The sequence below is a fragment of the Aliiruegeria sabulilitoris genome (genome assembly GCF_001558155.1).
Classification (GTDB): domain Bacteria; phylum Pseudomonadota; class Alphaproteobacteria; order Rhodobacterales; family Rhodobacteraceae; genus Tropicimonas; species Tropicimonas sabulilitoris.
This window is the reverse complement of the sequence record NZ_LOAS01000001.1, coordinates 453,388-495,278: the sequence shown is the minus strand read 5'-3', so window position 1 is coordinate 495,278 and position 41,891 is coordinate 453,388. Positions and strand designations below refer to the sequence as shown.

Sequence of the window (41,891 nt, the reverse complement as noted above, 5' to 3'; positions counted from 1 at the left end):
CATCACATCAATCCGCCTCTGGCTCCGCCATTTGTCAACATGACCTAGCCACCAAGTTCTATACCAAATTCGTCTCTCAACTTTTCGCTTTCAATTACAATTTCCTTGGCCTGCACTAACGTGATACCATTGCCTGCACGCTCTGACCCCCACCCCTCATTCTGGGAGCTTCCTGAGTTCACTTCAACATCGACTCTTTTGCTGTTTTGATTGACCTCCACCACCTCAAAGAGTTCTTCCTTGCCAACAGGGCTTTCAGGAATGGCGTCTACCCTTTTTTGCCCATACTGCTCTTCTGGAGTGAAACCAGCCTGATCAACATACGCACCAAACGGAACACGATCTCCGTCTTCTGCCATTGCGGCATAGATATCCGAAATCACCTTGGAACGAGATTCACCTTCCAATCCGTCAACCAAGGAAAGCGCAAGGTTATAATCTTTCCGCTTCAAGGCTATTTTCGAATAAAGCATACTTAGTTCCTCAGAGCCCTTCATCAGCTGGGTAGAAACAAGACGCTCCGCCCAAGAAACTTCCTCATTCTCAATAGCCCAACTTGCAAGTTTCATCCGAACCTTTTCGGACAGAATTCCTAAATACTTATTGCGCTTCGGGTCATATCGCAGCAGATACAACTGAAAGTCCTCACCCTGACTCAGCAAAAGTGAAACCATCTTGTTGAAATCCTCAGCTCGTTTCTCTGGCGAAACAGAATAGGACTCGGCTCGATGCCAAGAATTCCAAGCCGCGCCATAATTTCCCACAGAGAACCAACCCAAAGCAAGCTCCTCGAGGAGGTTACTAGGTGGCTCCGTCGCCTTGCCCTCGAATAAAATCGCTTCACCCAATTCAAGGTCATCCCTGTTATGATTACCAAGAATGCCGTTTGTTTTAAGTACTTCCGCCATGACCACCATTGCGCGATCATCAGAAGTGGGAAGGCTTTCCTTAAAAATGGAACCGCCACCAAAATAGTCTCCGGACCGGGTTTTCCTTTTTCCCTCAACTATCCACCAGTCGAGCGACTCAGCGTCGCCAACACGTTCCGTCGCGGCATGCACAGCATCAAAAAGAACTTGCTCTCCGTGACGCCACAAGAACTCTGAGAGTCGAGGGCCCAAAAGTTCACGGAGGTTGGTTGGCAACTTCATAAACCAATTCTGTATTGAATTGTAATCAAAATTCTCTGCTTGTTTGTACTCCCCGGTCGCAAGAGCAGCCCATAGAGCCGAAGGGCCATCACATTCACCCAAGCCCTGAAACAGAGACGACTTATCTCGCTCCAGTTCGTCGATTATCGAGGCCATCTCTAAATACAGTTCGCGACCCTCAACTCTCAAATCAAATTCTTTTATAATTGCAATAGCCTCAACACCCAATCCCAACGAAACATAGGTTTTTACGAGTGTTTCTACGTCCGCATCACTCAACTCATCGAGTCCAGCATCTGGAAACGAACGTGTTTCAGAGATGGTCATTTCGGGTTTAGCGTCCGAACTCCAGCTTGCGATGTCTAGTCGGTCTTGCTGGAAACATGTTGGAATTAACTCCTGCGCCGTCTCTTGCATGACAGCCGCAAGCATGTCACCTTGCCAACCGGGATGGACAGACAAGTGCGATGAGCTTTCTGCCAGGTACCCGGTTCTTGCTTGTGCAGTTTGATCATTGACCCCGTGTTCTCCGCCCGGCCTCGCAACACCCACGACCCCTAATGCATTCGCATTCTCCACCTCCGCACGCAACTCATTGTAGATCGAGTGAGGAATGCTCTGCCGATCCGAAGAAGCGTGATCTGCTCTGCTAGTCTGCGTCTGTCCGTTGGAGGGTTCCGCAATGCGAAATGAAGCCTCTTGATTAAATAGATCTGGCCGACCCAATGGGAAAGCCGCAGATACGCTTTTGGATACTTCTGTTGGTTTCTCAGCCGGGATATTTTTGAAGTCCATAACTAAGGTCTTATCGCCGAGGAGAAACTCCTCCAAGCTTACTTTGGGCGCTACCGTTATAATCAGACTTGAGATTTCTTCATCATACCGTATTGTCTGAAGACGATCCTTGGGGATTTTTTCAAAAACTTGTCCGGTATCGATATTGAGACCTTCACGGTCGAATTTAATTTCGTATCCGTCACGCGTTTTTTGCTTGGTCCATTGGATTTCTTGCCCGAAGGAGAGAACAACTCGAGAAAATTCCTCGTGCTCTCCTGAGTAAACGGTAACACGTTCAGCCAAGCTTGAGGATGCGGTGCAGAATATTAGGAATGCGATGAATAACCGTCTCATGCTGCTTCACGTTGCTTGGTGTTCTTAAGTGCTTCCTCCAGTTCTGAAAAACTCGGACGGATATGGCTTGGCGTATTCTGGCGCCCGACCTCTATGCATATATTGGTTGCGTGACTATGGAGGTTCGCGACAAGCACTTCCCGGATCAAACGGTAAAAATGACTGTCCTCCATCGTAACATCTTTGACTTTCGACGCAAAAGGCCCGACCAATCCGTAGGCGAGAAACACTCCAAGAAATGTTCCGACCAACGCGCCTCCAATAAGCTTTCCCAGGATCTCTGGTGGCTGGTCGATGGATCCCATTGTCTTGATGACACCGAGAACTGCGGCGACGATTCCCAAAGCCGGCAGTCCATCCGCCATGGTTTGCAGAGCATGGCTTGAGTGCAGCGCGGCTTCCTGGTTCGCATCCATTCGTTTCTCCAGGACTTCTTCGACCTGATGCGGGTCGTCATAATTCATGGAAGCAGACCTCAATGTATCGCATATTAAGTCTATGGCTTCCGCGTCCGTCAGGATACGGGGGTAGTTCTCAAAGATCGACGACTCAGTCGGATTCTCAATGTGCTCTTCAAGCCCCACGGGATTTTGGCGTGCTAAACGGATTAGCTCGTACAAAAGGCACAGGAGATCTCTGTAATCTTCCGGCCGCCACTGCGGCCCCTTGAAGACCTTTCCAATGTCTTTGAAAGATTTCTTGATAGCATGGACGTCGTTTGAAATTACGAACGCACCTATTGCCGCCCCTCCGATCATTGTCATTTCGTATGGCAATGATTTCAGGATGATCGCCATTTTTCCGCCGGCAGCAATGTAGCCTCCGAACACCATCACAAAAATCACGATGACGCCTATGATTCCGACCATGCGATCTCTCCGATTTCGAGGCTATCCACGGTGACGCTGGCTGCTTTTCGCACCAACCCCATCGAGTTTCGTGAGTTTAATTCCTGGGAACATCCATGTTGCGCCCTGCGAGCAGAATGCTGACCGTGTAGGCCTTTTGAGCCGACAGGCCAGCCATCACGGATGCGGCTGACTCGGGACGCATTCTGGCCAGAAAGCCGGCCGCGAAGCTTGGATCCATCGTTTCGAACACGACAGACACGTCCTTTGGTTTCATTTTTTCGTACACTGCGATCAGGGTATCGATGTCCCGATCAGCGGCACCGTCGGCGAGGGAGATCGTCGCCCGGAGATCTTCCTCGGCGGCTTTTACCCTCTCGAGATTAGTCTTCAGGGATTTTTCCGCCTTCTGGAGTTCGATCATACGGAGCGCGACATGCCTTTCCCTTTCATCGAGCTGAGCCTGGCGCTCTCGAAGTCGTGCCGTTACCTGATTGATACCTTCGTCGGTCACACATTCCGGTGCTGCGTCGCCTTCGCTCTGTTCCATGGTTGATGCGCCCCCGGAAGTCGAAAAGGCTTCGACTTCCCTTGCAATAGCGGCGCCCGTTCCATCAGCAAGCCGGATCACACCGGAAAACAGGAAGAGTGCCCCGATGGTAACCAAAGCACCGCGACCGGAGCGCGTTTTTCGACGTCCGCGCTTCTTCATTCGAGTGCACCGTTTTCGGATTCCAGACGAGCGCGGCGATTCCTGCGGACAGCCCCCCTATTTGATCGGGGCGAATGCGAGTTCCCTTCGGGCTCTTCGAAGTCATGCATCGAGGCCAGGACCAGTTCGATCCGCGATGCCGCAGCTTCGGCTCGCTCGGTCAATTCCCGTAACGATTCCGCGGAGTCCCTTGAGGTTTTCTGCGCCGTCTCGAGTGCCTTCGTCATTTCATCGACCTGTACAGATAGCACGGCCACGGCGCCCCCCATGCCACCTTCGAGATTCGTGAAGCGAGTCAGGCGTCGCGACAGCACGAAACAATAGAAAGCGGCGCCAATGGCTCCGGCAATCAGGAGAAGATCTGCAATCAGGTTCATCCCGTTCTCCTAGTTAAATACGAATTCTGTGACCAAGAGATCGCGAATCTCGCGTTGGTCCGCTACGAGCCGTATCCGCCGAAGCATCTGGGCTCGCAGGCGAAACAGGGCCATGGGCCGCTCAAGGTCTTCGGTTGCAACGGCACGTAGGTAACCGTTCAGCACATCCATGATCCGCGGCATGATATCGGCCACTGCTTTCTCATGTGCGGGTATCGTCTCGATATGAGCTCGGAATCGCAGATGGCGCGGGGTGTCACCTCCCGGAAGCGATATCAGGATCGGTTCGATGGGAACGAATGCCACCTCCGCGATTTCCGAGGAATGCGCGTCCGTGGCAGCATGAGCCGCACTATCACCGCCACCCAGCAAACCGTCCAGCATTCCCGAGTAGGTCGCAAAGAATCCACCGGCCCCGAGTCCGGCCGCAAGAACAAGCCCGATCAGGATCGGGATCATTCCTTTTTTCTTCGGCGCCGCCGCGTCGGCTGGCGTTTTGGATTCGTCCGCCATCGGGAATCTCCGTTGAGCTTTCTCCTCGATGGTTACGACGCTCAGGACTAACCGACTGTTAAGCACGCCCGATTTTTTCACAGATCCACGCAGACCGAAGGGGAGATTGGACATGAACAACCCGCATGCGCCCTACCCCGCCCATTGAATTTGCCCGACGGACCCCGTATCTGAGCGCAGATCCCTATTAGCTAGGATCCCGATATGGCCATATACCTCTATCAGAACGACCTACCTGACGATTTGGATCTCGGATCCGTCGTCGCAATCGACTGCGAAACGATGGGGCTGAACCCGCATCGGGACCGGCTTTGCCTCGTGCAGCTTTCTGGCGGAGACGGGAACGCGCATCTCGTTCAGATCAGCCAGGGTCAGACCGAGGCTCCGAATCTGGCGCGCATGCTGGTCGATCCCAAAGTATTGAAACTGTTCCATTTTGGCCGGTTCGACATTGCCGCACTCTATCACAGCTTCGGCGCGCTAGCCGCGCCGGTCTATTGCACCAAGATCGCATCGAAACTCGTGCGGACCTATACGGATCGCCATGGGCTTCGAAACCTGTGTCAGGAACTGATCGAGGTCGATATCTCGAAGCAGCAGCAATCCAGCGACTGGGGTGCGGCGCATCTCACGATCGCCCAGAAGGAATATGCGGCCTCGGACGTATTCTACCTGCATCGTCTGCGCGAAGAACTGGACCGCCGCCTGGAGCGCGAAGGTCGCAGCGAGATTGCGAAAGCCTGCTTCGATTTCCTGCCGGCCCGCGCCAAACTCGATCTGGCCGGTTGGCCCGAGATCGACATTTTTGCGCACTGATCCGATGCGGGTTTCCTTGGACGATGACGCCCTGCTGACGACCGGCCACCGCGTGATCCAACGCGAAGCGGCAGCGCTGCGCATGCTCGACGAATCGCTTGGCCCCGGCTTCGCCGAGGCCGTTAAGCTGATTCTGCAGGCCCGGGGACGTGTGATCGTTTCGGGAATGGGGAAATCAGGCCATATCGCCCGCAAACTGGCGGCCACTTTCGCCTCGACCGGCACGCCGGCGCATTTCGTCCACCCGGCGGAAGCCAGTCACGGAGATCTCGGCATGATGGCAGCGGGAGATGTCGCGCTTCTGCTGTCCAATTCCGGCGAAACACCGGAACTGGCCGACATGATCGCCTATACCCGGCGCTTCCAGATCCCACTCATCGGCATCGCAGGCCGGGCCGGCAGCACGCTTCTCAACCGTTCCGACGTTGCGCTGCTCCTGCCGCAAGCGCCGGAGGCCTGTGCGGCCGGAATAGTTCCGACCACGTCGACAACGATGGCGTTGGCGCTAGGCGACGCGATCGCCATTGCGCTCATGGAGCATCGAAAGTTCACCCCGGAGGATTTTCGCGACTTCCACCCCGGGGGAAGCCTTGGCGCCCAACTGTCCAGCGTCGGCGACCTGATGCACGGCGGCGACGCGCTGCCGCTGGTGCGTCCGGACACACCAATGTCGGACACCTTGCTGGTCATGACCCAGAAAGGCTTCGGCGTGGTCGGTGTAACCGACGAGGACGGACGCCTGCATGGCGTGATCACCGATGGCGACCTTCGCCGACATATGCAGGGTTTGCTGACCATGTCCGCCGCGGCCGTCATGACGCGGAATCCAAAGGTCATTCTGCCGGAGGCGCTCGCCGAAGAAGCCGTCGCGGAAATGAATGCCCGCAAGATTACCTGCCTGTTCGTCGTTGCGGGTGAGGCCACGAAGAATGTCGTGGGGGTACTTCACATCCATGACTGTTTGCGGGCGGGGATCGTGTAACACCATGGCTTCCCAAGACAACCTGCACTCCCGCATTGTCGGATGGTTGAAGATCATCCTGCCGCTGTCCGCGCTTGCATTGTTGTCTTCGGTGTTTCTCGTCGCCCGCTTCAAGGAGCATGGCGGAACGATTCCCTACTCCAAGATCGCGCTGAAGGAATTGGCGAGCGTGCAGACGGTGGAAGACCCCGTCTTCACCAGCGTGACCGACGAAGGCCAGCACGTGGTGGTCACCGCGAAGGAAGCGACGCCGCGCGACGGGGACTACAACGTCGTGGACGCGGTGGGCGTGCACGGAACCCTGCGGGAGACGGATGGCGAGACCATCAATATCTGGTCGGATGCCGGAACCGTCTTTTCGGCCGAATCTCGCACGATCCTACAGGGAAACGTGCGGATCGAGACATCTTCCGGCTACAATCTCTTCACCGATGAACTGATTTCCGCCGTCGATCGCACGGATATCGAAAGCCCTGGACCTGTCCACGGCGAAGGCCCGCTCGGCACGATCGAGGCCGGTCGAATGGAAGTAACCTCGCAACAGACGGCGGAAGGAACCGAAGAGAAGGTAACCGTGGTTTTCAAGGACGGTGTTAAGGTGATATACACGCCTCAAACTCAGTAAGGTGTAGCGGTCTGTGTCTTTGAGAACTTCCCTGCTCGGAATTGCCCTGACGCTTGTCGCCCTGTCGGCCACGGCCCAGGGCACAGAAGTCGGCTTCGGAAACCCGGAACATGACAGTTCTGCCCCGGTGGAAGTCGTCGCGGACCAACTCGATGTGCAACGCTCTGAAGGAAAAGCGAAATTCACCGGGAATGTCGTGGTCACGCAGGGGCTTATGAAGCTGTTCGGCGACGTAGTCGACGTGGAATATGCCGAGAACGCTGAAGGTGACACCGAAATCCAGTGGGTCCACGCAGTCGGCAACGTCACTCTTCTGAACGGAGTCGAAGCCGCCGAAGGCGACGACGCCGTCTACACGGTCGAGTCCGGCTTGGTGGTCATGACCGGCGATGTTCTGGTGACACAGGGAGAGAATACCATGGCCGGCGAAAAGCTGACCGTGCAACTCGAAACCGGTGTCGGCCAGATGGAGGGCCGAGTGCGGGTGCTGTTCAACCCCGAAAGCGAGCCGGAAACCACCGAATGAACCGGGACGGACGCGGATTATCGATCGCGCCCGGTTCCAGCGGGCTGCAGGTTGTGCAATTGCGCAAGAGCTATCGCCGACGCCCCGTCATCCATGATGTGACGCTGGAATTGCAGCGCGGCGAGGTCGTGGCCTTGCTCGGCCCCAATGGCTCCGGCAAGACCACCTGTTTCTATTCCATCGCCGGGCTGCTCACGCCCGAATCCGGCCTCGTCCAGATCGACGGGCGGGATGTAACCACCCTGCCCATGTATCGCCGCGCCCGCTACGGGATCGGCTATCTCCCTCAGGAAGTTTCGATTTTTCGCGGACTTTCCGTCGAAGACAACATCACGGCAATCCTCGAAATCACCGAACGCGACCGGCACAAGCGGCGGGAACGGCTCGAAAACCTGCTCTCGGAATTTGGCATCGACCATCTGCGCCGCGCCTCCGCGCTGTCGCTCTCGGGCGGCGAACGCCGACGGGTCGAGATCGCCCGCTGCCTGGCTGCCAAGCCGAAATACCTGTTGCTCGACGAACCCTTTGCCGGGGTCGACCCGATCTCGGTTGGCGACATTCGCCACCTCGTGACCGATCTGAAGAACCGCGGCATCGGCGTTTTGATCACCGATCACAATGTCCGCGAGACACTGGAAATCGTGGATCGGGCTTACATCCTGCACGATGGGCAGGTCCTGATGAGCGGCACGGCGGAGGATGTCGTGCGCGACGAGAATGTGCGCCGGGTCTATCTCGGACAGAATTTCCGCATCGGCTAAATTCCTGCGCCCCCTTGAACACACCCTGCACGCTATCCACCTGATTTGACACGGATCATGGACGGCGGTGCCATTGCGTCGTCCGCTTGGGGGGACAGCTTCGCAGCGATTCCTTGCCACCAAGGCGTTGACAGAGCGGGGCGAAGCGTCGCCAAATAGGAAAAATGCAAAAGCATACCGTCAGAATTCCACCGCATGCCACGCTCCGTCAGGTGCGCTTGAGCAATGTGCCGGACAATTTACACACTTCTCCCTGCATTCACGAGATTTCGGCTTTTCAACCGGGTTCGGAAAGCGTTTGCTGGACGAACCCCTAACTTCAACCTCATGGAGGCGAGATGCGCTATCAGATCAGCGGTCACCAAATCGATATTGGGGAATCCCTCACGGCCCATGTAAAGTCGGAGCTCGGCAATGCCGTGGCGAAGTACTCGGATCGGCCCACGGATTCCCAGGTGATCTTTTCCCGGCGCGGCCACGAATATATGTGCGAGACGACGGTCCACCTTTCGACCGGCCTCAACGCTCAGGCGAGTGGACGCGCCAGCGAGATCTATGCCGCCTTCGACGATTGCCGCGAGAAGCTGGAAAAACAGCTCCGCCGTTACAAGCGTCGCCTGAAGGATCATTACAAAGACCGCAAGGAGCCGGTTGAAGTCTTCGGCGCGGCCTCGTATATCCTCGCCGCATCTGAAGCAGGCGTCGAGGATCAGGAACCCGAGACGCTTCAGCCGATGATCATTGCGGAGATGGAGACACAGATCCCCAGCTTGTCCGTGGGCGAAGCCGTCATGCATATGGAGCTCGCCGGCGCACCAGTTCTGGTTTTCCGCCCGGAAGGAGAGAGCGCCGTCAACGTAGTCTACCGGCGTGACGACGGAAACATCGGTTGGATCGACCCGAAAACCGGGAGCTGATCCGGCCCCAGGCGCAAGCCAAGGCAATTGGACAGAAGATGGATCTTTCGAGCATTTTGAAGCCCGAGGCGGTGAAGGTTATCTCCGAGGCAAGCAGCAAGAAACGGCTGTTCCAACGCCTCGGAGAAATTGCCGAAGCAGCCTATTCCATCGATGGCCTCCAGGCTGCCGAGGCGCTCCTTGATCGGGAGAGCCTCGGCCCGACGGGCGTGGGCCACGGCATTGCGCTGCCCCATGCCCGCCTTCTGGACGCTTCCAAGGTCACGGGCGTCTTCTTCAAGCTGGAACGCGCGCTCGATTTCAAGGCGGTAGACCGGCAGCCGGTCGATCTCGTCTTTGCCCTTTTCGCGCCCGAGAATTCGGGCGTGGAACATCTCAAGGCCTTGGCCTTGATATCTCGCACGATGCGCGATCCGAAGGTCTGTGCGAAACTACGCGCCAATGACAATCCGACAACCCTGCACACGGTCCTGACCGAAGGGCTGGCACCGCAGGCTGCCTGACGAGCGCGATCAGGCGCTCCAGCGCCGGTAACCGAAGGCCATGAAGTCCCGGTTATACACCGCCCTTACCGCCGCCTCGACCTCATCGTCATAGATCTCTGCCAGAGCGGCATGCCCGTCCAGTTCAACCGGCGGCGCATCCGGGATCTCTGGCAGGCCCGATTGCAGTGAAATTTGCGACAGGCCGAGCGAGATCTGCTCTGCCCGGATAACCATGTCGATGGGGAGCACTTCGGACAGACTGTGCACCAACGCTTCCTGGCTCGAAAACGCCGGGTCGGACCGAAGCGCCGTCTGTCCCGACAGAGTTCTTTTCACCACATCGAGATAGCCGAGAAACGCAGTGCGTCGTTCCTTCGCGGAATAAGTCTCGTCAACAGCGCCTTCCGGGATCGGCAGATCATGTTCGGCCCGCAGCCGCGCGCGAAAATGCGCGAAACTCCCAGGACCGCAATCGAGCACGTAGCGTTCGAACACGGCATGTGCCCGCTCCACCGGATGCGAGACGATGGTGAAACAGCGCGCATCCTTGTTGCGGTTCTTCCATTGCTGAAGGGTCTTGCGGGTAAATCCGGTCTGAACACCGCCGAACGCGGCCAGCCAGCGCGCGACCGCCTCGGTCGGCCCGCCCTTGACCGGCATGAACAGGAGCGGCGCTGCCTCTGAGACGAGGAAACCCGGAACCATCGCGCTGTGTCGGGGCTCGCTCGCACCGGCCTGCACCAGCCCGTCGAGGTTCATCCCGGCCAACGCCGTCTGCATCTCCTCGAAATTTTCGACCTTGTCGCTCAAGGGCGCCGGGTTCTGCCGCTTCAGGCGGCCCGAGACCGTGGAAACCTGCTGACTTAGCCCAAGATAGCGCGCCAGCCCGTTCAGGATCTCCACGTCGCCGATCTGCTCAAAGGAAAGCTGAAACGCCACCTGCCCAGTGGTCTGCAACACGCGGGCGATATGCGCCTCGTGTCGGCGACGACGTGCCAGCACAGCTTCAAACTCGGCCGGATCGAAGCGGATCTTCGCGGTTTTACGGTGCCGTTCATTGGTCAGCCGCCATTGTCCCGTCGCATTGGCGATCTTCAGCGACACATAGGCGTCGAGCGGGTTCCGCGTCAGGTGGATCTTGGCGATCTTCGGATCGAGCAAAACGGCATCGAGAACGGCCGGGTCATGGTCGTGGAAGAAACGAAAACCGCCAATCCCATCGGACCGCTCGAAAACCCGGCGCATCATTTCCAGCGGATCGGCATCGCGCGCAGCAACGTCCATGCCGTACAGTTCGTGGCTGTCGTGATGGCCGAGAAAGGCGGGATTGAACACCTCGCCATGGCAAATCAGCCCATCGAACTGGTTCAGGCTCTCTTCGAGATGGTTCGAGCCGGTGCGCATCTCCGCCAGAAGGACAAATCCGTCGAAACGCGCCATTGTCTCACTTCACCAGGTAGGGTCGGGCTTGCGGGTTCAGCGGCGCCGGCGCGAGGCCCGCGGGGAAATCGCCGGCCATATGCAGGTTCATTCCGTCATTCTTGAGCTGTTGCAGGAAGCGCCCGAAACCGGACAGGTCCGCCAGGCGCGGCACCTCGGTCAGCCGGCGCGGACCGTGCAGGCTGATCTCGTCGAGGACCTCCTGAAGGTTGTCCATCGGCGCTTCGATAAACTCGGCGAGGTTCCAGATCCGGATCCGCGCCTTGGCCCATCGCGACCGCAGGACCTCCACATGTGCCTGTTCGATCCGCTGCAACCGCGCGGCTTCCTTGCGGACAACCTCGGAGGTGATGTTGGTCCGATAGAGTCCTATTGCCCAAGCGCCGGTAATCACCGAGATCTGTGCGTTTGGATCGCTGGCCATGAAACCTTCAGGGTGCTGGTTATCCTGCGGGCCGTACATCAGGCATTGTCGTTCGCCCCGCGTATTCCAGACCAGATTGGTGAGAAAACCGCAGGGGTTGTAATCCCTGAGCGACGCGCTGTCCGACAGGCCGCCGTTGAAAACCTTCTCTCCGGCCGCGAACTCGACCCGTCCGGGGCTGAACAGGTGGCCATGCACCCGGCACCCTGTGACCTTGGCCAGCCACGACTCGAAATTCTCGAACAGGTGGTCGAAACCCTCGAACACCGAATAGGGCCCGGCAGAACGGGCATTGTCGCGCTCCTGCACCGGGAAACGGCTCTGCATATAGAGGCCCGGCCGTCCGCGCAGGCGGGTTTCGGAGGCCTTGGCGAAAAGCCGGTCGATCTTGCCCGGGCTTGGCTCCGCATTCTTGGTTACCGACGGGTCGTTGGACAGGAAGCTCGAATAGAGCCGCTCCGCCCGGGGCCAGATCTTGCGCGCAACGAAGCAATCGGAGCGGCGCAGTAATTGCAGATGGTCATCATAAAAGGTGTGCGGCTTGCCCTGGTGGTCGAATTTCGACAGCGTCAGCGAGCGGCTTTCGATCCGTTGCGAATGCAACCGCGCGAGGCTCTGGAAATAACTCTCGTCCGGGATCCAGACATTGCGGAAGAAGCGGTCATATTCCTCCCGGCGCGGATCCTTCAGGATCGCATCGAGCGTCCGCCGGCTCAGGCACCACCATTGCGATCCCAGATGCGGCACCAGCCCTTCAGGCAGATGACGTTTGACCCCCAGTTTTCGCTGGAACTCCACGAAATGGTCGAACAGGAAACGCTGCCGCTTGAACGAAAACGGGAAACGCAGCGCGAAACGCTCGTGATCGAAACCGCCCTTGGACCAGCGGACATCCTCGATGGTCACGGATTCGATGAAATCGGTGCGCGGCCGCTCGGCGAGATAGGCAACCAACTCCGGCACCGGGCGCAGCGGTAGGCAGGAGCCGGAGGCAAGATAGACATGTCCGAGATCCGGATAGGCCTCCAACATCTGCGTCGCCGCGTCGATCGTGGCGCCGACAATGCCCCAGGTGCCCCAATCGCACCTTTGCCGTTGCCCAACGAAAAGGACGTTTTCCAGATCGGCCAGCGACTCCCGAAAGGGAATGAACTCCGCATCGGGAACATTCGCATCGGCGTGGATCACCACCGGGCAGCCGCTCTGCGCCCAGTGGCGCGCAACCTGTGCCGCCCGCCCGAGCGCGGTGTGGACCAGCATCACGTAGCCGACGCTCATGCCCAGTTCCCCTTCGACATCAGCCCGAGGATCTCCAACTGGCGCCAGTTGATGTATTTCTCGGACCAGCGGTTCCAGAGGACTGTCCTGTCCTTCAGATGCTCGGCATAGGCGCGGTATTCCCGGCTGCCGGCATAATGCTCGCCACGCTGGAGTTCCTCTTCGGCCTTCTGCTCCAGCGTGTTGAGAAATTTCGCGTGCAGCAGCGCGCCCGAAGTCATCTCGCCCCCCTGCCGGTCATAGACGTGGTTCAGCCCGCGCGGCAGCAGCATATGGGTGGATTGCACATAGACGTAATTCTTGCGCCATTTCACCAGCGGGATCTTGTTCAGGGAGGGCGCGGCTTTCGGCTTGTCGGCAAAGAACGCCCGCGCCCGCGGCCCTCCCTGGATCCACAGGTTGTGGTAGAGCGGATTGCGACTGATCGTGTAGTTGCCGCTGTCGAACCAGTTGGCGATCTCCATCGGATCCTGCCCCTCCTGGTAGGGCTCGGCATCCAGCGGCCCCTTGGGGTAAAGGTCGACCAGCATTGCCCCGAAACTGCGCTGCCCGCAGGCATCGAGCCAATCCGTCAGAGCTTGCACGGGCCGGGTGTCGCAGAACGGGTAGATAAAGAACTCGTCGGGATCGACCACCAGGGTCCAATGCCCATGGCCGTGGCGCCGCATCAGGTGGTTCATCCAGTCCACACCATAGCGGGACGCCTTGTAGCTCGCCGGCGTCGTCCAGAGCGAGACATCCTCCTGCTCGGCGAGGAATTCGCGTCCGCCATCATCGCTGTCATTATCGACGATCAGGAAATGCCCCGCCCCGATCCGACGGTAGTAGTCGAGGAAATAGGGCAGGCGAATGCGCTCGTTGCGCAGGGTGACGAATACCAGCAGATCCTGCGGGCCGATACGCGCCGTCCTGTCGGAAACCTTGCGCAATTCAAAGCTCTTGCGCAGCGCACGCAGCCGGTATCGCTTGCGCCGCAAGCGCATCCGGTAGGATTGCAGAAGGCTCATCGCATCGCTCCCGGCATCAGACATGATCCCTTTCGCCGGGACTTTCGCGCGACAAGGTTAAGAACGCCTTGCCTCGGGTCGGCCGGCGCGCGGTCTGAATGGCTCGGAAATGCTCTTTGCACGATCTTGCGTCGGCCTCATGAAAGTCCTTGGAAAAGAATAGGCAATCCCGCGTCGCGGGTAAACTGGAGCGAACCCGCCACTGGGGCTTCTTCGGAGCGACGTCACGCATTGGCATCACCAATGCTATCGCCAATCCCCGGCCGTCATCAGGCCCAATCCTTCCAGCTGCTTCCAGTCGCGTAATTCGACGGAGTCCGGACACCACAGATCCGGGTTGCACGACACCGCATCGTAATAGCTATCATATTGCCCCGGCGCGCCGAAATGCTCCTGCCGGGCTTTCTCCTCTACCGAGCGGGACACGATGGAGGGCAGGAATTTCGTGTGCAGAAGCACGCCGCAAGGCCGGTCGTCCCCCGGCCCCTCATAGGCAAGATTGAGCTGGCGCGGCAGGATCGAATGGGTCGAGTTGCGATAGGCATAGTGCCGTTTCCAACGCACCAGCGGCAACTTGTTGAGGGTCGGCGCCCGGTCTGGCCGATCCGCAAAAAACAGCCGGTCTCGGACGCCACCCTGCACCCAAAGGTTCCACTCGGGCTGTTTTCGTTGCGCCCGGTACGGCGCGGCATCGAAAAAGCGAAGGCTCTTGAGCGGGTCTTCCCCCGGCACATGTTTACTCGCGCCGACCGTCCCACGGGGATAGAGGTCGAGCATCATGGCGCCGAAGACATTGCGTCTCTGGCCCTCCAGCCAGTCCACTAGGTGCACGAGGTTCCGCTCCGGCCAATGCGGGATCAGCAGCAATTCGTCCGCATCGACGGTCAAGCACCAGTGACCATGGCCATAGCGCATCTGCAGCCATGTCAGCCAGTCCACACCAAAGCGCGATTTCTTGTAACTCGCATCCGTGCGCCAAAGCGAAACGTCGCGTTGCTCCGAGAGGTACTCCGCCGAGCCGTCATCGCTGCCGTTATCGACGATCAGGAAATGCGACACGCCAAGCGCGCGGTTATGCGCGATGAAGGAAGGCAGGCGGTCCATCTCGTTGCGAAGGGTAGAGAAGCCGAGAATATCCGCGGATTGAATTGCCCTCGTGCGGTCAACGACAGCGCTCAACTGGTGGCGCGAACGAAAGGACCGCCACAGGAGCCTGCGCCGTTTCCAGCGCAGTCGAATGGCATCCCGCAGGTCCGAGAGCGCGCCCTTCGGGGCGACGCTCACTTCTCGTAGTGACCGGTCTGGTGCCAGCGCCAGGCATCCTCGATCATCTGCGGCATGGTCGAACGGCGCGGCTTCCAGCCCAGTTCGTCGATGGCGCGGCTGGAGCCGGAAACAAGACGCGTCGCATCGCCTGCCCGCCGCGGCCCCTCGTCATAAGGAACGGGGCGGTTTGTCACTTGACCGGCCGCATCCATTACCTCGCGGACCGAGAAACCGGAGCCGGTACCGAGATTGAACTCGCGGCTATCCTTGCCCGCTTCGAGCCACTTCAGGCCCAGAACATGCGCCTCGACCAGGTCCATCACATGGACATAATCGCGGATGCAGGTGCCGTCCGGCGTGTCGTAATCGGTGCCATAGATGGTCAGCTTTGGCCGGCGGCCATCGATCGCATCGAGCACCAGAGGGATCAGGTGGGTTTCGGGGCGGTGGAACTCGCCGACCTGCGCCTCTTCATCGCCACCCGCGACGTTGAAATAGCGATAGATCACGCGTTTCATGCCGAAACTGGCCTCGAAATTGTCGAGGATATCCTCGATGGCGCGCTTGGAGGCGCCATAGGCGTTGATCGGCATTTGCTTGGAATTCTCGTCCAGAACAACGCCGTCCTGATCACCGTAGGTGGCACAGGTAGAGGAGAAGATGAACTTGTCACAACCTGCTTCAACCGCCGCCTCGCACAGGTTCGCCGCGCCGCCCACATTGGAGCGCCAATACCAGCCGGGCACTTGCATCGACTCGCCCACCTGGCTCAGGGCGGCAAAATGCATGATCGCTTCGGGCTTGTGCTTGGCAAAGACCTCGTCGAGCCGCTCCCGGTCCAGCAAGTCGCCCCTCTCGAACGGGCCGAACTTCACCGCGTCTTCCCAGCCGGTGGAGATATTGTCGAAGGTGACAGGGGTGTAGCCCTCGCGGGCCAGTACCTTGCAGGCATGCGAGCCGATATAGCCCGCACCGCCTGTCACAAGAATCTTGGTCATGATCCAGTCCCGAAGCTTATTCTGCGGCGCTTCTTACCGCCATCAGCTCTTCGAGATAATGAGAGAATTCGTCACGCAACTCTTCGCGGTCGAGACCGAAGGCCACTGTCGCCTGCAGGAAACCCGCCTTGGAGCCGCAATCGTAACGCTTGCCCTCGAACTTGTAGCCAAAGACATTCCGCCCGACCCGGATCTCGTCGGAGATCGCATCGGTGAGCTGGATCTCGCCACCAGCGCCGGATTTGGCCCGGTTGATGTTTTCCAGCACGCTCGGCGTCAGGATATAGCGACCGATCACGGCGAGGTTGGAAGGCGCATCCCCGGCTTTCGGCTTTTCGACCATCCCCTTGACCCGGATCTTGGGCCCGTCCACGGAGTCGATGTCGAGAACACCGTAGGCCGAGGCCTTGTCCGCCGGCACTTCCATGGCGGCGACCATGCAGCCGCCGGTTTCCTCGTAGGCTTCGACCATCTGCTGAAGGCAGGGTTTCTCGGCCGAGATCACGTCATCGGGCAGCATCACCGCGAAAGGTTCGTCACCGATCAGACGGCGCGCACACCAGACTGCATGGCCGAGGCCCAGCGCTTGGTGCTGGCGGATATAGGCGATGGCGCCGCTGGGCATGTTCGTCTGCTGGAGCACTTCCAGAAGGTCGGTCTTGCCCTTGCGCTCAAGCGAGGCTTCCAGCTCGGTGGATGTATCGAAGTAATCCTCCAGCGCGCTCTTGCCGCGCGAGGTCACGAAAATGAAGTCGGTGATCCCGGCCGCGCGTGCTTCGTCAATGGCGTATTGAATCAGCGGGCGGTCGACCAGCGTCATGATTTCCTTGGGAACCGATTTGGTCGCCGGCAGGAAGCGGGTTCCAAGACCCGCCACAGGAAAAACGGCCTTCGTGACTTTGCGTTGCATTCTAACTTCCTTTCCTTCCGACATGCCTTGACGCTCTGCCGGTAAAAACTGTTCGGCCGAACTCTAAAGAGTCCTCGATACCAATGTCCCGGCTAATTCTGCCGCATTGCAGCCAAAACGGCATCTTGCTTGCCTGTTTCGTAGGCACATTTCCGCAAACCGCTCACAGATCGGGCTGCGGGAAATGCTATTCGATCCCCATCTCGGCCATCATCGTCTCCAATCGGGGAACATCCTGCGGGTTGTTGAGCTCCCAGAACTGTCGCCCGCGCGCCTCCACCTCGACACAGAGCACATGCCGCCCGTTCTCCAGGAAGCGCAACTGCTCCAGCCCCTCCAACGCCTCAAGCGGACCATGGGGCCATTTCGGATAGGCCGCGAGCGCCTCCGCCCGATAGGCGTAGACACCGACATGGTGATAGACGGGCGTTTCGGCCTCAGGTGCATAGACGGTCGCCGTGTAAGGCACGACTTCCTTGGAGAAATAGAGCGCCCGGTGCTCGGAATCGAAAACCGCTGTCGTTCCGCCCACCCGACCTTCGGCCCGGTCGCCCTTGAGAGCGGTGAGCGCCCGGCCATCGCAGCGCAGCACCGGCGTTGCGATCTGTGCCTCCGGAGAAGATCGCAGGCCGTCGACGAGATCGGACACGAACCAGGCCGGCGTCAGCGGCGCATCGCCCTGCAGGTTCACCACGATCTCGTAGCCGCCTCCGAGGTTTTCATGCGCTTCCGCACAGCGCTCGGTGCCGTTCACGCAGGCCTCGGAGGTCATCACAACCTCCGCGCCGAAACTCTCCGCCTCGGCCCGAATGCGGGTGTCGTCGGTGGCCACCACCACCCGGTCGACACCTTTGACCGCCATTGCCGCCTCCCAACTCCGCCGGATCAGGGTCAACGACTTGCCGCTGACGCCCTTGAGCGGGACGAGCGGCTTGCCGGGATAGCGATGCGACGCGTAGCGGGCGGGAATGGCGATCAGGACACTCATGAGGCGGGTTTCAACTCCACTCCGGGGGCATAGGCAATGAAGAACGGGTTTTCGTAGCCGGGCTTGCCATATGTGAAATCGGTTTGGTCGTCGAAGCGGACCATCTTGCCTCCAGCGCCCCGCAGAACGGCGTCGGCCGCGGCGGTATCCCATTCCATCGTCCGGCCAAGGCGTGGGTAGAGATCCGCTTCGCCCGCCGCCACGAGGCAGAATTTCAACGAGGATCCAGCCGACGTCATGTCCTTAACGCTGTACTTGGCGATGTAGTCGTCGGTCGCCTGATCGCGGTGCGATTTCGAGGCAACAACCATCAGCGCCGCATTGTCCGGCGTGGTCACGGCGAGCGGACGCACAGGGCCGGCGACATCCTTGGCAAAATCACCGGTCTCTTCGACCGTCTGTCCGCTGGCGTCGGTATAGAACAACCGGCCCTTTGCGGGAGCATAGACGACACCGCGCAAGGGTGTGCCGTTCTCGATATAGGCGATATTGACCGTGAACTCCCCACGGCGCTTGACGAATTCCTTGGTGCCATCGAGCGGATCGACGATCAGGAAATTCGCGGCGCTCTCGCTGTGGGACGCCGCCTGCTCCTCGGTCACGACCAGAACGTCGGGAAAAGCCTCGGCCAGACCGGCAGAAATCAGCGCATCGGCGGCTTCATCCGCTTCCGTTACCGGGCTCTCGTCGGATTTCGATTTCACCTCGAAATCGTCCGAATTGTAGATCTCCATAATTTTGTCCCCCGCTTCCAGCGAGAGGCGCCGGATCACGGTGGTCAGTTTTTCAAAATCCATTTTCATACTCCAGGGGGCAGGTGAATTCGTTGATATATGTCATCCAGCCCCTTATCGTTCCGCGTCAAGGGAACGGCAAGTTTTCCTTGGTAAAAAGAACTGGCCCTAACCTAAAAGCGACAATTCTCCACATGTTCCAGGTCAGTAAACCGAATGGCAGTACCGGGTCGGCCCTCCGGCTCGGACAGCTGATCTATCACGCGACCGTCCGCAGCCTGCGCAAGACGCATGGCAACGCCCTCATCGGCCTGCTGATGAACATGATGCAGACGGTCGTCTTCGTGATGGCCTTTTTCGTGATGTTTTCGGTCATGGGATGGCGCGGCGCGGCCCTCAGGGGGGACTTCCTGCTCTACATCATGTCGGGGATCTTCCTCTTCATGACCCATACCAAGGCCATGGGCGCCGTGGTCAATTCCGAAGGTCCGTCTTCGGCGATGATGAAACACGCGCCGATGAACACGATCATCGCGATCTCGGCGGCGGCTTTCGGTGCGCTCTATATCCAGCTGCTGACCATGCTCGTGGTGCTGGGCATCTATCACCTCGCCATAACCCCGGTCGTCGTCGACAAGCCGGTCGGCGCCATGGGCATGGTGCTGCTTTCCTGGTTCTCGGGCGTGGCCATCGGCATGGTCTTTCTGGCGATCAAACCGTGGTTCCCGGGCTTCGTCCAGGTCGTCTCCAATGTCTATTCCCGGGCGAACATGATCGCCTCGGGCAAGATGTTCGTCGCCAACCAGATGCCCGGCTTCATGCTCGCCTTTTTCACCTGGAACCCGCTCTTTCACACGATCGACCAGTGCCGCGGCTACGTATTCATCAACTACAACCCGCATCACTCGAACATTTCCTACCCGTTCTGGCTCAGTGTCGCGCTCATTTTCATCGGCTTGATGGGCGAGCATTACACGCGAAAGAACGCATCCCTTTCCTGGCAGGCCAAAAGATGATCCTCAGAACCCTTTGCATCCTCGCCGCTGTCGCCCTGACAGCTTCCGGGCTTTCCGCACAAGTCGAACAGGTCCACATCCCGAAATTGCATGATGTCACCGGGGTGGCCGCGGACGACACGTTGAATATTCGCGCAGAACCGAGCGGCGCGGCAGCGATCATCGGCGAGCTGGGCCCGTTCGAAACCGGTATCGAGGTGACCGCGCTGAATTCCTCCGGCGCCTGGGGACGGATCATTGCCGGGGAAACCGATGGCTGGGTCTCGATGGCGTATCTGAGCCCGCGCCCGTTTCCTTCAGGCGGTGTTCCCAACGGAATGCGTTGCTACGGCACCGAGCCCTTCTGGTCTCTCGATTTTTCGGACGGGATGGCCACCTATAGCGAGATGGGAGGCGCTCAGCCGCAAACCGGCCCCTTCTTTGCCGCGCGTCTCTACGAGGTTGTGTCCGGTTTCGACATTCCCTTGCCAAACCACGATCTGTCCGGCGTCATCGAGCCGGCTTCCTGCACGGACGGGATGTCCGACCGGAGCTTCGGATGGCAGCTCCTGCTGCTCGCAAGACAGGGGAATGACCGGCATCTTCTCCATGGCTGCTGCACCCTCGACCAGCGCTGACCCCGCACCGATTAGCGCGCAACCCGCAGCGTGAGGTTGATCCGCCCGCCATCCGGCAGCAATTTCGAGCTTCCCGCCCGGATCCGGTCGATCCCGTGATAGACGAGCCGCGCCGCGCCCCCGATCACGAGCACATCGCCCGACTTCAGCCAAACGGACTCGGTCTTGCCGCCACGGGTCAGGTTGCCAATGCGAAACAGCGCGTCATCGCCAAGCGAGATCGATACCACCGGCTGCTCCAGATCTGCCTCGTCACGGTCCTGGTGCATGCCCATCCGCGCGTCGGCATCGTAGAAGTTCACCAGGCAGGAATCGGGCATCCGCGCATTCGGAACGACCTGCGACCACACGGCCAGAACCGATTCGGGAATGGGCGGCCAGTTCGACCCTTCGGGATGGCGCGGCTCGTAGCGATAGCCCCGCCGGTCGCTCACCCAGCCGACCTGCCCGGCCGACGTCATGCGCACCGACATGGACTGGCCGCGCGACGTCACCGGCCTAAAAAAGGGTGCCATTCGAGCCACCTCTCTCAGCGCCGCGACCATTTCCATCTGGGCGGCGGAATCGAGCAGCCCCTGGAAAATCGAGACGCCGCGGATACACAAACTCGGTGTTGGTTCCATTTTCTTCACCATTTTTGGTCCATATCTGCCTCGCTTCCCGGCTTGCAGGGCTAGGAATGCACTCCTATATACCCCGAGATGCTAGGCCGGGCAGCCATCCGGCCAACTAACTGGGATTGGGGCCGGGAGCCTTACAGGGCCTGTGTCCCGCAACATCGCCAAGAGAGGTAGAAAGCAAATGGCCAAAGTCATCGGTATCGACCTCGGTACGACGAACAGCTGCGTCGCCATCATGGACGGGTCGCAGCCCCGCGTGATCGAGAATGCCGAAGGTGCGCGTACGACTCCGTCGATCGTCGCCTTTACAGAAAACGAACGGCTCGTGGGCCAGCCCGCCAAGCGGCAGGCCGTCACGAACCCCGAGAACACCATTTTTGCGGTGAAGCGCCTGATCGGCCGCCGCGAAGATGATCCGGCGGTCGCGAAGGACCGCAAGATTGTCCCCTTCGAAATCGTCGATGGTGGCAACGGCGACGCCTGGGTCCAGGCGCGCGGTGAAAAGTACTCCCCGAGCCAGATTTCGGCCTTCATCCTGCAAAAGATGAAAGAGACCGCTGAATCCTACCTGGGTGAAAGCGTCACTCAGGCGGTGATCACGGTTCCCGCCTATTTCAACGACGCCCAGCGTCAGGCCACCAAGGACGCCGGCAAGATCGCCGGCCTTGAAGTGCTGCGGATCATCAACGAGCCGACCGCGGCTGCGTTGGCCTATGGTCTGGACAAGGAAGAGACCAAGACGATCGCTGTCTACGACCTTGGCGGCGGTACCTTCGACGTGACCGTTCTGGAGATCGACGAAGGTCTGTTCGAGGTGAAATCCACCAACGGCGACACGTTCCTCGGCGGTGAAGATTTCGACATGCGGATCGTCCAGTACCTCGCCGACGAGTTCAAGAAAGAGCACGGCGTCGACCTGACGAAGGACAAGATGGCGCTGCAGCGACTGAAGGAAGCTGCGGAAAAGGCCAAGATCGAACTGTCCAGCTCGCAGCAGACCGAGATCAACCAGCCGTTCATCTCGATGGATCCGAACGGTGGCACGCCGCTGCACATGGTCATGAAGCTGACCCGTGCCAAGCTGGAGAGCCTTGTTGGCGACCTGATCAAGGCGTCGATCAAGCCCTGCCAGGCGGCGCTCAAGGATGCCGGCCTGACGATCAACGACATTGACGAAATCGTCCTCGTCGGCGGCATGACCCGCATGCCCAAGGTCGTGGAAGAGGTCACCAAGTTCTTCGGCAAGGAGCCGCACAAGGGGGTCAACCCCGACGAAGTCGTGGCCTCCGGTGCGGCCATCCAGGCCGGCGTGCTGCAGGGTGACGTAAAGGACGTGGTCCTGCTCGACGTGACGCCGCTGTCGCTCGGCATCGAGACGCTGGGCGGTGTCTTCACCCGCCTGATCGACCGCAACACCACGATCCCGACCAAGAAAAGCCAGATCTTCTCGACCGCCGAGGACAACCAGAACGCCGTGACGATCCGGGTGTTCCAGGGCGAGCGTGAAATGGCTGCCGACAACAAGATGCTCGGCCAGTTCAACCTGGAAGACATCCCGCCGGCGCCGCGCGGCCTGCCGCAGATCGAGGTGACCTTCGATATCGACGCCAACGGCATCGTGTCCGTTTCCGCCAAGGACAAGGGCACCGGCAAGGAGCAGAACATCACCATCCAGGCCTCTGGTGGTCTCAATGACGACGAGATCGAGCAGATGGTGCGCGATGCTGAGGCCAATGCCGAGGCCGACAAGGAGAAGAAGGAGCTGGTCGAAGCCCGCAACCAGGGCGAGAGCCTGCTGCACTCGACCAAGAAATCGCTCTCCGATCACTCCGACAAGGTCGACCCCTCGACCGTCGAGGCGATCGAACTGGCGATGGGTCCGCTCGAAGAGGCGCTCGAAGGCTCGGATCTGGGCAAGATCAAGTCCGGTATCCAGAACCTGACCGAAGCCGCGATGAAGCTTGGCGAAGCCATCTACAAGGCCGAGCAGCAGAAGGCTGGCGAAGTCGCGCCGGAAGGCGAAGAAGAGCCGCACGGTGTCGATGAAGACATCGTGGATGCCGACTTCGAGGACCTGGGCGACGAAAAGCGCTGAGCACCGTAATACCTCCAGTGGGCCGGTCCGGGTAACTGGGCCGGCTTGCGTCGTGGAGGCAGAGGGATAACCGATGGCAAAACGTGACTATTACGAGGTGCTTGGCGTCGCGCGTGGAGCATCGGAGGCCGAGATCAAGAAGGCCTACCGCCGCAAGGCGCGTGAGCTTCACCCCGACAGCAATTCCGACAACCCGAATGCGGAGGCCCAGTTCAAGGAAGCGAACGAGGCCTATGACGTCCTGAAGGATGCCGACAAGAAAGCCGCCTATGACCGCTTCGGCCACGCCGCCTTCGAGGGCGGCATGGGCGGTGCCCCCGGTGGCGGGCCGCGCGGCGGCGGTTTCCATGGCCAGGGCGATTTCGCCTCGGCGTTTTCGGATGTTTTCGACGACCTGTTCGGCGATTTCATGGGCGGGCAGCGCGGCGGCGGGCGGCAACGCGCGACCCGTGGCTCGGATCTCCGCTACAACCTGAGGGTGAGCCTCGAAGAGGCCTACAAGGGCGTTCAGAAGACGATCAACGTGCCGACCTCCGTCGCTTGCGGTGCCTGCTCGGGCACCGGAGCCGAAGGCGGTGCGGAGCCGGTTTCCTGTCCGACCTGCTCGGGCATGGGCAAGGTTCGCGCGCAGCAGGGCTTCTTCACGGTCGAGCGCACCTGCCCGACCTGTAACGGGCTAGGCCAGATCATCAAGAACCCCTGCCAGACCTGCCACGGCAATGGCCGTGTCGAGAAGGAGCGCTCGCTCTCCGTCAATATCCCCGCCGGGGTCGAGACGGGCACGCGCATTCGTCTCGCCGGAGAAGGGGACGCTGGCACGCGCGGCGGCCCGTCGGGCGATCTTTATATCTTCATCGAGGTTGCCGAGCACGAGATATTCAACCGGGACGCACAGCACCTGTTCTGCCAGGTTCCCGTGAGTGTCGCATCGGCGGCGCTTGGCGGTGATATCGAGGTTCCAACCATCGAAGGCGGCCGCTCTCGCGTGAAAGTGCCTGCGGGGTCGCAAACCGGTAAGCAGATGCGCCTGCGCGGCAAGGGGATGCCGGCGCTGCGGGGGGCTGGATTCGGCGACATGTTCATCGAACTTATCGTGGAAACGCCGGTGAACCTGACGTCGCGCCAGAAAGAACTCCTGCGGGAATTCGACGAGTTGAGCGCGGAAAACAACCCGCGTTCGTCGAACTTCTTCTCCAAGGTGAAGGATTTCTGGGACGAGATGAAGGGATAACCCTCTACCCTTAATCTTTAATTCAAATGCTTGGACGATGGTTTGCGCATGACCATCGCCCAAGCATTTTCCGAATCTGCGCTGCCGCTTTTTGGCACTGACGAAGCACCGCTTCCGCCGCAACAGACGCATAGCGTGGCTCCGATGCAGCCATCCTACCTGAAGGATCATCGTCAACGCCTGCGGGAGCGATTCCTGCAGGCAGGCCCCAAGTCGGTTCCCGATTACGAATTACTGGAGCTGGTGCTTTTCCGCGCGGTGCCCCGCCACGACGTGAAGCCACTGGCGCGGAAATTGATCGAGACTTTCGGCGATTTCAACCGCGTCATCTCCGCCCCTGCCAGCCGCCTGCAGTCGGTGCCCGGTGTTGGGACCATGGTCATCCTGGAACTCAAGATCGTCGAAGCGTCGGCACAGCGCCTGAGTCGGGCAAAGATCCTTCGCCGGCCGGTCCTCACCTGCTGGGACTCGCTGCTGGATTACTGTCATACGAACATGGCGCACCGGGAAACGGAACATTTCCGCGTGCTCTTTCTCGACTGCAAGAACACGTTGCTGGCAGATGAGGATCAGGGGCACGGCACGGTGGATCACGTGCCAGTCTATCCGCGGGAGGTGGTCAAGCGGGCGTTGGAACTGAACGCTTCCGCGCTCATCCTCGTTCACAACCACCCCTCCGGGGACCCTACACCATCGGCCGCCGACGTCGCCATGACGGAGAAGATGGTGAACGCTGCGGAGGCGCTCGGCCTGACGATCCACGATCACCTTGTGATCGGCCGGGAAGCCGAATTCAGCTTCCGGAGCGCCGGTTACCTGTGAAGTTGCAGCAAACGGAGCGGAAGTTACCGGAGCCAGACCTCGACCCTGCGATTCGTCTGGCGGCCCCGCTCACTGTCGTCACATGCGAGCGGCAAAGCCTCTCCCATGCCGATGGTCGTGAGCCGGACCCGCTCCCAGTCCGCCGCCGGAATAATCGACCGCAACGCGTCGCTCACCGTCTCCGCACGCTCCAGCGACAGGGCTCGATTGCCATCCGCCGGGCCAAGCCCGTCGGAGAAGCCGGCCAGGATAATCTCGGTTCCGTCATGCAGGCCGATCTCGATATCGCGGGCGAGTCGATCAAGGTTTCCCTCCGACTGCGCGTCGAGATTGACGGAGCCGTTTCGGAACCGGAACGTCGCCGTCAGGCGCCGCGCGCCGGACATGGCCGTGACAAGCTCCTGCAGGTCTTCGAGCGAAACCTCCTCTCCGGCTGCGGAAATCGCGTTGGCGAGTCGCTCTCCCTGCGCCGCCACGGGAATCTCCACCGGTACCTGATCGACATAACCCGCGCGCCTGACGGCCATTTCGGCCGATGGGGTGTTGAGCCAGTCAAGGAATTCGCGGCCCAGCAATGGCAGCCGCCGCGGCGGTACATACAGGTAGAGCGGCAGCGGCAGCGGGTAGTCCTCCGCCTTGATCGCCTCGGGCGAGACCGAAATCTGCCGGCCACAACTGCCCGTCAGCACCAGCGGACGCGCATGACCCATTTTGGAATATCGCACGAGCCCGAGAGCTTCGGGGCTTCGCGCCACCGTGTCCACGAGGCCGGGGCTGGACTCATGTCGCAGAAGCCAGCCAGAACGTTGCGGTGTTTCACCCGTCGCGCCGCCCCCCGGCAGAAACTGTTCGGTGCTTCCGTCCGGAACCATTTCATGCAGGTCGATCGCATCCGGTGTGCCGCCAAGCTCCCTCCAACTCTGGATCTTGCCGGAGCGGATACCGGCCAGTTGCTCCAGACTGATCCGGCGCACCGGGTTGCGCGACGCGACCACGGCCACCAGGGCATCCAATGCCACGATCCGGGATCGGCGCGGACCTGAAAGATCACCGATTCCGGCCGCTTGCCCTCGGGCAATTTCGTCTGCATTCGCGGCGCGATTGGCCATGGCCAGGTCTGCTCGATCCTCCATGAGGTCGTTCAGCCCCTGCGCCGAATCGGACAAATTGAAATGGAACCGGGCCACCAGCCGATCCTGCGTCGGATCAATCAGGTGATAACTGAAGCGATCCTTCGTTTCCTGCACGCGCTTCGGCAAGAGCGCGTTCGTGGCCGCGAAGGTTTCGACCATGGCCGGCAACAGGATTTGCCCGAGCGATGCGTCCCCGGACAAACGGATATCCGCAACCGGCCTCAGCAAGTCCGGGCAACCGGGCCCTTCGCAATCCACGCCCTCGGCATCGATGGTAATGACGCCGAACTCGGTCCTGAGGCGATAGAACTCCCCATCGAATCCGAGCATCGTTCCTTCAAGACTGATCCCACCGTCGCGGGACGTTAGAAAGGCGTCCTGCGCCGCGACGGATGCAGCTCCGAATAGAAGAAGCGCGGCGATGGCCGCCGCGCGTGAAAGCATTGATGCCATTGTTCAGGATCGGCCCGTTTCAGTTAGCGGCGATACTCATGTCTCTCAGAAGGTTGTTCAACACCAGAAATTCGCCGACAGAGTCGCAGGCAGGAACCGAAAGTGACAGATCCATGGGTTCGATTTCGCCGTCCGTCGTCGCACGTAGGGTCTGAGCCTGGATTTCGCGCCCGCAATTGGCCTTGCTCACCGCCAGCTCGACCGACATTCGGACCATTCCCTCATATTGGGCGTCAGCGGCCGGGAAGCTGTAGACCTCGGCTTGTGGTCCGTCCTGCTCTGTGCCCAGTTTCGCCAGGAAACCGGCCCCAAGGAGTTCCGCCCGTCGCGGCGAACGCGGATTTCCGGCGTGGATGTGGCCGGGGTGGCCCCGGGCCGCGCCGAATTCGTAGGCGTGCAATTCGACCCCGGTCTCGCCCTGCCATTGCAGCGCGATCCGCTCGAATTCCGCCAGATCGGAAACCACTGCAGAAGTTTCGAGAAGCTGGCCGTCGGAAAAATGCGCCGTAACATGCGCGACTTCCCGCAGGGCGGGCATCTGGACGTGCAGGTTTCCCGAATCGTCCAGAGTTTCGGCAAAAATCAGTTCTTCGTGGCGGATTTCAACCCGTTTGCCAGCCTGGCAGGGAGCCATGATTTCGAGCGCAAGCATTGCCGAGGGCTTCGTCTTGGCGGTCAGGCTCGTTTCACATTGCGGCGCGGGGGCGGGCGCGTGTTTTGGCAGCAACCCGGCAAGGCGGTTTGCGTAGGATTGGGTTGCAGGCGTACCGAGCACGGAAATCTCGTGTTCGAGGGGAACAAGCCGGGCCTCTTCGACAAGCTCCTCCGGGGGAGCGGCGATCTCGGCGTCGAGCTGTGCAGCGGTATCGAGCCGGACCTGATCAGGATTGTCATTCCCCCCAAAGCGCGCCGCCAGGGCGTCGGCATTCTGCATTACGTAGCCGGTGGAAAACGCGATCACGAAGACCGCACCGGCATTGATGAAACGTGGACTCACACGCATATCTGCCTCCTTCGGGTCGAAACCTTCAGCAAGACATAGGCTAAAAAATGGGCAGCGCCGTGGCGCTGCCAAGACCCGAATAGGTCACATTCGTGAAAAATAAGCCGCGTTTACGGGCTCAGAGCGCCCCGTGGCAGTGCTTGAACTTCTTACCTGATCCGCAGGGGCAGGGCTCGTTCCGGCCCGGATTGCCCCAGGTGTTCGGATCGGTTTCGTCGAAACCGTCGGGCACGGGCGCTTGCGCGTCCTTCTCGGGCTCGCCGCCGCCAGCGGCCTGCTGCAGCGCGGCCTGCTGGGCCATCATCTGCTGCATCATTGCCTGTTGCTCTTCCGGCGTCAGCGGACGGATCTGGCCAAGCTTCTCCGAAACCTCCTCACGCAGACCGTCGAGCAGGTTCTCGAACAGCTGGAAGGCCTCGTTCTTGTACTCGTTGAGCGGGTCACGCTGGGCATAGCCACGGAAACCGACAACGGAGCGCAGATGCTCCAGCGTCAGCAGGTGCTCGCGCCACTTGCTGTCGATCGTCTGCAGCAGGAGCTGCTTCTCGATCATCCGCATGTTCTCGGGGCCGAAATCCACTGCCTTCTGGGCCATGAACGAATCAGAGGCGTCATAGAGGCGCTCCCGGATATCGTCGTCATCCACGCCCTCTTCTTCGGCCCATTCCATCACCGGTGCGTCGACACCGATTTTCTTGCGCACATCTGCGTGGAGCGCTTCGGTCTCCCATTGGTCGGCATAGCTCTTCTTGGGCATGTATTGCGCAACCAGGTCGTCGATCACCTCGCGGCGCATGTCCTGGACGATTTCCGACAGATCCTCGGATTCCATGATCTCGCGACGCTGACCGAAGATCACCTTCCGCTGGTCGTTCATCACGTCGTCGAATTTCAGCAGCTGCTTGCGGATGTCGAAGTTGCGCCCCTCGACCTTGGCCTGCGCACGCTCCAGCGACTTGTTCACCCAAGGGTGCACGATGGCCTCGCCTTCCTGCATACCCAAGCGGTTCAGCATGGAATCCAGCCGCTCGGAGCCGAAAATCCGCATCAGGTCGTCTTCAAGGCTCAGGAAGAAGCTGGACTTGCCCGGGTCGCCCTGACGGCCGGAACGGCCGCGCAACTGGTTGTCGATCCGGCGGCTTTCGTGACGTTCGGTCGCCAGCACGTAAAGACCGCCGGCATCCTTCACGGCCTGCTCGTCGCCCTTGTGCTGGGCCTCGATATCGGCGCGGATCTGCTCCGGATCGGCATCGGGATCAGCCGCGATGGCCTCCATCACCTTGAACTCGACATTGCCGCCGAGTTTGATGTCCGTCCCGCGGCCCGCCATGTTGGTGGCAATCGTCACCGCGCCCAACTTGCCGGCATCGGCGACGATCTGGGCTTCCTGCTCGTGCTGGCGTGCGTTCAGGACGTTGTGCTTGAGCCCTTCTGCCTGAAGCATCTGGCTGAGCATTTCCGATTTCTCGATCGAGGTCGTACCGACCAGAACCGGTTGGCCCTTTTTGTTGGCCTCTCGGATTTCCTCGATCACGGCTTTGAATTTCTCGGCAGCGGTCCGATAGACCTGGTCGTGCTCGTCCTTGCGCGCGACGGGCAGGTTGGTCGGAACCTCCACAACGCCGAGCTTGTAGATCTCCATGAATTCATCCGCCTCGGTCAGCGCCGTGCCGGTCATGCCCGAAAGCTTGTCGTAGAGACGGAAATAGTTCTGGAAGGTCACCTGGGCGAGAGTGACGTTCTCGGGCTGGATATCGCAGCCTTCCTTGGCCTCGATCGCCTGGTGAAGACCATCCGACAGGCGGCGGCCATGCATCATCCGACCGGTGAACTCATCGATCAGCACAACCTGGCCATCGCGCACGATGTAGTCCTTGTCGCGCTGGAACAGCACATGCGCCTTCAGGCCCTGGTTGATGTGGTGCACCAATGTGGTGCTCTCGGGGTCATAGAGGTTCTGCCCTTCCGGCAGCAGCTCGTAATGGCGCAGCCGCTGTTCGAGGAACTCGTTGCCCTCGTCGGTATAGGTGACGTTCTTGGATTTCTCGTCGAGCTTGTAATGCTCCGGCTGCACCTCGGGGATGATCCCGTCGATGGTGCGGTACAGCTCGGAACGGTCCTGGCTGGGGCCGGAGATGATCAGCGGCGTCCGTGCCTCGTCGATCAGAATCGAGTCGACCTCGTCGACAATCGCGAAGTTGTGATATTTCTGGCAGACATCCTTGAGCTCGGATTTCATGTTGTCGCGCAGATAATCGAACCCAAGCTCGTTGTTGGTGGCGTAGGTCACGTCGCAGCCATAGGCGCCGAGTTTCTCTTCCTCGGGCTGCTGCGGGTAGACGACGCCACAGGTCATGCCCAGATGGGCATAGACCTTGCCCATCCATTCCGCATCCCGCTTGGCGAGGTAGTCGTTGACGGTGACGATATGCACGCCCTTGCCGGAGAGCGCGTTGAGATAGGCCGGGAAGGTGGCCACGAGCGTCTTGCCCTCGCCCGTCTTCATCTCCGAGATATTTCCCTCATGCAGGAAGATGCCGCCCATGAGCTGCACATCGAACGCACGCAGGCCAAGCGCCCGCTTGGACCCCTCGCGGACATTGGCGAAGGCTTCCGGCAACAGCGCGTCGAGATCCTCGCCGTTGCGGGCGCGTTCCTGAAGCTCGCGCGTCTTTTCGATCAGTTCGGCATCGGTCTTCTTCTCGAATTCCGGTTCCAACGCGTTTATCTGGTCGATGACGGGACGGGTTGCCTTGATCTTGCGGTCGTTTGGCGTGCCAAAGACCTTTTTCGCGATCGTTCCAATTCCCAGCATATCTGCTCCGCCATGACTAATTCGTGTGAGAGGACGCCTTGCCGGCCCTTGCGTGCATCGTTACCTAGACATCTAACGAAGAGCCGCTCGCCTCCCGGACCATGCGGGATGTAAGGGTGCGCCCTGTGAGTGTCAACGCTGCGCAAGGGCGCGGCCACGAAGGAGCCTATCTCGATGCAGATCACCAACAAAACCTGGGGTGCCGGGCTCTTTGCCCTCGCAATGGCGGCCAGCCTGCCGGCAGGGGCCGAAGAGATCACCGCGGATACGGTTGTCGCGACCGTCGGCGGCGCCGACATTACGCTCGGTCACATGATCGTGGCGCGGCAGACGCTGCCGCAGCAATACCAGCAACTGGAGCCTGCCGTGCTCTGGGAAGGTATCCTCGACCAGCTCATGCAGCAGAATGCCATGGCCCAGTCGCTTGGCGAAGAGGTGACAAAGGCAACCCAGCTGTCCATCGACAACCAGATCTCCGGCCTGCTCGCCGGCGAGGCGATCGGCAAGGTCGTCCGCGACGCGGTGAACGACTCGAGCCTTCAGGCGGCCTATGAGGCACGTTTCGCCGATGCCGAGCCGACCAAGGAGTTTCACGCCGCCCATATCCTCGTGGCGACCGAAGACGAGGCCAAGGCTATCCGCGAAGCGCTCGATGGCGGCGCCGACTTTGCGGCCTTGGCGATGGAAAAATCCACCGGTCCCTCCGGCCCGAGCGGCGGCGATCTCGGCTGGTTCGGTCCGGGCATGATGGTGCCGGAGTTCGAACAGGCCGTGATGGCGCTCGAAGACGGCCAGGTTTCCGATCCGGTGCAGACGCAGTTCGGCTGGCACGTGGTCAAGCTGAACGAGTCCCGGATTGCCGACGCGCCGAGCCTTGACGAGGTGCGCGCGGAACTTGCCGCCGAGATCGAGAACGCGGCCGTGACCGAAGCGCTCGCGGCGGTGATGGACGAGACCGATGTCGTGAAATCCGAAATGGAATTCGATCCCGGCCTGCTCAACAACCTCGACCTGATCGCCGAGTAACGGAGAGAAAGATGGCCGGAAAACTGTCCGTTTCACCGCTTGCGCCTGCATCTTTCCCAGAACTGCCCGAAATCGCCGGTGTGGAGTTCTCCGCGCTGGCAGCGGGCGTGCGATATGCGGGCCGAACCGACGTGATGCTGGCCCGGCTCGCGCCGGGCAGCGCCATTGCCGGCGTCTTTACCCGGTCTTCGACCCGCTCCGCTCCGGTTCTGGATTGCGAAGCCAAGCTGGCGGCCGGCACCGACGCGGATGCCGGCGCCGCGATCCTTGTGAATTCGGGCAATTCCAACGCCTTTACCGGCGCTGCCGGTGAAGGCTCCGTCGCGGCTATCTGCGCGGCTGTGTCCGCCGCGTCCGGCATACCGACCGCACGGGTTTTCACCTCCTCCACGGGAGTCATCGGGGAACGGTTGCCGCATGAGCGGATCACTCAACGGCTCGACGAGCTGGTCGCGGGCCTGGTTCCTGAAGGGATCGAGACCGCCGCGCGGGCCATCATGACAACGGACACCTATGCCAAGGGCTCCGGTGCCGTCGTTCAAAGCCCCGCCGGCGAAATCCGCATCGCAGGCATCGCCAAGGGGTCCGGCATGATCGCGCCCGACATGGCCACGATGCTTGTCTATATCTTCACCGATGTCGCGATCGCCCAACCCGTCTTGCAACAGGCGCTCAGTTCGCTGACCGAGCAGACCTTCAACGCGATCACGGTCGATGGAGACACCTCGACCTCCGACACGCTGCTGCTGGCTGCCACCGGCAAGGGCGAGGCACGTATTGACGACCTGAACGACGCGTCCGGAAGGACGTTCGTAGAGGCGTTGCACAAGGTCATGCAGGATCTCGCGCACCAGGTGGTCAAGGACGGCGAGGGCGCGTCGAAGTTCCTCGAAATCCGGGTCACGGGTGCGACCGACGACGCGGATGCAAAGACCATTGCCATGTCCATCGCCAATTCACCGCTGGTCAAAACGGCCATCGCCGGTGAAGACCCGAACTGGGGTCGCGTTGTGATGGCGGTCGGCAAATCCGGCGCGACGGCTGATCGCGACAGGCTCTCCATTCGCTTCGGCGATATCCTCGTGGCCGAAAAGGGCTGGGTTGCCCCGAGCTACACCGAGGAGGCCGGCGCGGCCTACATGAAGCAGCCTGAATTGCATATGTCGGTCGATCTCGGCCTAGGAAACGGCGCGTTCACCGCCTGGACCTGCGATCTGACCCACGCCTATATCTCCATCAACGCGGATTACCGTTCGTGAAGACAGTCCTTGTCTCTGCCGTTGCGCTCGTCGATTTCGACGGGCGCGTGCTGCTGGCGCAAAGACCAGAGGGTAAATCCATGGCCGGCCTGTGGGAATTTCCCGGTGGCAAGATCGAAGCCGGGGAGACGCCGGAAGCCTGCCTAATCCGTGAGCTGCACGAGGAACTGGGCATCGACACCTGGTCCTCCTGCCTCGCCCCCCTGACTTTCGCCAGCCACGCCTACGCGGATTTTCATCTGCTGATGCCGCTCTTCATCTGCCGAAAGTGGCAGGGAACACCTGTTTCGCGGGAAGGGCAGGCCCTGAAATGGGTCACCGGCGACAAGCTGCGCGACTACCCGATGCCCGAAGCGGATATCCCGCTGATCCCGCATATTCGCGAGTGGCTCTGACCTGCCATTTCGGCGTCTAACGAGGGGGCTTTGCCCCCCGCGCTCTTTCGAGCGCTCCCCCCAGGATATTTTCAGAAAGATGATCGCGAGCCCAATTCGGTTTCATCTTTCCCCAAATACCTCCGCCGGAGGCACGATCCGAAGAGACGAAAATCACCGGTTCCAAATGAAAAGGGCGGCTGTAACCAGCCGCCCGATATCTATTCGTGTTGTCTTTCGAGATCAGGCCAGCTGACGTTCGACTTCCTCGCGCTCGAAAATCTCGATGACATCGCCTGGGCGGATATCTTCGTAATTCTCGAAAGCCATGCCGCATTCCTGGCCGGACTGCACTTCGGCAACCTCGTCCTTGAAGCGCTTGAGCGTCTTGAGCGTGCCTTCGTGGATGACCACGTTGTCGCGCAGCAAACGCACACCGGCGGAACGGCGGGCGACACCCTCGGTGACGAGACAGCCGGCGACCTTGCCGACATTGGAGACCTTGAAGACCTCCTTGATCTCGGCATAACCGATGAAGTTCTCGCGCACTTCGGCAGAAAGCAGGCCGGACGCGGCTGCCTTCACATCATCCACAAGGTCATAGATCACCGAGTAGTACCGGATCTCCACGCCCTTCTGGTTTGCCGCAGCACGGGCCGGGGCGTTGGCACGTACGTTGAAGCCGATGACCGGTGCACCGGATGCTTCGGCAAGGCCGATATCGCTCTCCGTGATGGCACCGACGCCATAGTGCAGCAGGCGTACGCGAACCTCGTCATTGCCAATCTTTTCCATCGCCTGGGCGATGGCCTCGGCAGAACCCTGCACGTCAGCCTTCACCAAGATCGGCAGCTCGGCCACGTTCTCGTCTTCCTTGGCCTTGGCCATCAGCTGATCGAGGGTCGTGGCGGCACCGGCAGCGGCACGCCGGTCCTTGGCGGCCTGCTCGCGATACTCGGCGATTTCCCGCGCCTGGGCTTCGGTCTCGACCACGTTCAGAACGTCGCCGGCTTCCGGCGTACCGTTGAGGCCAAGCACCTCGACCGGAACCGAAGGGCCTGCCTCTTCGACACGGTTGCCCTTGTCGTCGACCAACGCACGAACTTTACCCCACTGCTCACCGACGACGAAGATGTCGCCCTGCCTGAGCGTGCCGTTCTGAACCAGAACGGTGGCAACCGGACCGCGACCCACATCAAGCTGGGCTTCGATCACGGCCCCGGACGCAGCGCGGTTCGGGTTCGCCTTGAGTTCAAGGATCTCCGATTGCAGCGCAATGGCTTCGAGCAGTTCATCGAGACCCTGGCCGGTGATGGCCGAAACCTCGACATCCTGCACCTCGCCCGACATCGCCTCGACGACAACCTCGTGCTGGAGCAGGTCGGTCCGAACCTTGGTGGGGTCGGCAGCAGGGCGGTCAATCTTGTTGATCGCCACGATCATCGGCACGCCCGCAGCCTTGGCGTGATTGATCGCCTCGACTGTCTGCGGCATCACCGCGTCATCGGCAGCAACCACGAGGATCACGATGTCTGTCACCTGCGCACCCCGGGCACGCATGGACGTAAAGGCAGCGTGGCCCGGCGTATCGAGGAAGGACAGCACCTGCCCGCCATCGGTGGTCACCTGGTAGGCGCCGATATGCTGGGTGATGCCACCGGCCTCGCCGGCAACGACCTTGGCATGGCGGATCGCGTCGAGCAGCGAGGTCTTGCCGTGGTCGACATGGCCCATGACCGTGACGACCGGCGGACGCGGCTGAAGATCCTCGTCCTTGTCCTCGACGGAGTCGATCACGTCTTCCACGTCGGCATCCGACACCCGGACGATCTTGTGGCCGAACTCTTCAACGATCAGTTCCGCCGTATCGGCATCGATCGGCTGGTTCTGGGTGACCATCATGCCATTCTGCATGAGCGCCTTGACCACGTCGGCCACACGCTCGGCCATACGGTTTGCCAGTTCCGAGACAACGATCGTCTCGGGAACCTGCACGTCGCGCACGACCTTTTCACGATTCTCAGCGCCACCCAGGGCCTTTTGCCGGGCGCGTTCCTGCTTGCGCTTCATCGCGGCCATCGACCGCTGACGCCCGCCTTCGCCACCAGTCATCGCCTGGTTCAGGGTCAGCTTGCCGGAACGACGGCTGTCGTCACGGTTGGCCTTGCTGCGGTTGTCACGATCGCGATCGTCACGACCGCCCTTGCGCGGAGTCGCGTCAGGCTTGGTGAAGGTCTTGGGCTGCGCCTGGGTTTCCCGGGCAGCCGGTGCGGCCTTCTCCTCGGCCTGAGCTTCGGGCTCGGTTTTCTTGGCCGAACGAGGCTGAGGAGCTTGCGCGGAACGGGACGGCGTGGCCAGAACCGCCTTGCGGGACGCCTCGCGCTCTTCACGCTCACGCTTGACAGCTTCGGCAGCCTCGCGCTTCTTGCGCTCTTCTTCCTCGGCCTTGGCCTTCAACGCTTCTTCGCGTTCGCGCTCCTCGCGCTCCTTGGCCTCGATCTCCTCGCGGCGACGCTGGCGTTCTTCCTCGCGGCGTTTCTCGTCCGCAGCGCGTTGCACGGCCTCATCGGCCTCGCGCGCCTTGGCAAGTTGCAGCGCCTTGAGCCGGCGATCCATCTCGGCATCCGAAATTCCGGCCGGGCGGCGCGAAGGATCTCCGCCCGCCTGTCCGCCGCCGCCGCCGGACTTGCCAGCACCCGGTTTCGGAACAACGACCCGCTTGCGCTTCGTCTCGACCACGACGTTCTTGGTGCGTCCATGGCTGAAACTCTGCTTCACCGAGCCGGAGCGTGCTCCGCCCTTCAGGCCCAGGGTCTTTTTGCCGTCATTCTCGCTCATGCGATACCATCGTCCTTTCCGGGGCCGTCTGCCCCGATATTGCCGCGCAGGCCGGAAAGCCGTGTGGCCTCCTCAACGACACGAGTCGTGAGTCCTCCGGCACACAGCGCCGCGTGTATTACATGGTCTCGACCAAAGGACAAACCCATTTCATGGGCCGTCAGACAGTCGAAATAGGCACCTTCCTCCGGTGGAAGGCGCAATTTGCTCTTTCCGCGCTCCGAGCCATCGCTGGCCTGGAGCAAAACGACCACCTCGCCGTTCTGGATCAGCCCGCGGACCTTCTCGTAGCCCGCCATCGCCAACCCGGCCTTGCGCGCCAATGACAGCGTGTCGGTCACGCGGCGCGCCAGCCCTGCTTCGATCGCATCGACCAGCCCCTCGGGCACAGCGACTTGCCGCTTGGCGCCGCGGGAGAAGGCCTTTTTCTTCACGGCCAGCGCCAGAGCATCGCGCGTCGCCGTCACCCAGATACCACGTCCGGGCAGCTTGCCGGCAAGATCAGGCACGATCCCGCCATCGGGTCCGACCACGAAGCGGATCATCTCCGCCTTTGGTCGGGTCTCACCGGTGGCGGCGCATTTGCGTTCGCTCGCCGCCTCCCGGTCCTTATGTATTCCACCGCGACCCAAGGTCCGATACCCAACCAGCGCCAGGGATCAGGCGCCGGCCTCCTCGGTTTCGGCGTCTTCCTCGGCCTCTTCAGCTTCGGCCTCAAGCTCCGCCGGGTCGACCCAGCCAAGCTGGATGCGCGCAGTCATCACCATGTCCTGCGCCTCGGCGAGAGAAACGTCAAATTTCTCCAGAACGCCATCATCCTTGACCCGCTCGCCATCGACCGTGGTCCAGCCGCCGGCCAGTTCCCAGTCCGCGCAGGTAGCGAAATCTTCCAGCGTCTTCACGCCGTCATCGGCCAGCGCCTCGATCATCTGCGGGGTCAGGCCCTCGAAATCGATCAGGCTCTGCTCGACGCCCATCTCGACAGCCTTTTCCAGCGCCTTGCGGTTGATCGCTTCGATATGGTCGCGAGCACGGGCCTGAAGCTCGTTGGCCGTAGCTTCGTCCACGCCGTCGATGACCAGAAGCTCGTCCAGCTCGACATAGGCGACTTCCTCGAGATTCGAGAAGCCCTCGGATACCAGAAGCTGGGCGAAGAACTCGTCGAGGTCCAGCGTGGCCATGAAGAGCTGCGTGCGCTCCTCGAATTCTTTCTGGCGGCGCTGGCTCTCATCTTCTTCGGTCATGATGTCGATATCGAGACCGGTCAACTGGCTCGCAAGCCGGACGTTCTGGCCGCGACGACCGATGGCGAGCGAAAGCTGCTCATCAGGGACGACAACCTCGATCCGCTCTGCCTCTTCGTCGAGCACGACCTTGGTCACTTCGGCCGGCTGCAGCGCGTTCACGAGGAAGGTCGGAACGTCCTCGTTCCACGGGATGATGTCGATCTTTTCGCCCTGAAGCTCGTTCACCACGGCTTGCACACGGCTGCCGCGCATACCGACACAGGCGCCGACCGGGTCGATCGAGCTGTCATAGGAGATTACGGCGATCTTCGCGCGCGAGCCCGGGTCACGGGCCACGGCCTTGATCTCGATGATGTTGTCATAGATCTCCGGCACTTCCATCTTGAACAGTTCGGCCATGAACTCCGGCGACGTCCGGCTCAGGAAAATCTGCGGACCACGGGCCTCGCGGCGCACGTCCTTGATGAAGCAGCGGATGCGGTCGCCATTGCGATAGCTCTCGCGGCCGATCTTCTCGTTGCGGCGCAGGATGCCCTCGCCACGGCCGATATCGACGATGACGTTGCCATATTCCTCGCGCTTGACGACACCGTTGATGATCGTGCCAGCGCGGTCCTTGAACTCTTCGAACTGCCGGTCGCGCTCGGCCTCGCGCACCTTCTGCAGGATGACCTGCTTGGCACTCTGGGCGGCGATCCGGCCCATCTCGACCGGGGGGACCTCGTCGGTCAGCGTGTCGCCGATCTGCGGATCGGCCATGTATTGCTTGGCCTGCTCGACCGTCAGCTCCGCCTGGTAGTTCTCCAACTCTTCGTCCGCGACCACGGTGCGCACACGGGTAAAAGTGGCGCGACCGGTCTTGCGGTCGATGGACACGCGAATGTCCATTTCCGAACCGTAACGGGACTTGGCGGCACGGGCGAGAGATTCCTCCATCGCCTCGATCACCAGCTCCGGGTCGATCATCTTCTCGCGCGCTACCGCCTCGGCGGTCTGCAGCAGTTCCAGCTGGTTGGCGGATGTGATGGCCATCTCTTGTTGTTCCTCTTTTACGAGTTCTCTTTGGCGTCGCCCTCGGACGCCATGAATGTCTGCACTTCGTCGAACTGGGCTTCGTCGATCTCGCCCGCATGTTTGCGCTGGTTGAGCATCTCGCGGATCAGCTCGTCGGTCAGCACCAGCTTGCCTTCGGAGAGCCAGTCGAACTGGAGCCCGATGATCACCGGCTCGCCCTCGTGGTCGATCTCGATCAGCACCTCGTTGCCTTCGACACCCTTCAGCGTACCCTTGAAGCGACGACGGCCGTCGATCAGCTCCTCGGTTTCCAGCTTGGCGACATAGCCGGCCCAGGTCTCGAAATCCTTCAGCCGGGTCAACGGCCGGTCGATGCCGGGGCTGGACACTTCCAGTGTATAATTGTCCTCGATCGGGTCCTCGACATCCATCACCGCGGAAACGGCAGTGGAAATCTCGGCACAGTCGTCAACCTCGATGCCACCCTCCGGCTTCTCGGCCATGATCTGCAAGATCGGCGTGTTGCCGGACATAAGCCGGATGCGCACAAGCTCGAAACCCATCCCCTCGATCACGGGGGTCAGGATCTCTGCCAGTCGTTGGTCGATATTCGTCTTGGCGATAAGGTCGGTCATGTTCTGTCCGGACACAAAAAAACGGGCGCGCGGCCCGTCGATACTTCTCGGTGGAACCTCGGTTGAGCACCGACGCGCCGCTGTTGAACGGGCATATACGTGCTTCGGTGCCTTCTGGCAAGGGGGGCTGGGAAATCTCCTGCGCCCTGCAAGGCGAACCAGTGCATTGCCACGGACGTTCATCCACCCCTAAGGTTCCAGCAACTTGGGAGATTTTAATGAGTTTTCACGTTCTCGGCGCGGCGGTCATCATCCTGCTCTATTGCTTCTTTTCCGCAGCCATCAGCCGGCGCGGCATCACCATGCCGATGATTTTCCTCAGCGTCGGTGTGGTGTTTGGTGCGAGCGGAATGCATCTCACCCATGATTCCGCGACCATTTTTCATGATCTTGCCGAGATGACTCTGGCGTTGCTCCTTTTTGCCGATGCCACCCTGCTCGACCGCGATGCGGTGGACCGGATCGGGCAGCGCGCCGGGCGCATGTTGCTGATCGGGCTTCCCATCGCGATCGGTCTCGGAGCGTTGGTGAACTGGCTGTTGCTGCCCGGCTGGCCGCTTTGGGAGCTTTTCCTGCTGGCCGCGCTGCTTGCGCCGACCGATGCCGCGCTCGGCCAATCCATCCAGTCGAACGAACGCATCCCCGAGATCATCCGCAACACGCTGAACGCCGAAAGTGGGTTGAATGACGGGCTCGCCCTGCCCTTCGTGATCTTTTTCGCTGGCCTCGCCGTCAGTGCGAATGATCCCGAGCTTGGCGACGGATCGCTGCTGCGACTGCTTGCCGTCCAGATCGGGGTTGGCGCGCTCGTCGGTCTGCTCGGCGGGGCGGCGGCCGGGCTGCTGCGGAATTTCTCGGTGGCGCACAAGCTTATGGATCACGGTCTGAGCAAGGTCGCCGTGCTTGCACTTGTAGGCGTGATCTATTTCGCGGCCGAGCACGCGGGCGGCAATTCCTTCGTCGCGGTTTTCGTCTCGGGCGTCGCCTATGCGAATTTTGCCAAGGGAACGGTCTCGCATGCGCGGGAGTTCATCGAGGGCGACGGACAGTTTCTTGCCATCCTGAGCTTCTTCTTCATCGGCGCGCTGTTTGCGCCGGTCGCGCTGGAAAGCATTACCTTCGCCGGTGTTGCCGTGATCGCGATCTCTCTGTTCGTCGTGCGGCCGGTGGCGATCTGGCTGTCGCTGATGGGAACCGACACGACGGCGAGCGAGCGCCTGTTCTATGGCTGGTTCGGCCCGCGCGGCCTGGCCACGGCGCTTTTCGCCGTGTTCGTGATCATGGATTTCGAGCACCTGCAAAGAAGCAACCCGATCCTCGTCACCGCGATCATGGCGGTGTTGATCTCGGCCTTCCTGCATGGATTATCGGCGAAATACGCTGTCGAGGTCTTCCGGCTGGACTCCGCAGACAAGGACGGCTGAGCCGCACGCTACAGACCGAGCTGCCCCGCCATGCGCGGGAGCGCCTTGGTCGCGCGCACTAGCTCGGCGGTAATCCCCGGCTCGCTCAACGCATGACCGGCCAACCCGACCATTCGCAATTCTCCGCGCGACCAGCGTTCGGTAACCTCCCAGGCCGAGCGCGGCGGGCAGATCATGTCTTGCCGGCCCTGAATGACGATTCCCGGGATCTTCGAGATCAGCGGCATGTCCTCGAGGATCTGTGCGTCCCGCTCAAGCCATCCCTTGTGACGGAAATAGTGGTTCTCCAGCCTGGCAAAGGCGCGCGCGTAATGCCCCGGCGCGTCCGAATGCGCGCCGTCGCTCCGGATCGTGGCCAGCGCGTTTTCCCACCGGCACCAGGCGCGGGCAAAATATGTCTGCGCAGTCTGATCCTCGCCGAACAAACGCCTTTCATAGGCGCCGATCAGGTCTTCGCGTTCCTCGGGCGGAATGAGACTGGTGAAGTGTTGCCACTCTTCAGGGTGGAACTGCCCCGCACCACCGCCATAGAACCAGTCGAGCTCGCGCTGCATCATCAGGAACACACCGCGCAGCACCAGGTAGGCCACGTGATCGGGGTGCGCCTGTGCATAAAGCAGGCCCAGCGTCGCGCCCCAGCTGCCGCCAAACACCACCCAGCGCTCCACGCCGATATGTTCGCGAATCGTTTCGATGTCGCGCACCAGGTGCCAGGTCGTGTTGTTCTCGACGCTCGCATGGGGCCGCGACATGCCACAGCCGCGCTGATCAAACAGGATGATGCGGTATTTCTCTGGATCGAAGTAACGGCGCATGGCAGGGCTGCAGCCACCACCCGGACCACCGTGCAGCACAACCACCGGAATTCCGTCTGGCGCACCGCATTGTTCGACATAGACCTTGTGGCCGTCGCCAACATCCAGCAGACACCGGTCGAAGGGTTCAACCGACGGATAGAGGTAGTGCAGTGCGCTTTTGTGTCCCGCGACCTTGTCCATAACCGAGCTATATAGCGGTCGGAAAGCAGGCGCCACGCCCAACCACCGCCCCGAACAAGGAGCCGCAGCATGAACATGTCCCAGACCACCGTCGATCCGGCCGAAGTGGCCAAGTTCGAAGCGATGGCCGCCGAATGGTGGGACCCTACGGGCAAGTTCAAGCCCCTGCACATGCTCAACCCGACGCGTCTCGATTACATCACCCGTCAGATCGCCGCCGAGTTCGACCGCGACCTGACCGCGCCCAAGCCGTTCGAGGGGCTGCGCCTGCTCGATATCGGCTGCGGCGGCGGCTTGCTGTCGGAACCGATGGCGCGGCTGGGGGCGACGGTTGTCGGCGCGGATGCGGCCGCGCGGAACATCCCGGTGGCGCAGATCCATG

Annotated in this window: 39 protein-coding genes (1 of these 39 running past the window's edge); 17 read left to right on the top strand and 22 right to left on the bottom strand. The window is 60.8% G+C overall.

The genetic code is table 11. The annotated features are described in order from the left end of the window. Positions 1-44 precede the first annotated feature (44 nt). The 5 genes from AX756_RS02290 to AX756_RS02270 form a co-directional block, all read right to left on the bottom strand. Positions 45-2,231, bottom strand: a complete 2,187-nt coding sequence (locus AX756_RS02290) for a hypothetical protein (protein WP_156461357.1) — start codon at positions 2,229-2,231, stop codon at positions 45-47. Positions 2,232-2,278: 47 nt separating this feature from the next. Continuing rightward, positions 2,279-3,151 carry a flagellar motor stator protein MotA gene (gene motA, locus AX756_RS02285; RefSeq protein WP_068308052.1) on the bottom strand — a complete coding sequence of 291 codons (873 nt, stop codon included), beginning with the start codon at positions 3,149-3,151 and terminating at the stop codon, positions 2,279-2,281. 76 nt (positions 3,152-3,227) lie between these two features. Then, positions 3,228-3,842 (bottom strand): MotE family protein, encoded by a 615-nt coding sequence (locus AX756_RS02280; protein WP_068308049.1) that lies wholly within the window; start codon positions 3,840-3,842, stop codon positions 3,228-3,230. Then, positions 3,839-4,219, bottom strand: coding sequence for a hypothetical protein (locus AX756_RS02275; protein ID WP_068308043.1), 381 nt, complete (start codon positions 4,217-4,219; stop codon positions 3,839-3,841). Before AX756_RS02275 ends, AX756_RS02280 begins: the two co-directional genes overlap by 4 nt. 9 nt (positions 4,220-4,228) lie before the next feature. After that, complete coding sequence (locus AX756_RS02270) at positions 4,229-4,846, bottom strand: flagellar basal body-associated FliL family protein (protein WP_321186414.1); 618 nt, start codon at positions 4,844-4,846, stop codon at positions 4,229-4,231. Between the two features lie 90 nt (positions 4,847-4,936). Here AX756_RS02270 and AX756_RS02265 point away from each other — a divergent pair, with 90 nt between their 5' ends. The 7 genes from AX756_RS02265 to AX756_RS02235 all read left to right on the top strand — a co-directional run bounded on the left by AX756_RS02265 (position 4,937) and on the right by AX756_RS02235 (position 9,862). Further along, positions 4,937-5,548 carry a ribonuclease D gene (locus AX756_RS02265; protein ID WP_068308037.1) on the top strand — a complete coding sequence of 204 codons (612 nt, stop codon included), beginning with the start codon at positions 4,937-4,939 and terminating at the stop codon, positions 5,546-5,548. Positions 5,549-5,564: 16 nt separating this feature from the next. Then, positions 5,565-6,530, top strand: coding sequence for a KpsF/GutQ family sugar-phosphate isomerase (locus tag AX756_RS02260; RefSeq protein WP_231700960.1), 966 nt, complete (start codon positions 5,565-5,567; stop codon positions 6,528-6,530). Between the two features lie 4 nt (positions 6,531-6,534). Further along, positions 6,535-7,155 carry an LPS export ABC transporter periplasmic protein LptC gene (gene lptC, locus AX756_RS02255; protein ID WP_068308031.1) on the top strand — a complete coding sequence of 207 codons (621 nt, stop codon included), beginning with the start codon at positions 6,535-6,537 and terminating at the stop codon, positions 7,153-7,155. Between the two features lie 13 nt (positions 7,156-7,168). Beyond that, on the top strand, positions 7,169-7,681 hold the full coding sequence (locus AX756_RS02250) for an LptA/OstA family protein (protein ID WP_321186415.1): 513 nt from the start codon (positions 7,169-7,171) through the stop codon (positions 7,679-7,681). Beyond that, a complete protein-coding gene (gene lptB, locus AX756_RS02245; RefSeq protein WP_068308027.1) occupies positions 7,678-8,442 on the top strand; it encodes an LPS export ABC transporter ATP-binding protein in 765 nt (254 codons plus the stop codon). The genes AX756_RS02250 and lptB overlap by 4 nt, the downstream gene beginning before the upstream one ends. Positions 8,443-8,780: 338 nt before the next feature. Further along, the gene (gene hpf, locus AX756_RS02240; protein ID WP_068308024.1) at positions 8,781-9,359 is read left to right on the top strand and encodes a ribosome hibernation-promoting factor, HPF/YfiA family; all 579 of its coding nucleotides are present in this window, start codon (positions 8,781-8,783) and stop codon (positions 9,357-9,359) included. Positions 9,360-9,397: 38 nt separating this feature from the next. Then, entirely contained in the window at positions 9,398-9,862 is a 465-nt protein-coding gene (locus AX756_RS02235; protein WP_068308177.1) for a PTS sugar transporter subunit IIA, read from the top strand. Between the two features lie 9 nt (positions 9,863-9,871). Here the strand turns inward: AX756_RS02235 and AX756_RS02230 are convergent, their stop codons facing one another. From AX756_RS02230 to cysQ, 8 genes are all read right to left on the bottom strand, one after another. Then, the gene (locus AX756_RS02230) at positions 9,872-11,284 is read right to left on the bottom strand and encodes a hypothetical protein (RefSeq protein WP_068308023.1); all 1,413 of its coding nucleotides are present in this window, start codon (positions 11,282-11,284) and stop codon (positions 9,872-9,874) included. A gap of 4 nt (positions 11,285-11,288) precedes the next feature. After that, positions 11,289-12,986 carry a DUF5927 domain-containing protein gene (locus tag AX756_RS02225; protein WP_068308020.1) on the bottom strand — a complete coding sequence of 566 codons (1,698 nt, stop codon included), beginning with the start codon at positions 12,984-12,986 and terminating at the stop codon, positions 11,289-11,291. Further along, the gene (locus tag AX756_RS02220) at positions 12,983-13,993 is read right to left on the bottom strand and encodes a glycosyltransferase family 2 protein (RefSeq protein ID WP_068308174.1); all 1,011 of its coding nucleotides are present in this window, start codon (positions 13,991-13,993) and stop codon (positions 12,983-12,985) included. The genes AX756_RS02225 and AX756_RS02220 overlap by 4 nt, the downstream gene beginning before the upstream one ends. Positions 13,994-14,239: 246 nt before the next feature. After that, positions 14,240-15,277 carry a glycosyltransferase family 2 protein gene (locus AX756_RS02215; protein ID WP_068308016.1) on the bottom strand — a complete coding sequence of 346 codons (1,038 nt, stop codon included), beginning with the start codon at positions 15,275-15,277 and terminating at the stop codon, positions 14,240-14,242. Next, positions 15,274-16,257 (bottom strand): UDP-glucose 4-epimerase GalE, encoded by a 984-nt coding sequence (gene galE / locus AX756_RS02210; protein WP_068308014.1) that lies wholly within the window; start codon positions 16,255-16,257, stop codon positions 15,274-15,276. Before galE ends, AX756_RS02215 begins: the two co-directional genes overlap by 4 nt. A gap of 16 nt (positions 16,258-16,273) precedes the next feature. Further along, positions 16,274-17,167 (bottom strand): UTP--glucose-1-phosphate uridylyltransferase GalU, encoded by an 894-nt coding sequence (galU, locus tag AX756_RS02205; protein WP_068308011.1) that lies wholly within the window; start codon positions 17,165-17,167, stop codon positions 16,274-16,276. Between the two features lie 187 nt (positions 17,168-17,354). Beyond that, a complete protein-coding gene (locus tag AX756_RS02200) occupies positions 17,355-18,155 on the bottom strand; it encodes a 3-deoxy-manno-octulosonate cytidylyltransferase (RefSeq protein ID WP_068308007.1) in 801 nt (266 codons plus the stop codon). Further along, the gene (gene cysQ / locus AX756_RS02195; protein WP_068308003.1) at positions 18,152-18,952 is read right to left on the bottom strand and encodes a 3'(2'),5'-bisphosphate nucleotidase CysQ; all 801 of its coding nucleotides are present in this window, start codon (positions 18,950-18,952) and stop codon (positions 18,152-18,154) included. Before cysQ ends, AX756_RS02200 begins: the two co-directional genes overlap by 4 nt. Before the next feature lie 131 nt (positions 18,953-19,083). Here cysQ and AX756_RS02190 point away from each other — a divergent pair, with 131 nt between their 5' ends. Together AX756_RS02190 and AX756_RS02185 are read left to right on the top strand one after the other, a co-directional pair. Then, positions 19,084-19,905 carry an ABC transporter permease gene (locus tag AX756_RS02190; protein ID WP_068308000.1) on the top strand — a complete coding sequence of 274 codons (822 nt, stop codon included), beginning with the start codon at positions 19,084-19,086 and terminating at the stop codon, positions 19,903-19,905. Continuing rightward, on the top strand, positions 19,902-20,522 hold the full coding sequence (locus AX756_RS02185) for an SH3 domain-containing protein (protein ID WP_068307994.1): 621 nt from the start codon (positions 19,902-19,904) through the stop codon (positions 20,520-20,522). Before AX756_RS02190 ends, AX756_RS02185 begins: the two co-directional genes overlap by 4 nt. An 11-nt stretch (positions 20,523-20,533) precedes the next feature. Here the strand turns inward: AX756_RS02185 and AX756_RS02180 are convergent, their stop codons facing one another. Then, positions 20,534-21,145 carry an alpha-ketoglutarate-dependent dioxygenase AlkB gene (locus AX756_RS02180; RefSeq protein ID WP_068308171.1) on the bottom strand — a complete coding sequence of 204 codons (612 nt, stop codon included), beginning with the start codon at positions 21,143-21,145 and terminating at the stop codon, positions 20,534-20,536. 178 nt (positions 21,146-21,323) lie between these two features. Between AX756_RS02180 and dnaK the strand changes: the two genes are divergently transcribed. The 3 genes from dnaK to radC all read left to right on the top strand — a co-directional run bounded on the left by dnaK (position 21,324) and on the right by radC (position 25,290). After that, complete coding sequence (gene dnaK / locus AX756_RS02175) at positions 21,324-23,237, top strand: molecular chaperone DnaK (RefSeq protein WP_068307993.1); 1,914 nt, start codon at positions 21,324-21,326, stop codon at positions 23,235-23,237. 73 nt (positions 23,238-23,310) lie between these two features. Further along, positions 23,311-24,468 (top strand): molecular chaperone DnaJ, encoded by a 1,158-nt coding sequence (gene dnaJ / locus AX756_RS02170; protein WP_068307991.1) that lies wholly within the window; start codon positions 23,311-23,313, stop codon positions 24,466-24,468. A 48-nt stretch (positions 24,469-24,516) separates the two neighbouring features. Next, the gene (gene radC / locus AX756_RS02165; protein WP_068307989.1) at positions 24,517-25,290 is read left to right on the top strand and encodes a RadC family protein; all 774 of its coding nucleotides are present in this window, start codon (positions 24,517-24,519) and stop codon (positions 25,288-25,290) included. Positions 25,291-25,313: 23 nt separating this feature from the next. Here radC and AX756_RS02160 read toward each other — a convergent pair whose 3' ends face one another. From AX756_RS02160 to secA, 3 genes are all read right to left on the bottom strand, one after another. Beyond that, positions 25,314-26,876 (bottom strand): phosphate ABC transporter substrate-binding/OmpA family protein, encoded by a 1,563-nt coding sequence (locus AX756_RS02160; RefSeq protein WP_082738880.1) that lies wholly within the window; start codon positions 26,874-26,876, stop codon positions 25,314-25,316. A 19-nt stretch (positions 26,877-26,895) separates the two neighbouring features. Continuing rightward, positions 26,896-27,879 (bottom strand): hypothetical protein, encoded by a 984-nt coding sequence (locus AX756_RS02155; RefSeq protein WP_068307982.1) that lies wholly within the window; start codon positions 27,877-27,879, stop codon positions 26,896-26,898. Positions 27,880-27,997: 118 nt separating this feature from the next. Next, positions 27,998-30,694 (bottom strand): preprotein translocase subunit SecA, encoded by a 2,697-nt coding sequence (secA, locus tag AX756_RS02150; protein ID WP_068307970.1) that lies wholly within the window; start codon positions 30,692-30,694, stop codon positions 27,998-28,000. Between the two features lie 174 nt (positions 30,695-30,868). Between secA and AX756_RS02145 the strand changes: the two genes are divergently transcribed. From AX756_RS02145 to mutT, 3 genes are read left to right on the top strand one after another with little or no spacing between them, the layout of a single operon-like run. Beyond that, positions 30,869-31,720, top strand: coding sequence for a peptidylprolyl isomerase (locus AX756_RS02145; protein ID WP_068307968.1), 852 nt, complete (start codon positions 30,869-30,871; stop codon positions 31,718-31,720). 11 nt (positions 31,721-31,731) lie between these two features. After that, positions 31,732-32,979 (top strand): bifunctional glutamate N-acetyltransferase/amino-acid acetyltransferase ArgJ, encoded by a 1,248-nt coding sequence (argJ, locus tag AX756_RS02140; protein ID WP_068307964.1) that lies wholly within the window; start codon positions 31,732-31,734, stop codon positions 32,977-32,979. Beyond that, the gene (gene mutT, locus AX756_RS02135) at positions 32,976-33,374 is read left to right on the top strand and encodes an 8-oxo-dGTP diphosphatase MutT (RefSeq protein ID WP_068307960.1); all 399 of its coding nucleotides are present in this window, start codon (positions 32,976-32,978) and stop codon (positions 33,372-33,374) included. The genes argJ and mutT overlap by 4 nt, the downstream gene beginning before the upstream one ends. Before the next feature lie 222 nt (positions 33,375-33,596). On the opposite strand, the gene infB is transcribed toward mutT, so the two are convergent. Genes infB through rimP form a run of 4 tightly spaced genes read right to left on the bottom strand, consistent with a single transcriptional unit; the run spans position 33,597 to position 39,087 of the window. Next, positions 33,597-36,191 (bottom strand): translation initiation factor IF-2, encoded by a 2,595-nt coding sequence (infB, locus tag AX756_RS02130; RefSeq protein WP_068307958.1) that lies wholly within the window; start codon positions 36,189-36,191, stop codon positions 33,597-33,599. Then, positions 36,188-36,823, bottom strand: coding sequence for an RNA-binding protein (locus AX756_RS02125; protein ID WP_068307954.1), 636 nt, complete (start codon positions 36,821-36,823; stop codon positions 36,188-36,190). The genes infB and AX756_RS02125 overlap by 4 nt, the downstream gene beginning before the upstream one ends. Before the next feature lie 27 nt (positions 36,824-36,850). Continuing rightward, complete coding sequence (gene nusA, locus AX756_RS02120; protein ID WP_068307951.1) at positions 36,851-38,470, bottom strand: transcription termination factor NusA; 1,620 nt, start codon at positions 38,468-38,470, stop codon at positions 36,851-36,853. Positions 38,471-38,487: 17 nt separating this feature from the next. Next, positions 38,488-39,087 carry a ribosome maturation factor RimP gene (gene rimP, locus AX756_RS02115; protein WP_068307947.1) on the bottom strand — a complete coding sequence of 200 codons (600 nt, stop codon included), beginning with the start codon at positions 39,085-39,087 and terminating at the stop codon, positions 38,488-38,490. Positions 39,088-39,305: 218 nt separating this feature from the next. Between rimP and AX756_RS02110 the strand changes: the two genes are divergently transcribed. Next, positions 39,306-40,511, top strand: coding sequence for a cation:proton antiporter domain-containing protein (locus AX756_RS02110; RefSeq protein ID WP_068307944.1), 1,206 nt, complete (start codon positions 39,306-39,308; stop codon positions 40,509-40,511). Between the two features lie 8 nt (positions 40,512-40,519). Here the strand turns inward: AX756_RS02110 and pip are convergent, their stop codons facing one another. Continuing rightward, positions 40,520-41,509, bottom strand: coding sequence for a prolyl aminopeptidase (pip, locus tag AX756_RS02105; RefSeq protein WP_068307941.1), 990 nt, complete (start codon positions 41,507-41,509; stop codon positions 40,520-40,522). Between the two features lie 69 nt (positions 41,510-41,578). On the opposite strand from pip, the gene ubiG reads away from it, so the two are divergent. Then, positions 41,579-41,891, top strand: the 5' portion of a protein-coding gene (ubiG, locus tag AX756_RS02100; protein WP_068307939.1) for a bifunctional 2-polyprenyl-6-hydroxyphenol methylase/3-demethylubiquinol 3-O-methyltransferase UbiG. Its footprint extends 434 nt past the window's final position; the window shows 313 of its 747 coding nt (coding positions 1-313); the start codon lies at positions 41,579-41,581; the stop codon falls past the right edge of the window.

Bases quoted from the DNA above. Each gene is read 5' to 3' on its own strand.
- AX756_RS02190 (WP_068308000.1), top strand. From the start codon at position 19,084: ATGTTCCAGGTCAGTAAACCGAATGGCAGTACCGGGTCGGCCCTCCGG.
- AX756_RS02180 (WP_068308171.1), bottom strand. From the start codon at position 21,145: ATGGAACCAACACCGAGTTTGTGTATCCGCGGCGTCTCGATTTTCCAG.
- AX756_RS02110 (WP_068307944.1), top strand. From the start codon at position 39,306: ATGAGTTTTCACGTTCTCGGCGCGGCGGTCATCATCCTGCTCTATTGC.
- pip (WP_068307941.1), bottom strand. From the start codon at position 41,509: ATGGACAAGGTCGCGGGACACAAAAGCGCACTGCACTACCTCTATCCG.
- secA (WP_068307970.1), bottom strand. From the start codon at position 30,694: ATGCTGGGAATTGGAACGATCGCGAAAAAGGTCTTTGGCACGCCAAAC.
- hpf (WP_068308024.1), top strand. From the start codon at position 8,781: ATGCGCTATCAGATCAGCGGTCACCAAATCGATATTGGGGAATCCCTC.
- AX756_RS02275 (WP_068308043.1), bottom strand. From the start codon at position 4,219: ATGAACCTGATTGCAGATCTTCTCCTGATTGCCGGAGCCATTGGCGCC.
- dnaK (WP_068307993.1), top strand. From the start codon at position 21,324: ATGGCCAAAGTCATCGGTATCGACCTCGGTACGACGAACAGCTGCGTC.
- AX756_RS02235 (WP_068308177.1), top strand. From the start codon at position 9,398: ATGGATCTTTCGAGCATTTTGAAGCCCGAGGCGGTGAAGGTTATCTCC.
- nusA (WP_068307951.1), bottom strand. From the start codon at position 38,470: ATGGCCATCACATCCGCCAACCAGCTGGAACTGCTGCAGACCGCCGAG.
- dnaJ (WP_068307991.1), top strand. From the start codon at position 23,311: ATGGCAAAACGTGACTATTACGAGGTGCTTGGCGTCGCGCGTGGAGCA.
- AX756_RS02280 (WP_068308049.1), bottom strand. From the start codon at position 3,842: ATGAAGAAGCGCGGACGTCGAAAAACGCGCTCCGGTCGCGGTGCTTTG.
- AX756_RS02230 (WP_068308023.1), bottom strand. From the start codon at position 11,284: ATGGCGCGTTTCGACGGATTTGTCCTTCTGGCGGAGATGCGCACCGGC.
- cysQ (WP_068308003.1), bottom strand. From the start codon at position 18,952: ATGGATTTTGAAAAACTGACCACCGTGATCCGGCGCCTCTCGCTGGAA.
- motA (WP_068308052.1), bottom strand. From the start codon at position 3,151: ATGGTCGGAATCATAGGCGTCATCGTGATTTTTGTGATGGTGTTCGGA.
- galU (WP_068308011.1), bottom strand. From the start codon at position 17,167: ATGCAACGCAAAGTCACGAAGGCCGTTTTTCCTGTGGCGGGTCTTGGA.
- AX756_RS02225 (WP_068308020.1), bottom strand. From the start codon at position 12,986: ATGAGCGTCGGCTACGTGATGCTGGTCCACACCGCGCTCGGGCGGGCG.
- lptB (WP_068308027.1), top strand. From the start codon at position 7,678: ATGAACCGGGACGGACGCGGATTATCGATCGCGCCCGGTTCCAGCGGG.
- AX756_RS02145 (WP_068307968.1), top strand. From the start codon at position 30,869: ATGCAGATCACCAACAAAACCTGGGGTGCCGGGCTCTTTGCCCTCGCA.
- AX756_RS02270 (WP_321186414.1), bottom strand. From the start codon at position 4,846: ATGTCCAATCTCCCCTTCGGTCTGCGTGGATCTGTGAAAAAATCGGGC.
- infB (WP_068307958.1), bottom strand. From the start codon at position 36,191: ATGAGCGAGAATGACGGCAAAAAGACCCTGGGCCTGAAGGGCGGAGCA.
- radC (WP_068307989.1), top strand. From the start codon at position 24,517: ATGACCATCGCCCAAGCATTTTCCGAATCTGCGCTGCCGCTTTTTGGC.
- AX756_RS02220 (WP_068308174.1), bottom strand. From the start codon at position 13,993: ATGAGCCTTCTGCAATCCTACCGGATGCGCTTGCGGCGCAAGCGATAC.
- galE (WP_068308014.1), bottom strand. From the start codon at position 16,257: ATGACCAAGATTCTTGTGACAGGCGGTGCGGGCTATATCGGCTCGCAT.
- argJ (WP_068307964.1), top strand. From the start codon at position 31,732: ATGGCCGGAAAACTGTCCGTTTCACCGCTTGCGCCTGCATCTTTCCCA.
- AX756_RS02265 (WP_068308037.1), top strand. From the start codon at position 4,937: ATGGCCATATACCTCTATCAGAACGACCTACCTGACGATTTGGATCTC.
- AX756_RS02200 (WP_068308007.1), bottom strand. From the start codon at position 18,155: ATGAGTGTCCTGATCGCCATTCCCGCCCGCTACGCGTCGCATCGCTAT.
- lptC (WP_068308031.1), top strand. From the start codon at position 6,535: ATGGCTTCCCAAGACAACCTGCACTCCCGCATTGTCGGATGGTTGAAG.
- AX756_RS02155 (WP_068307982.1), bottom strand. From the start codon at position 27,879: ATGCGTGTGAGTCCACGTTTCATCAATGCCGGTGCGGTCTTCGTGATC.
- AX756_RS02185 (WP_068307994.1), top strand. From the start codon at position 19,902: ATGATCCTCAGAACCCTTTGCATCCTCGCCGCTGTCGCCCTGACAGCT.
- AX756_RS02160 (WP_082738880.1), bottom strand. From the start codon at position 26,876: ATGGCATCAATGCTTTCACGCGCGGCGGCCATCGCCGCGCTTCTTCTA.
- rimP (WP_068307947.1), bottom strand. From the start codon at position 39,087: ATGACCGACCTTATCGCCAAGACGAATATCGACCAACGACTGGCAGAG.